The following is a 57671-nucleotide window of genomic DNA, read 5'->3' as shown; positions in this document are numbered from 1 at the left end:
AATTAGGCCGCAATGTCGAAGGGTTGGAGATCGGCCAGCGCTGCTCTGGCGAGGGGCATCTGATCGGCAAACAGTCGCGGCAAAGCCGGGCGGGCAAGTTCCACCTTGATCCCGCGACGCGGGGCATCGGGGTGAATGAGCAGGGGGCCTTTGCGCAGTACCTCAAGCTGCCTGCCTTCAACGTCGTGCCGCTGCCGGATGAGATCTCCGACGACATCGGCGCGATCCTCGATCCCTTGGGCAACGCAGTACATACGGCGCTAAGTTTTGATCTGGTTGGGGAGGATGTGCTCATCACAGGGGCTGGCCCTATCGGCATCATGGCCGCCGCCGTGGCGCGGCATGTGGGCGCGCGGCATGTGGTGATTACGGATGTGAACCCCGCCCGGCTGGCGTTGGCGGAAAAGGTTGCCGATGTGGTGCCTGTGAATGTGGCTGAGGAAAGCCTTGCCGACGTGATCCCGCGCTTGAAAATGAAGCAAGGCTTCGACGTGGGGCTAGAGATGTCAGGCAACCAGCAGGCGCTGGATCAGATGGTTGAGGCCATGACCATGGGCGGGCGCATCGCCATGCTGGGCATCCCCCCGGGCAAATCGCCGGTAGATTGGAGCCGGATCGTGTTCAAAGCAATCACCATCAAAGGCGTCTATGGCCGCGAGATTTTCGAAACGTGGTACAAGATGATTGCCATGCTGGAAAACGGGCTTGATGTCTCGGGGATCATCACCCACCGCTTTGGGGTGGACGATTTTGAGCAGGGCTTTGCCGCGATGAAGTCAGGCCAGTCGGGCAAAGTGGTGCTTGACTGGACCTAAGCCAATCAGGGGCGCAGGCGATTGCGCCCCTGTTGCGTTAGTACCCAAGCCTCATCCCCCTCAAACACCGCTGCACAAAGCGGTTTGCCGTAGCCCGCGCCGGTGTCGAGGTTGACGCGGTTGCCGTAATGCACGGCGCTGTCCACGGGGGTGTGGCCATGCACGATCAGCTTGGGGTGCGCTTCCGTAAATTCGTGAAACTCGCGGCGGATCCACAGCAGATCATTCTCGCGCTGCGCGTCAAGCGGCACGCCGGGGCGGATCCCTGCATGGGCAAAGAAATGGTCGGGCGTTTGATGCGACAGCGCGAGGGTTTTCAAGAAATCAACATGCGCCTGCGGCACCGCTTCGTGGGCCTTTGCATGCACGTCTGACATGCGGTCCCGTCCACTGACCGAAACCCCGTAGGAGCCAAGCGTCGTATCGCCGCCCAAGCGCGGATTCAGCCAGTTCAGCTCGACCAGCAAGAGCGGATCATGGCGCGGAAAATCCTCCATGAACCAGCTGAACATGCGGTCATGGTTGCCCATCAAGAAGGTCCAGTTGCGGCCCTCGGCCTTGCCGTTTGCCAGCCGATCAATCACCGCTTTGCTGTCCGGGCCGCGGTCGGTGTAATCGCCTAAGAAAACGATCTGCGCGTCCGGCCCGCCGTCTTCTTCGATCAAAGTTAAGACGCGCTCAAGCTCGGCGGCGTGACCGTGGATGTCACCGATGGCATAGATGGGGCTGGGCATATTCATTCCTGTCTTTCTGCGTCCTCCGTGATGCCGCAAAGCGGCTGGGAAGGGAAGGGACAGAGACCAGATGCCCGCAAAAGCAAAAGCGCCCCACGAGGGGGCGCTTTCAAATTTGGCAATGTAAAATCAGGCCACGTCGAATTGCAGCGGCTTGATCTGGCGGAACATGCCGGTGTCGCGCAGCTTGCCAATGACCGCCTCGGGCACCTGATCGTCAACATAGAGCAGGGCAATCGCTTCGCCCTTGGCGGTGTTCCGGCCCAAGGTGAAATTGGCGATGTTCACGCCGTTTTCGCCCATGGTTTGGCCCAAGGTACCGATGATGCCCGGCACGTCTTCGTTGGTGGTGTAAAGCATATGCTCTCCGATCTCGGCGTCGATGGTGATGCCTTTGATCTGGATGAAGCGCGGCTTGCCGTCCGAGAAGACGGTCCCGGCGATGGAGCGTTCGCGCTTTTCGGTCACCACGGTCACTTTGACATAGCCGTCGAACACGCCGGATTTGTCCTGGTTGGTGGTGCTGATCTGGATGCCTTTTTCGCGGGCAACCACGGGGGCGGAGACCATGTTCACATCCGGGTTGGCGCGTTTCATGATGCCCGCCACGACACCACAGTTCAGCGCCTTGAGGTTCATCTGGCCGACCGAGCCGTCGTAAAGGATGTTGATCGCCTTGATCGGCTCATCGGTCATCTGACCGATGAAGGCGCCAAGATGCCCGGCCAGCTTGACCCATGGGCCCATGACCTTGGCTTCTTCGGCGGTGACCGACGGCATGTTCAGCGCGTTGGTCACGGCACCGGTCAGCAGGTAGTCTGACATCTGCTCGGCCACTTGGAGCGCCACGTTTTCCTGCGCTTCGGTGGTGGCGGCACCAAGGTGGGGCGTGCAGACCACGTTGGGCAGATTGAACAGCGGGTTGTCGGTGGCGGGTTCTTCGGCAAAGACGTCAAAGCCTGCGCCTGCGACATGGCCTGATTTCAGCATTTCGGCCAGCGCCTCTTCGTCGACCAAACCACCACGGGCACAGTTGATGATGCGCACGCCGGGCTTGGTCTTGGCAAGGTTTTCGCGGCCCAAAATGTTCGCCGTTTGATCGGTGTAGGGCACGTGCAGCGTGATGAAATCAGCGCGCTTGAGCAGATCATCAAGCTCAACCTTCTCGACGCCCATCTCTTCGGCCTTTTCCTCGCCCAAGAAGGGGTCATAGGCCACGACTTTCATCTTCAGCCCACGCGCACGGTCGCAAACGATGCCCCCGATGTTGCCCGCGCCGATGACGCCCAAGGTCTTGCCGGTCAGCTCAACGCCCATGAACTTGGACTTTTCCCATTTGCCAGCATGGGTAGAGGCCGACGCTTCGGGGATTTGGCGCGCCACGGCGAACATCATCGCGATGGCATGCTCGGCCGTGGTGATCATGTTGCCGAAGGGGGTGTTCATGACGATCACACCCTGTTTCGACGCGGCCTCTTTGTCGATGTTGTCGGTGCCGATGCCCGCGCGGCCAATGACCTTAAGGTTCGGCGCAGCGGCGAGGATTTTCTCGGTCACTTTAGTCGCAGAGCGGATCGCGAGGCCATCATAGTTGCCGATGATTTCGGCCAGCTTGTCTTTGTCCTTGCCCAGATCGGGCTGGAAATCGACGTCGATGCCACGGTCGCGAAAGATTTGAACGGCGGCTTCGCTGAGGCTGTCGGAGATGAGTACTTTGGGAGCCATGTTTGTGGTCCTTTTCAAAAATATGGGGGCAGGGGCGGCGCGTGGGGTCACGCGCCTGCCGGAATGCTTAAGCGTTGATTTCGGTCTCGAAAGCCCATTCGAGCCACGGCAACATCGCTTCGATATCTGCCGTCTCAACCGTGCCGCCGCACCAGATGCGCAGGCCCGGAGGGGCATCGCGGTAGGCGCCAATGTCGAGCGCTGCGCCTTCGGCTTCCAACCGCTTGGCCACGGCCTTGGCAAAGGCTGCACCGTCTTCGATCCGGTCGTCGGTGAACTTCAGGCAGACCGACGTGTTGGACCGTGTCGCCGGATCGGTGGCGAGGAAATCAATCCAGTCATGCGCGTCAACGAAATCGGCAATCGCTTTGGTATTGGCATCGGCCCGCGCGATCAGCCCTTTGAGGCCGCCCACGGATTTTGCCCAATCAAGCGCCAGCAAGTAGTCTTCGACGCAGAGCATCGACGGCGTGTTGATCGTCTCGCCCTTGAAGATGCCCTCGTTCAGCTTGCCGCCTTTGGTCAGGCGGAAGATTTTCGGCAGGGGCCATGCGGGGGTGTAATTCTCCAACCGCTCAACAGCGCGGGGCGACAGGATCAACATGCCGTGCGCCGCTTCGCCGCCGAGAACTTTCTGCCAAGAGAAGGTCGTCACATCGAGCTTGTCCCAAGGCAGGTCCATCGCAAAGGCTGCCGAGGTGGCATCGCAAAGCGTCAAGCCCGCGCGGTCCGCGGGGATCGCATCGCCGTTTGCCATGCGCACGCCAGAGGTGGTGCCATTCCATGTAAAGCAAACGTCGTTGTCATAGTTCAGCGCGGCCATGTCGACGATTTCGCCGTACTCTGCGGTGTGAACCTGCGCTTCGATTTTCAGCTGTTTGACCACATCGGTGACCCAGCCCGCGCCGAAGCTTTCCCATGCGACCATCTCAGCCGGGCGTTCGCCCAAGAGCGACCACATGGCCATCTCAAAAGCGCCGGTGTCAGACGCGGGCACGATGCCGATGCGGTAATCCGCAGGCACACCGAGCACTTCGCGTGTGGTCTCGATCGCCTCAAGCAGTTTCGCCTTACCGGGTGCGGCACGGTGGCTGCGGCCCAGCGGTGCGTCCGCAAGCTTGGTCAGGTCGAATGTGGGGATTTTGGCGCAGGGGCCGGATGAGAAACGTGGGTTTGCCGGTACGGCAACAGGTTTCGTGTCCGGGCGCGATGCCGGTTGTGTAATAGCCATTGATGCTACCCTCTCAGATAATCGCCCTTCGTTGGGGAAGGGTGTCCCACTTGCCGGGATACGCGGGGAGGCCGGGCTGGCGCAAGTCGCAAAATGGCGCTAGGACGCCGGTCATGTCGCTTTGCGCGGCGCGAATGATGCGGATCGGAAACTTATGTTCACGGCAATCTTGTTGACCTCCCCCACCAATCCCACGCTTGACCCGGCGCTGGTGGAAAGCCTGCGCAACGCTTGGGGCGGGGGCGATGTGGTCTGGCTCGCGCCGGATGAGGCGGCGGAAATCGCGCTTGGACAGATGCCTCAAAACCGCTGGGATGTTTGGGAAAACTGCCAATCCATGGGGGTCGATCTGGTGATCGTGCCCACCGAGGGGCGGCGCAAAAAGATGCTGCTGGCCGATATGGACAGCACAATGATCCAGCAGGAATGTATCGACGAACTGGCCGAAGAAGCAGGCGTTGGCGCGCATGTGAAAGAGATCACCGCCCGCGCCATGAACGGCGAGTTGGACTTCAACGGTGCGCTGCGTGAACGTGTGGCGCTTTTGAAGGGGTTGGAGGCCACTGTCATCGACAAGGTTTTGGCTGAGCGCATTACCCTAATGCCCGGCGGCGGCGCGCTGTTGGGCACGATGAAGACCAACGGCGGCTATGCGGCACTGGTCTCAGGCGGGTTCACGGCCTTCACCGCCAAGGTTGCCGAGATGCTGGGCTTTGATGAGAACCGCGCCAATACGTTGCTGGTCGACCAAGCCGCGCTGACGGGCGAAGTTGGCCTGCCAATCTTGGGGCGCGAGGCCAAGGTCACCGCGCTGGAAGAGATCACCGCGAAGCTGGGCATCACGGAAGATGACGTCATTGCTGTTGGCGACGGGGCCAATGATCTGGGCATGTTGGGGCGCGCTGGCATGGGGGTGGCACTGCATGCAAAACCCTCAGTCGCGGCGCAATGTGACATCCGAATTAACTTCGGTGATCTGACTGCACTGCTCTTTGTGCAGGGCTATGCGCGCACCGAATTTGCGGGCTGACACAAAAGCCTGATTTGACTCGCAGCGCAGAAGTGGCGGTAATAGGGCATGGCACAGCTGGCCCCGGCCCTGCCGCGCTGTCCGACATTTTGCCGAATAGTGGCATTCTCCTTGGCAGAGCCTGAGCACAGTTTTCCTGTGCCGCATAGCAATAGGGAGAAGAACGATGCCGGATTTTATTTTTGCCTATCACGGGGGCAAGACCCCGGAATCTCAGGAAGAGGGCGAGAAAGCCATGGCGGCTTGGGGTGCTTGGTTTGAGGAACTGGGGGAGCATATCGTGAACCCCGGCAACCCAGTCGGCATGTCCAAAACAGTGAGTGCGCAGGGCACGGCGGACGATGGCGGGGCCAATCCACTCTCGGGGTTCACGGTGGTACGGGCGGCCGACATGGATGGCGCCTGTAAGATGGCCCAAGGCTGTCCGATGGTCGCTGATGGCAGCGGATCGGTTGAAGTCGCGCCTGTGATGGAAATGTAGGCGCGACCTCTGGGCGGGCTGATCAGGCCAGTTCGGCTGCGGGTTTCAGCATCCCGGTTTGAAGCCCGCGCCAGTTGGTGATCGGCGCGTTCATCCGCTTGAGCGCGGCAGGGTGGTTTGCATCCAATGCCCCGAGTTTGACCAGCAGTGCGGTGATCGCGCATTCGGCGGCGCGGGTGGTGCCGCAGGCGGCTTTGAGCGCGATGCCGAGTTTGCGCTCAGGCCAGATGGCGATGAAGAAGCCTTCGGCACCGGTTTTCAGCGCCACTTTGCCGTCCATCGCGCGCATCAATTCGGTGCAGGCGCGGCCTTCGCCTGCCACAAGTTCGGGGTGCAGGCGCATGGCTTCGTGCAGGCGTGCTTCGGCAGAACCTTCGGGGGCGGCGGCGAAATGCGCCATCGCGCGGGCCATGCCGTGCAGGGTGCAGGCGGGGTTGGGGGCCGAACAGCCGTCAATACCATAGCCGGGTGAGGTTTCCTGCGTGACCGTCTCAAACGCCTCAAGGCAGGCTTTTTGCACCGCGTGGTCGGGCTTTTCGTAATCCGGCCCGGTGCCGAGGTGCTTGTTCAGCGTCAGGAAACCAGCGTGTTTGCCCGAGCAGTTGTTATGGATTTGGCAGGGCTTTTCATGCGCACGGATTAGCGCTTCCATGGCGTCGCGGTCATTGGGTTCCTGTGCGCCGCAGCGGAAATCACCATCACTCAGCCCCAGCGTGTCGAGCCAGACGCCAACACGATCTGTGTGGATCGCAGCACCTTGGTGCGAGGCGCAGGCGAGGGCGAGCTGTTCGGTGCTGAGCCCCGCCGCATCGGCAGCGCCGGAATTGATCAGCGGGAGTGCTTGGATCATCTTCGACGAAGAGCGCGGCAGGATCACTTTCTCAGGATCGCCCCAAGCCTCAACAATCTGGCCGCTGTCATCGCAGATCACCGCATGCCCGGAATGAACACTTTCCAGAAAGGGACCGCGCCAAATTTCTGCGAAGGGGGCTGCTTTGCTCATGGGAACTTCCTGTTTCTGGGCGAAAACCTGCCAATCAGGGTTTCGTCGGTCGCGCGTTTGCCGTTATTGTGGTTGGTGTCGAACAGATAGCAGACGCCCGCAAGAGAGCAACCCGCCCAAGGTTGCCTGATCGGGGTCTGTGGATGCGTTGAGGTCAAGGACGGCTGGAGGCTGGACAGATGGAAATGATGAAGACTTGTGGTCTTGCACTTGGGGCGCTCGCCCTTGTGGCAAGCGGCGCAGTGGCGCAGGAGCAGAGCACCAATCGGGTGGCTGCCAAGACCGACTGGAGCGTCTTTGTAGAAGATAACCCGACGGAATGCTGGGGCGTATCAACCCCTAAGGAAGTCGTGAACACCCGCGATGGTCGGGTGGTTGCGGTGAACCGGGGCCAGACGTTGTTGATGGTATTCTACCGCCCGTCGGCTGAGGCCAAGGGTCAGGTTGCCTTTACTGGTGGTTATCCCTTTGCATCCGGCTCGACCGTGACGATGGATATTTCCGGGGATACGTACGAGCTGTTCACCGAAGGGGAGTGGGCATGGCCTGCGACCACGGCGGATGACGCCAAGATCATTGCGGCGATGAAACGCGGTGCGGATGCCAAGCTGATCGGTCGCTCCTCGCGCGGAACACAGACGAGCGATTCCTTCTCGCTGCTGGGTTTCACGGCGGCGGTTGAGGATGCGGCGAAGCGCTGCGGCGGATAATTTGCTCCGGATTTGAATGGAAGCGGCCTCGCGATTGCGGGGCCGTTTTTTTGTGGGGTCAAGTGTGCCACCGGGCCCGGAGTCAAGCCGTAGGCGCCGGGCCATCGCCTGCCCGCTCGGACGGGTAGGCGATTTTGTGAAGCTTGGTGCGACATTGCGAACGCACATCACGGTTGAACCATAAAGTGGCACGAGGCCACGTTGGATCGCCGACCCGCGGGCAGGCGCTGGCCCTTGCAGCACAAAAAAATCGCGGCCCCGAGGGACCGCGATTAAGTACATTACTGCTGAAGCTGCTTAGGCCGCGCGCGACAGCGGAGCCGCAACCTCTTCTTCAATAAAGGCCCCATGCAGCGCTTTAATCACCGGCTGAAGCGTCTCACGCTCAACGATAAACTGCACATCCACATTGCGCGGCCCTTGGCTTGCGCCGATCGCTGTCTGACCAGCCTCGGCAATCGCCACCAAGCCACGTTGCAAGACGGACAAGCCGCTCAAGTCGCGCCCAATGACCGAGGCCATCGACAGCGTGCGGGTCGTGATTTCGGCCGCAGGGTAGATCTGCGCCAGATCCTTCTCCACCCGGCGCATCGTCTTCAGTGAGGCATCCAGATAATGCGTGATCGTATTGGCGTTCGACACCTTGGAGACAATCCGCACATTGTGGCGCGTGAGCACCTCCAAAATCGCGGTGTCATAACCTTTGACGCCGACCATATCCTGTTCGAACAGTTCCAGCGTCACGATATCAAGACCAGTGACGATTTCCACCGCAGGGGTTTCAGCCTGACGGTCGTCAATCAACGTGCCGGGGTCTTCCGGCTCAAAGGCGTTGGTCACGCGCAGCGGCACATCGGCCTGACGCAGGGTCTTGGCCGCCTTGGGGTGAATCGCTTCCATCCCCATGTTCGACAGCTGATCCGCCACGTCATAGTTCGTGCGGCCGATCTTTTTGACGGCATGTTCGCCGACCAGTTTTGGGTCGCAGGACGACAGGTGGAATTCCTTGTGAATGATCGCCTCGCGCGCACCTGTTAGGGCCGCCAGCTTGGAGAAGGTCACCTCGGAATAGCCGCGGTCAAACTCACGCATCAGCCCTTCGGCGCACTGCGCGTAGCCGGTCACGATGGGCATTTCCGTATGCGGGTCGATGCCGTCCATCGCCTGCTCTATGCGCTCATCCAGCGTCACGTTGCCCTCATCGCGCCAACCGGACAGGTCAACGAAACGGGCATTCACGCCAGCGCGCTGCAGCATGATCGTGGTCACAAAGGCGGAATGCGCCTCGCCCAAACCGGACAGCAACTCGCGGATTTGCAGCATGTGCTCAGACAGGCGGAAGTGGCCGTAGGCGCAGAGGCGTTGCAGATCGATCAGACAGTTGCGGGCGCCGTGGGTGCGCTCGGACACAAAGGCGTCGGCCTGTTCGATGTCGCCGGGGTGCTCAAGCACCTCGCGGTGCACGCGCTGCATCTCAGCCGAGACACGGGTCAGCGCCTCGTGCCAGCCGTGATCGTTGCTTGCGTTGGCCAGATGCGCATATACGCCCGGCTCGCCCGACTTCTTATGCTCAAGCAACAGGTTCGTGATCCCGCCAAAAGCGGAGACCACGAAGACGCGCCCATAGATGTCCGTGCCCTTACGGTCACCGACAAAGAGCGTATCCTTGAGCTGATTCACGCGGGACATGGACGTCCCGCCGATTTTTTCGACAGTGTGGGACGGTTGGGTCATATAACTTACGCTACCTCCTCGGCAGGCGCATAGGAGCCGTCTTCACGGTGCACTTCTTTGCCCGTAACAGGCGGGTTGAAGCAGCACGCCATGTGAAGCTCTTCCTCAGCGCGCAAGATGTGTTTGTCGTTCAGGTTCAGCGCATACATTACGCCGGGGGTGATCTCATGAGTCTCGCCGGTGGCGAGATCGGTGATCGAGCCCTTACCCTTCATGCAATAGACGCTCTCAAAGTGGTGCTTGTAGTGGAACGTATGCTCCGACCCTGCTTCCAGCACGGTGATGTGGAAGGAAAAGCCCATCCCATCATCGGCCAGCAGCAGCCGGGTCGAGGTCCATTTTGCATCACCAACGTGGCGGTCGGTGTTCTGAAGTTTATTAAAGTCGCGTACAATCATTGTCAGTTACTCCGCTGCCATTTTCAGGTTTCCAGTCACGTCACGGGTGGCCTGCATGAGGATATCAAACCCTTCGCGCATGACCTTCTCCGGCGTGGTGAGGGGGGCGAGATACTTGACGATTTCGTCATGCGCGCCCGAGGTTTCGATCACGAGGCCCAGCTCATAGGCACGTGCACAGATCGCACCAGCCAGTTCGCCAGAGCCAACGTCGACGCCCTGCATCAGGCCGCGGCCCTTGAGGGTCGCACCATCGATCAAGTCAGCCACGTCCTTCAGCGCGGTGGTCAGAACCACAGCTTTTTCAGCCAGCGACTTTTCGAATTTGTCGTCGGACCAGAACTTCTCAATCGCGACGCGGGCGGTGACAAAGGCGTGGGTGTTGCCGCGGAAGGTGCCGTTGTGCTCGGCAGGCTTCCAGATGTCATGCTCAGGCGCGATCAGCAGGGCCGCGAAGGGCAGGCCAAAGCCCGACAGCGATTTCGCTTGGGTGATCATGTCAGGCTTGATGCCGGAGGCCTCGAAGGAGAAGAAGCTGCCCGAACGGCCACAACCGGCCTGAATGTCGTCAATGATCAGCAGCGCGCCATGCTTGCGGGCGATCTTCTCGATGCCCTGCATCCATGCGTCAGATGCGGCATTCAGACCGCCTTCGCCTTGGATCGGCTCAAAGATAAAGGCCGCAGGGGCATCGATGCCGGAAGAGGGGTTCGACAGCATCGCGTCGATCATTTCCAGCGTGTCAACATTCTCGCCAAGCGCGCCTTCGAACGGCATATGCGTCACGTCGGCCAGCGAGCCACCGCCCGCACCGCCGCGCTTGCCTTTGTTGCCGGTCAGCGCCAGCGCGCCCATGGTCATGCCGTGAAAACCGTTGGTGAAGGAGATCACGTTGGTGCGGCCTGTCACTTTGCGCGCCAGCTTGATCGCGGCTTCGACGGCGTTGGTGCCGGTCGGGCCTGTCATCATCACCTTATAGTCCATGCCGCGCGGCTTGAGGATCTTCTCCTCATAGGCGGTTAGAAAGGCAGCCTTGGTGTCGCTGTGGAAGTCGAGACCGTGGGCGATGCCGTCTGCGGTGATGTGATCGACCAGAGCCGACTTCATGTCAGGGTCGTTGTGGCCGTAGTTCAGCGAGGAGCAGCCGGCGAGGAAGTCGATGTAGCGGTTGCCCTCTTCGTCGAACATTTCCGATCCGCTGGCGCGGGTGAAAACGGCGTTCATGCCGCGGCAATAGGAGCGCGCTTCGCTCTCGCGGCGGGTAAAGATGGTCGTGTTCTGTGCCATGTCCTTAGGCATAGGAATATCCTTTCTCTTCTAGAGAGTCTGTCGTGTGAATTGTCAGCTGCGAATTACGCGGCGCGTTTGAGCGCGGCAGTCTCGGGCAGCGTGATCGTCACCATATGTTCGGTGTCGTGCGCGCCATCGAAATGGGCGTCTTTGGTAAAGTGTGGGGCATCCGAAAGGTCGCCGCCGACGTGGTTCGCAAAGCTGCGGAACAGCCCCCAGGAGGCGTCATTGTCCCGGGTGATCGTGGTCTTGAGGGTCTTGGCGTCCTCAGTTTCATCGCGGTTCACGAGTTCCATCAGCATGGTTTTACCCAAGCCAAGGCCACGGGCCTTGGGGCTGACGGCAACCTGCCAGACAAAGAAGGCGTCTTGTGCAGGGATCATATGGCCAGAAATCCAGCCCACGATGTCGCCGTCCATCTCAGCCACAACACAAGTGTCGCGGAAGTGGTCGGCTTGGATCAGGTTCGCGTAAAGCGAGTTTTCGTCGAGCGGCTTGCAGTCGCGAATCAACCGCCAGATGGCGGCTCCGTCCTCGGCATTTGGCTTGCGCAGTTTGGGTGTGCGGGCTTTTTTCATGTCGAGTTCATTCTGCATCCGTTCGGGGCTCCCTTATTGTTTCGATAAACTAAGTAGGGCATGTCCGGTGATACTTCAACATTCAAAGCAAAATACCTCAAAATACGCTTATAGCGTTGTTTCAGGACCATAGACCTGTGCATATTTGTTTCGTTTTACGAACGAAATTGACGGGTTTCGCTTAGCTATACTAAGCGTTCAGGCCGGTTTTGACCGATTGCTGAGAATGCTCCCAATGTGCAATGATGCACCATGACGCAAAAACATCCCGACCGGGTCGACGAAAGTTTGATCGCCTTACGCCGCATTTTGCGCGCCACCGAGCTCTATGCCCGCGATTTGGCGCAGGCGGCTGGGGTGACCCCGGCACAACTGCGCGTTTTGCAGATCGTCGGCGAGAAGAAAGACCCGACGGCCAAAGCCCTCGCCACCCAGATGGGGGTGAGCCAAGCCACGGTCACCGCGTTGGTCGATAAGCTGGTCGCGCGGGGCTTGGTGTCACGGCTCACCTCGGCACAGGATCGGCGGCAGACCAATATCACTCTGACCAATCAGGGGGAGGACGTGCTGGAAGAGGCGCCTGACGCCTTACAGCAACGTTACGTCCGGGCCTTTGCTGATCTGGCCGATTGGGAGCAGGCGCAGTTGGTCTCCTCGCTTGAGCGCGTGGCGGCGATGCTGAACGTCGATAGTTTGGATGCGGCCCCGGTTCTGGCGACAGGCGAATTGCGGATGAGCAAGAAGGGTTACTAGAGCCGGGCAGGGCGGCCGGACTGCCCCCACTCTCGGCAAACCCTTTTGCAAATCGCGTCATTCCCTATATAGAGACCCATCCCTAGCCTGTGAGTCTTTGCAATGTCCGCTTCCGCGCCCATCACCCAAGACGTGATGACCCTTCCCCGCAAGTTGCCCGAGGGGCCGGTTAACCTTGTCGGTCTGACCCGTGACGCCATGCGCGATGTGTTGATCGCAAACGGCACGCCTGAGAAGCAGGCGAAGATGCGTGTGGGGCAAATCTGGCAGTGGATTTATCAGTGGGGTGTGCGCGATTTCGACTCCATGACCAACCTTGCCAAAGGCTACCGCGCTGAACTGGCAGAGAAATTCGTGATCGAAGTGCCTGAGGTGGTCACCCGGCAGGAAAGCGAAGACGGCACGCGCAAGTATCTTGTTCGGATCGCTGGCGGGCACGAAGTTGAGGTGGTCTATATCCCCGAAGAGGGCCGCGGCACGCTATGTGTGTCGAGCCAAGTCGGCTGCACGCTAACCTGTTCCTTCTGCCACACTGGCACACAGAAACTGGTGCGTAACCTCACCGCCGCTGAGATTATCGGTCAGGTCATGGTGGCCCGCGACGATCTGGATGAATGGCCTGAAACCGGCACTCGGACCGAAGAGGCCCGTCTTTTGAGCAATATCGTGCTGATGGGCATGGGTGAACCGCTCTATAACTTCGAGAACGTGCGCGATGCGATGAAGATTGCGATGGACCCTGAGGGGATCCAGCTCTCGCGCCGCCGCATCACGCTGTCGACCTCCGGCGTCGTGCCCGAGATTCACCGCACCGCCGCCGAGATCGGCTGCCAGTTGGCCGTGTCTTTCCACGCCACCACCGATGAGGTGCGCAACAAGCTGGTGCCAATCAACAAGCGTTGGAACATCGAAGAACTGCTCGATGCCCTACGCGCCTATCCCAAGGTCAGCAATTCCGAGCGGATCACCTTTGAATATGTCATGCTGAAGGGCGTGAACGACAGCGACGAAGACGCGCATCGCTTGGTCGAGCTGATTAAGGGCATCCCGGCCAAGATCAACCTGATCCCCTTCAACGAATGGCCCGGTTCGCCTTACGAGCGGTCGTCGAACAACCGCATTCGCGCGTTTGCGGATATTGTCTATAACGCGGGCTATGCCTCGCCCGTGCGTAAACCGCGTGGCGAAGACATCATGGCCGCCTGCGGTCAGCTGAAATCGGCGACTGAACGCGCGCGCAAGTCGCGCAAGCAGATCGAAGCCGAAGCTGGAATGGGCGGTTAAGCCAGCCCTTCGCGGTCCCGTGCGAGGGCCGCAGCAGTAACCCCCTCGGCGGCGATGTCGCCGGGGATATCTTCGCCCCGTACCAGAGCGGCGGCAGCGCGGGCCAGAGCGGGCGCGGTTTGAATGCCATAACCGCCTTGCCCCGCCAGCCAAAAGAACCCTTCTCCTTCAGGATCATACCCCGCGACCGGGTCACCATCGGGCACAAAGCTGCGCAGACCAGCCCAGCGGCTCTCAATCCGGCGCAAGCTGAGATCAAATGCGGTTTCGATCCGGTCAATACAAATCGCCACGTCCAATTCCTCGGGCTGCGCATCGCAGGGCGCGGAGGGGGTCGCGTCTGCAGGAGAAATCAGCAGCTTGCCCGCATCGGCCTTAAGGTAGAACTGCTCATCAATATCCACCACCATAGGCCAGCGGTCTGGCACCACGCCCTCGGGCGGGGCCACGGTCAGCGCCGTGCGGCGTTTCGGGCTCAGGCCCACGGGGGCGAGCCCGGCCATCGTCGCGATCTCATCCGCCCATGCGCCTGCGGCGTTGACGATGACAGGGGCGTGAAACTGGCTCTGCGGGGTTTCGACCTGCCAATCGCCGTCTTTGCGCAGCGACAGCACTTCGGCCTTGGTCTGCAAAACGCCGCCTGCTGCGCGGAAGGTCTTGAGGTAATGTTGGTGCAGCCCATTCACGTCGATATCTGCCGCCGACCCGTCGCGCAGCCCGGCTGTTGCATAGCCCTTTCGCAGCAGTGGCACGAGGGTTTCGATCTCGGCCCCGGTAAGCGGGGTGACATGCGGTCCTAACTCTTCAGCCGTACGGGCGAGTGAGGTTTGCTGGTCCTGCCGCGCGACAAATACCACCCCGCGCGGCTCTAACAGCGGGTGGTCCAGATACGGGCTGGCCGGGTTGTTGAAGAACGCGGCAGAGGCACGAGACAAAGCGCGGATCACCTCAGGCCCATAGGTCACGGTAAACAGCGCGGCGGACCGGCCCGTGGTGTGATAGCCGGGCTGGCTTTCCCGCTCCAGCAGCAGCACGCGCCGATCACTGGCCAGTTCCGCCGCGACAGAGGCGCCAGCAATGCCCGCGCCGATGACAATGCAGTCAAAACCGGTTGTGGAGGTGTTCATAGTCGTCCCCTTTGCGCAAAGGCTAGCACCGCCTGCAACGGGGCAAAAGGGCGGATACAGGCGAATTCAAGGTTGGATGCCGCGGCGGGAAAACCCGCCAGTATGTTGCAATTGCATGAAGTTTTCCGCCCGAGCCGCAAAGCCGTTGACCGGATGCCCCCGCCCGGCGCAGTCTGTTAAAAAGGGGCGCCCGGTCTGCCGGTTCGATTGATGCTCCTGCCAACAGGAGTGCTGCCCCATGTTTGACCTGCCCCTTACCAAAACCCTTCCCGCGCTGACACTGGCCTTTGGCCTCATGGCGTCCGCCGCTGCCGCTGCCGCTGCTGAGCTTGTCGTCGGCATGCAGCAAGAGCCGACCTCGCTTGATCCAACGGCGGATGCCACCGCCTCCATCGACAGTATGATGACGCAAAACGTCTTTGAATCGCTGACCACCGTGGCCGAGAATGGCGAAGTGCAGCCGAACCTCGCGACCAGTTGGGACGTGTCCGAAGACGGGCTAACCTATACTTTCCATCTGGCGGAGGGCGTGATGTTTCACGATGGCAGCGCGCTGGATGCCGACGATGTGGTCTTCTCCTTCGACCGCGCCATGGGTGAGGAGAGCGTAAACCCCTCCAAGGATATTTTCGAGCCGATCACGAACGTCGAAGCCATTGATCCGCAAACAGTTGAAATCACGCTCAGCGGCAAGGATGCGTTCTTCCTGTTCAATATGGGGCAGGGCGACAGTGCCATCGTCGCTTCCGAGACGGCAGAGGGCAACAATGCCAACCCGGTGGGCTCCGGCCCCTTCAAGTTTGATAGCTGGACCCGTGGCGACCGTCTGACACTGGTCAAAAACCCCGATCACCGCGATGCGGCTGATGTGGCGCTGGATAAGGTGGTGTTTCGCTTCATCTCGGACCCCGCTGCCGCGACCGCCGCGATGATGGCCGAGGAACTTGACGCCTTCCCCGGTTTCCCCGCACCGGAACTGCTGCCGCAGTTTGAAGCCGACCCGCGATTCCGCGTCAACGTCGGCTCGACCGAGGGCGAAGTGATCCTTGCCATGAACAACGCCAAGCCGCCTTTCGACAATGTCGACGTGCGCCGCGCCGTGGCCACGGCCATCGACCGCGAAGAGATCATCGAGGGCGCGATGTATGGCCAAGCCGTGCCCATCGGCAGCTTCTACCCCCCGCATGGCACCGCCTATGTCGACCTGACCGGCGCCTATCCGCATGACACCGAAAAAGCCAAGGCGATGTTCGAGGATGCAGGCGTTGCAGGTCAGACCATGACCCTGCGCGTGCCGCCATTCCCATATGCCACCCGTTCGGCAGAGATCATCCAGAACGAACTGGCCGAAGCCGGGATTGATGCCAAGGTAGAGAACGTCGAATGGGGCTTTTGGATCGATGAGGTCTACAAGAAGAAAAACTACGACATGACCATCATCGCCCACACCAGCCCCAACGACATGGGCAATTTCGCCCGCGGGCCGGATTATTTCTATGGCTATGACAATGCCGAGATGACAGCCCTGTGGGAGCAGATCACGACAGAGGTTGACCCGGCCAAGCGCGACGAATTGCTAAAGCAGGGTCAGCAAATGCTGTCGGATCAATCGGTCCACGCATTCCTGTTCCAACTGCCGCTTTTGGGCGTGTTCCGGCAAGAGGTCGAAGGCTACTGGGCCTCCTCGCCGGTACTTTACATGCCGCTTAAGGGCGTCAGCATCGCCAATTGATTTCTGACTGGCCGTGGCCCCCTATTTGCCGCGGCCTTAGGACCTGACCCCGTGGCCTATTTCCTTTTCCGCCGCACGCTTGGTTTCGTGCTGACCCTGCTGGCCGTGTCGCTTGTGGTTTTCGCCGTGATGAACGTGCTGCCCGGCGATCCGGCGCTGACGATCCTTGGGATGGATGCCAGTGACGATGCACTGGCCGCGCTGCGCGATCAGTTGGGGCTGAATGAGCCTATAGTGGCGCGCTATCTCTCTTGGGTCTGGAACGCACTGCAGGGGGATTTCGGTCTCAGTCATTCCTTCCGCGTACCTGTGGCTGAGTTGATCGCAGAGCGGTTGCCGATGACCATTTCGCTTGCCGTGGCGGGGATGTTGGTGACCTTGGTACTTGCCTTGAGCCTTGGCATCACCGCCGCAGCGCAGCACCGTCGCGCTGGCGATTGGGGGGTAATGTTCCTCAGCCAACTGGGCATCGCGGTCCCGGCCTTTTGGCTGTCGATCCTTTTGGTCATGCTCTTTGCTGTCAAACTGCGTTGGCTGCCGCCCGGAGGGTTTGGAGGTTGGTCTGATCCGGCCGCGGCGATCCGGTCTTTAATCCTCCCAACGGTAGCGTTGGCGCTGGTGCAATCAGCGGTGCTGGCGCGGGTCACGCGGTCTTCGGCGTTGGAGGTGATGCGGCAAGATTTCGTGCGCACCGCGCGGGCCAGCGGGTTGTCACATCGTCGTGTGCTCTGGCGGCATGTGCTGCCCAATGCGCTGGTGCCGATCGTCACCATTGTCGGCATGCAATTTGCAGCACTGGTGACCGGGACGATTGTGATCGAGAATGTCTTTTACCTGCCCGGTCTCGGGCGGCTGATCTTTCAATCCATCGCGAACCGAGACCTGCCCACCGTCCAAGCGCTGGTGATGCTCTTTGCCGCCATCGTGGTGACGGCGAACTTCGTGGTCGACCTGCTTTATGTCGTGATCGACCCACGGCTAAAGGCGCGGGCATGAGGGGGCTTCCGGCGAACTTTCTTCTGGGTGCGGTTTTGGTCAGCGTCGTCGTCGGCATCGCAGCCCTGTCGCTCATCTGGACCCCGCATGATCCACAGACCATGTCGATCTCGACCAAATTCGCGCCACCCTCAATGGAGCATTGGTTGGGCACCGATCAACTGGGCCGCGATGTTGTGGCGCAACTCATGGCGGCGGCGCGCAATTCGATGACCGTGGCGCTGGTGGCGGTGCTTTTGGGCGGCAGCATTGGCGTAGCACTGGGCCTCCTGGCTTCGGCGCTGGGCGGCTGGGTTGAGGACGGGGTGATGCGGCTGGCCGATCTCGGCTTTGCTTTCCCGGCGCTGTTGTTCGCGATCATGTTGGCAGCGGTTTTTGGCCCGTCGCTCACCAATGCGGTAATGGCGATCTCATTCATCAATATCCCAATCTTCGCCCGTGTGACCCGCGCCTCGGCCAACCAGATCTGGACGCGCGACTATGTCGCCGCCGCGCGGGCTGCCGGGCGGGGGCGCTTTGCGATCAGCCGCGATCACATTCTGCCGAACATCGCCGCTGCGATCATCGTGCAGGCCACCATCGAGTTTGCCGTGGCGATTTTGGCCGAGGCGGCGCTGAGCTACCTCGGCCTTGGTGCGCAGCCGCCTGCGTCGAGCTGGGGGCGGATGTTGTCAGAGGCGCAGACGCTGATGTATCTCGCGCCGCAATTGGCGATTTATCCGGGGCTTTGTATCGTAACGGCTGTACTCGGGTTCGGTCTGTTGGGCGATGGGCTGCGTGATATCACCGACCCAAGACTGGTGCGGGCGCGATGATCGAGCTTGCCAACCTTTCCGCCCATTTCGGCGAGGCAGCGGCCCTGCGTGACGCCAATCTGGTAATTGAGCGCGGCGACCGTCTGGGCATTGTTGGCGAAAGCGGTTCTGGCAAGACGTTGCTGGCGCTCTGCCTCATGGGCATGGCCCCCGACAGCGCGCGCCTGACTGGGCGGCTCAGCATTGATGGGCAGGATATGGCCAGCGCGACGGAGCGGGACTGGCAGCGCCTGCGCAGCCGCCGGGTGGCAATGGTGTTTCAAGAGCCGATGGCCGCGCTGAACCCGCTTAGACGCGTGGGCGATACGGTGATGGAGCCGATGTTGTTGCACGATGGCCTGACGCGCCGCGCGGCCCGCGCCCGGGTGCTGAGCCTGTTCGAAGAGGTGGGCATCCCGGACCCCGACCAACGGTTGCGGCAGTTCCCGCATGAGATGTCGGGCGGGCAGCGCCAGCGGGTGCTGATCGCGCTGGCCTTGGCCTGCAACCCAATGCTGCTGATCGCGGATGAGCCGACCACCGCGCTGGACGCCAATGTCGCGTTGCGGATCACCGATCTGCTGCAACGGCTGGCACAAGAGCGCGAGATGGCGCTGGTTTTCATCAGTCATGACCTTGCTGCTGTGGCCCGTGCCACCCAAGACATCGTGGTGATGTATGCCGGCGACATGGTGGAGCGCGGCCCAACGGCAGAGGTGCTTTCAGCGCCTGTGCATCCCTATACTAAGGGTCTGCTGGGCGCGCGGCCTGATGCCAGTGTGGCGGGGCGGGATGCCAATGGAAAGCGGCGGCGCCTACCCACCATTCCGGGCTCTGTGCCGCCCCTACATGGTCTGCCCGAAGGCTGCCGTTTCGCCGGGCGCTGTCCGGTCGAACTGCCCCAATGCGCCACGCAGCGCCCGGTCTTTACGCAGACCGACGTGGGGCGCGGTGCTGCCTGTCACTTATTGCCGGAGGCACGCCATGACTGACGTGCCGCTCTTGGAAGTCCGCAACCTCACCCGCCGCTACAAGCTGCCGCGGCAGAGCCTGCTGCGCCGGGCACCCGTGCTGACGGCGTTGGAGGGGGCTGCATTTTCGCTGCGCGCCGGAGAGACCTTGGGCGTGGTTGGCGAAAGTGGTTCGGGCAAATCGACCTTGGCGCGGCTCATCATGGCGTTTGAGGCTCCGGACGCGGGGGAGGTGCTGTTTCAGGGCCGTGATCTGCACGGCCTGACCGCAGAGGAATTGCGTGAGTTGCGGCGCGGCTTTCAGATGGTTTTTCAAGACCCTTTCGGCTCGCTCAACCCGCGCCGCCGCATTGGCTGGTCCATCGCAGAGCCGCTGCACGCCAATGGCGAGACGGAGAATATCACCCACCGCGTCGCCGAAACCTTAGCGCAGGTTGGGCTGCACCCTGCCGACGCGGGGAAATATCCGCATGAGTTCTCGGGCGGGCAGCGCCAGCGCATCGCCATTGCCCGCGCCATCATCACGCGCCCCGCGCTGCTGGTCGCGGATGAGGCGGTCTCGGCCTTGGATGTTTCGGTGCAGGCGCAAATCCTTAACCTTTTGATGGACCTGCAAGATGATCTGGGCCTCGGCATGGTGTTTATCAGCCATGACCTCGCGGTGGTGGGCTCAATCTGTGACCGGGTGCTGGTGCTGCAGCACGGCAAAACGCTGGAGAGCGGAGCGGCGGTTGATGTGTTGCGCGCGCCTAAGCACCCTTATACGAAAACTCTGCTGAAAGCCGCAGGAGTACGCCCATGACCCGTTTCGTCCACCTGACCGACCTGCATATCTCGCACCCCGATCTGAACGATCCACATCTGCAAAGCGACACGCCCGCCACGCTGCGCCGGGTGGTCGAGGTGATCAACGGGATGGCACCGCAACCTGATTTCGTGGTGGCCAGCGGCGATCTGACCAATCAGGGCGATCAGCAAAGCTATGAACTGCTGCGCGACATACTGGGCACCATGCACGCGCCGCTGGTGCTGGCGCTTGGCAATCACGACAAACGCGCCGGGTTCAACGCGGTCTTTGCGCCGGGGCTGGCGGATGCGCCCTATTTTCACGATGCGCCACAGGGCGATCTGCATGTCATCACGCTGGATAGCAGCGTGCCGGGCAAGGTGGCCGGAGCACTGGACGACGCGCAGTTTGAATTCCTCGGGGCAGCGCTGCAGCGTCACCCCGAGCTGGCGAAACTCTTGGTAATCCACCACCCGCCGCGTGTTGATCCCGAGGCGCTGGCGTGGGGCAGTCTTGATGAGGCCAGCAGTGCCCGTTTAGCTGAAATGCTGAAGGGCCAGCGCGTCGCGGGGGTCCTCTCGGGCCATGTTCACGTGAACCGGGTCAGTCATTGGCATGGCATACCTGTCGTGATCTCTAACGGGCTGCACTCCACCATTGATCTAACCGAGACGCGCGATCTGCGCATCGTTGAGGGCACCGGATTCGGGCTATGTGATTGGCTCCCAAGCGGCCTGAGCGTTTCTTTCGCCCCGCTTGACCCGTCGGCGCGTGAATTGGCACGGATTGATGAGGCCCAGCTAAAATCCTTTGAGTAGAACGACATCCACCGCCTGCAGCCGCAGCATTCTTCTCATGCCGCGCCGCAGTAAAAAAATTATTGTTGACCCTCAACCTTTTTAATCTCACACAACGATACAAGAAAAAGTGATATCCGGCGCAAGATCGGATTGCTGTTCACGGGGAGGGTGAATTTGCCGACTGCCAATGGCGATAGTGTATCCACACTTGGCGCGCGTATGCGTAAGCAGCGCCACCGGTTGTCCCTGACGTTGCAGCAGTTGGGCGAAGCCTCTGGCGTGTCGGTCGGATATCTCAGCCAAGTTGAGCGTGGGCTCGCCACGCCATCGCTGGGCACCCTGTCGCAGATTGCCGTCGCGCTTCAGGTCGAAGTTGGCTTTTTCATCCATACCCCCAAGACCCAAGACAGCCTGACCCGCGCGGATGAACGTCAGCGTTTTGCCGTGTCGGGGTCTTCGATCGAATATGAAAAGCTCGGCGCGGATTTTCCCGGCCATGAGCTGTCATCCTACATCATGAACGTGCCACCGGGCTATGCCTCGGAAGAGGTCGTGCATGAGGGCGAAGAGGTGATCTATATCCTTGAAGGAGAGATCGCACAGGTCGTCGATGGCGGAGAGCACATCATGCGGCCCGGCGACAGCCTGCATTACCTCGGCAGCAGCCCTCATTCTTGGTCGAACAAAACAGACAAGCCCGCGCGCATGCTTTGGGTCGGTCGGATGCAGTACGAACAGGTCGCTGGCGCCAATAGAATACGTCCGAATGAAGGGGCAATAGCCACCGCATTCGCGTCGTCTCGCCCGTAAGGGCGTATCACCTGCGGCGGACAAACCGCTGCCAAAAAACAAACCAATCAGGAGAGAGAAAATTATGTCATTTACAAAAAAACTGGCCGCTGGGGCCCTGCTGACGGCACTGGGTGCCACAGCGGCATCGGCCCAATCGCTGGTCTATTGCTCCGAAGGCTCGCCCGAGGGTTTTGACCCGGCGCTCTACACTGCCGGCACCACCTTCGACGCCTCCAGCCACCCGATCTACAACCGTCTGGCCGAGTTCAAAGTCGGCACGACCGAAGTTGTTCCTGCACTGGCCGAAAGCTGGGAAGTCAGCGAAGACGGTATGAAAGTGACCTTCAAGCTGCGTCAGGGTGTTAAATTCCACTCCAACGACCAGTTCACGCCGACACGCGACTTCAACGCCGACGACGTGATCTTTAGCTTTGACCGTCAGGGCAACGAAGAGAACCCCTACAACCAGGTTTCCGGCGGCACGTGGGAATACTACGGCGGCATGTCCATGCCCGACCTCGTCGAGAGCATCGAGAAGGTCGACGATTACACCGTCGTCTTCAACCTGACCCGCCCCGAAGCGCCCTTCATCGCCAACATGGCCATGGATTTCGCCTCGATCGTGTCCAAGGAATATGCCGACGCGATGCTCGAAGCTGGCACGCCCGAGATGCTGAACCAAGCACCTATCGGTACTGGCCCGTTCCAGTTCCAAGCCTACCAGAAAGACGCGGTCATCCGTTACCTGCGTAACGACGAATACTGGGGCGACAAAGCCAAAGTCGAAAGCCTGATCTTCGCGATCACGCCCGACGCTTCGGTCCGCTACCAAAAAGTGCAGGCGGGTGAGTGCCACGTGACGGCATATCCGAACCCTGCCGATGTTCAGGCGATGAAAGACGCCGAAGACATCGTCGTGATGGAGCAGGAAGGCCTGAACGTTGGCTATTTGGCTTACAACACGCAGGTAGCGCCCTTTGACAACGCCAATGTCCGCAAAGCGCTGAACATGGCGATCGACAAGCAGGCGATCATCGACGTGGTATTCCAGGGCTCCGGCGAAATCGCCAAGAACCCGATCCCGCCGACCATGTGGTCCTACAACGACGCCATCGAAGACGACAACTATGACCCCGAGGCCGCCAAGGCGATGCTCGAGGAAGAAGGCGTCACCGACCTCTCCATGAAGATCTGGGCGATGCCGGTTCAGCGTCCCTACAACCCCAATGCTCGCCGTATGGCCGAGCTGATGCAGGAAGACTTCTCCAAAGTTGGCGTCGATGTTGAAATCGTCTCCTACGAATGGGGTGAGTACCTTGAGCGTTCCAAGTCCAAAGACCGTGATGGCGCGGTGCTGCTGGGTTGGACCGGTGACAACGGCGACCCAGACAACTTCCTCGCGGTTCTGCTGGGCTGTGACGGTGTAGAGAAATCCAACCGCGCCCAGTGGTGCAACGAGGAATTCGACGCGCTGATCCAGAAAGCCAAGGTTCTGCCGACCCAAGAAGAGCGTGCGCCGCTGTACGAAAAAGCGCAGCAGATCTTCAAGGACCAAGCTCCTTGGGCCACCATCGCGCATTCGGTCGTCTACATGACCATGCGTCCCGAAGTTGAAGGCTATGTCGTGCACCCGCTGGGTGGCCACATCTTCAACCAAGTTGGCCTGAAGCAGTAACCCTGCCGCTATGATCAAGGGGGGCGGCATTCTGTGCCGTCCCCATTTTATTAACCTCACCCGCCGGGAAGCCCTACCTTGTCCAATTCTCTGAATGATCGCCTGTCGGCCTATGCCAATATCGCCGCTGACCTATCGGTGGACGCCGTGGCGTTGGTGCCCGGCCCGAATTTTACCCGCGCTGTCGACCATGCCTTTATGAGCCACGAGCGCCCATTTGTTCTGGTCATCCCCGCGCGCGGCCCCGCCGCCGCATTGGTGCCGAACCTTGAGTTGGGCAGCTGGGACTTAGTTGGCTTTGAGGGTGCCGTTTTCGATTGGCGCGACCAGACAGGCTATGACGATGCCTTTGCCGCGATGACCCAGCATCTGAACATCACTTCGCTGGCCGTTGAGGGCCAAGTGATGCGCGTCTTTGTGCATCACGCGCTGAAGAAAGCGCAGCCCGATCTGCGGATCATCGACGCCGAGCGCGAAATCTCTGCGCCGCGCATGATCAAGACCGAGGCCGAGGTTGCCGCCCTGCAAGAGGCCATTAACATTTCCGAACGTGCCCTGCGCGCCACGCTCGACTCTGTGAAGCTCGGCCAGACCGAGAAAGAGATCGAACAGAAACTTGTGCAGATGGTTTTTGCCGAAGGGGCGGATGATCTGTCCTTTGCGCCGATTGTCGCGGCGGGGGATGGCTCGGCCCGCCCGCATGCCAAAGCGCGCGAAGATTACCGCGTCAAAGCGGGCGATGCGCTGCTGATCGACTTCGGTGCGCGCAAGAACGGCTTTGCCGCTGACATCACCCGCACTGTTTTCCTTGGCCACGTCAGCGACGAAGGGCGCGAGGTTTATGACACCGTGTTGCGCGCCAACCTCGCCGGCCTCGACGCAACCCGCGCAGGCGTCACCGCGCATGAGATCGACGATGTGGTGACCGGCGTGCTCGAAGCCTCGCCCTACGCCGACCGCATCCGCACTAAGACAGGCCATGGCCTTGGCCGCGACGTGCATGAAGCGCCTTACATCATGCGCGGCAACCACATGACTTTACCCGCCGGAACGGTGTACACCAACGAACCCGGCCTTTATGAGATCGGCAACTTTGGGGTGCGCATCGAAGATGACGTGCTGATCACCGAAGATGGCTACAAATCCCTGACCAACTTTCCGAAGGAACTGATGGTGTTACCGTGCTGAAATATGTTTTGTCGCGCCTCGCGACCTTCATCCCGACCTTTATCGGCGTCACGCTGATATCATTTGCCTTCATCCGCATGCTGCCGGGCGACCCGATCGTCGTCATGGCAGGCGAGCGGGGCATCTCAGACGAACGCTACTTGGAACTGCAACAGCAGTTTGGGTTTGACCGCCCGATCTATGTACAGTTCTGGGAGTACTTTACCGGCGTTCTGCAGGGCGATCTGGGCAACTCCTTTGTCACCAAACGGCCCGTATGGGATGAGTTCTTTTCGCTTTTCCCGGCGACGTTGGAACTGTCGATCTGTGCGATGATCTTTGCGGTGGCCTTGGGTCTGCCCGCGGGGGTGATTGCTGCGGTGAACCGGGGCAAGTTCTTTGACCGGGCGCTGATGTCGACCGCACTGGTGGGCTATTCGATGCCAATTTTCTGGTGGGCGCTGCTGCTGATCATCGTGTTCTCGGGCAACTTGGGCTGGACGCCGGTCTCGGGCCGGATTGATCTGCTTTATTACTTCCCCGACGCCACGGGCTTTATGCTGATCGACAGTATTGCCTCTGGGCAGAAGGGCGCGTTTGTCTCGGCGGTCAGACACCTGTTGTTGCCGACCATCGTACTGGGCACCATCCCGCTGGCCGTGATCGCGCGGCAGACCCGTTCGGCCATGCTTGAAGTGCTGGGCGAAGATTACATCCGTACCGCGCGCGCCAAGGGCATGTCACCGGGCCGGATCAACGGCATCCACGCGCTGCGCAACGCACTTATCCCCGTCATCACCGTGATCGGCCTGTCGGTCGGTACGCTGCTTGCGGGCGCCATTCTGACCGAGACGATCTTTAGCTGGCCGGGCATCGGCAAGTGGATGGTCGACAGCATTTTCCGCCGCGACTACCCGGTGGTGCAGGGTGGCCTGCTGCTGATCGCCGTCATGGTCATGGTCGTGAACCTCACCGTTGACATGCTCTATGGCATCATCAACCCCAAGATCAGGAAACGCTAATGGACGACGCACTCTCCGCCGAAGCCGAAATGGTGCACGCGCGCCCCGGCCGCTTGCGCGAATTCTGGTTCTATTTCCGTGAAAACCGTGGCGCGGTAATCGGGCTGTGGATCTTTGCCATCTTTGCCTTTCTGGCGCTGTTTGGCCCGTGGATCGCCCCGCATGACGCAACCCAACAGTTCCGCGCCGCGACGTTGCAGCCTCCTGTCTGGCAGGACGGTGGCACGTGGAGCCATATCCTTGGCACCGACCCGCTGGGCCGCGATATGCTCTCGCGCCTGATTGTCGGCGCGCGCTATTCGTTCTTTGTTGGCATCGTCGTGGTCTCTATCGCCGCCTCTGGCGGGATCATTGTCGGCTTGATCTCGGGCTTTGCGCCCAAGTGGCTCGACACGATCATCATGCGGATCATGGACATCATCTTGGCCTTCCCCTCGCTGCTGCTGGCGCTGGTGCTGGTCGCCATCCTTGGGCCGTCGCTGACCAATGCGATGATCGCAATCGCCATCGTGTTGCAGCCGCATTATGTGCGTCTGACCCGTGCGAGTGTGCTGTCTGAGCGGCAGAAGGACTATGTGACCTCGGCCCGCGTTGTCGGCGCTGGCACGCTGCGGCTGATGGTCGTGACCGTGCTGCCCAACTGCCTTGCGCCGATCATCGTGCAAGCTGCGTTGTCCTTCTCGACCGCGATCCTTGATGCCGCCGCGCTTGGCTTCCTCGGCATGGGCGCACAGCCGCCCACACCCGAATGGGGCACCATGCTTGCCGAAGCGCGTGAGTTCATCCTGCGGGCGTGGTGGGTTGTGACCTTCCCCGGCCTTGCGATCCTCGTCACCGTGCTGGCGATCAACCTCATGGGTGACGGTCTGCGCGACGCCCTTGATCCGAAACTGAAGCGGAGCTGATTGATGTCTCTTCTGCGTATCCGCAACCTCTCGGTCGATTTCGCCACCGCCTCGGGCAAGTTCCGTGCTGTGGACTCGGTCGACCAAGATGTCGACACGGGCGAAATCCTCGCCATTGTTGGCGAAAGTGGCTCGGGAAAATCGGTGTCGATGTTGGCACTGATGGGCCTGCTGCCTTGGACGGCGACTGTCACCGCCGATGAGCTGACCTTTGACGGCCACGACCTGCTCAAAATGAGCAACCGCGACCGCCGCAAGATCGTCGGCAATGACCTTGCCATGATCTTCCAAGAGCCGATGTCCTCGCTCAACCCCTGTTTTCCGGTGGGTTGGCAGATCAAGGAATCCTTGCGCTTTCACCTCGGCCTGAACCGGGCCGAGCGGCACAAGCGGGCGATTGAGCTGTTTGAGCAGGTTGGCATCCCGGACCCGGAAAAGCGTCTGTCGGTGTTTCCGCACCAGATGTCGGGCGGGATGAACCAGCGTGTGATGATCGCCATGGCGATTGCCTGCAAACCCAAGCTGTTGATCGCGGATGAGCCGACAACCGCGCTCGACGTGACCATTCAGGCGCAGATCCTTGATCTGCTGACCTCCCTGCGCGAAGAGACGGGCATGGGGCTGGTGTTGATCACCCACGACATGGGCGTGGTTGCCGAAACCGCCGAGCGGGTAAGCGTGCAATACGCGGGCCAAAAGATCGAAGAACAGCAGGTGCTGCCGCTCTTCCGCCAGCCGCACCACCCTTACACGGCGGCGCTGCTGGATGCCTTGCCCGAACGCGCAACCGAGAAGCGTTTGCCGACGATCCCCGGCGTTGTACCGGGTCAGTTCGATCGGCCTGCCGGGTGCCTGTTCTCGCCGCGTTGCAAGTTCGCCAACGACAAATGCCGCAACCAGAACCCGCCGCCGCTGAGCGAAGAGCTTGGCAAGGCCCGCTGTTTCTATCCGCTTAACACCGATGAAAGGGTCGCGTCATGACTGCCCCCGTAATGACCGCCGACGCGCTGGAGCGTCACTATCAGGTTGGTGGCGGCTTCCTACGCAAGACCCAGACGCTCAAGGCCGTCGCGGGCCTCGATTTCCAACTGCACCCCGGCAAGACGCTGGCCGTTGTGGGCGAAAGCGGCTGTGGCAAATCCACACTGGCGCGTATGGTCACGATGATCGAAGAGCCGACCGCAGGGTCGCTCACGCTCGACGGCAAACAGGTACGGCCTGAGGATTGGGCCGACCTGCGCCAGCATGTGCAGATCGTGTTCCAAGACCCCTACGGTTCGCTCAACCCGCGCCAGCAGATCGGTACGATCCTGCAAGAGCCGCTGGTGATCAACCGCAAGGACATGTCCAAGAAAGAGCGTGAGGAAAAAGCGCGCGAGATGCTGCGTCTTGTCGGTCTGCGGCCCGAGCATTACGACCGCTACCCGCATATGTTCTCGGGCGGTCAACGCCAACGGATTGCGGTGGCGCGGGCATTGATGCTGGACCCGAAGGTGCTGGTGTTGGACGAGCCTGTCTCGGCGCTTGATCTGTCGATTCAGTCGGCGATCTTGAACCTGTTGGTGGACCTTCAGGAAAAGATGCAGCTGGCCTATCTCTTCATCAGCCATGACCTGTCAGTCGTGCGCCACGTCGCCGATGATGTGATCGTCATGTATCTGGGCCGCGCGGTTGAGAAGGGGCCGAAGGACGAAGTCTTTGAGAATCCGCGCCATCCTTACACGGCGGCGCTGCTCTCCGCGACGCCACGCGCCGATCCCGAAGGCGGCAAAGAGCGCATCAAGCTGCAAGGCGAGTTGCCCTCGCCACTGGCGATCCCCGAGGGTTGCCCCTTTGCGCCGCGCTGTTGGAAGGTGCAGGATGTCTGCCGGAAAGAGCGCCCCGTTCTCGAAGGCACGCCCCATCCGGCGGCTTGTTACTTCCCGGTCGACGAGTGACCCCAGTCTGACCCTTCGGGGTCAGACCACCTGCGCTACGACGCCGATGCAATCGCCCATCTTGACCAAACCCGGCACATGTCGGGCGGTCAGGATACCGCTCAGCTGCGCATGCGCCGTGAGCGCGGGCTGACCACTGCGGTCACTGCGCCAGAGCCGGGCGATGGGCTGGCCTTCGGTGACCTCATCCCCCAGATCGACCAGCGGCTCCAGCAGCGCATTCGCCTCGCTGAAGGTGAAGCAGCGCCCGTCTGGCATATCGAGCGTGATGCTTTCGGCCACCTCCGGTTCGCCCTGCAATATCCCCGCATGGATCAACAGGTTCCGCGCCCCTTTGCGGGCCACGGCGACGCTCTTGGCAGTCGAAGTCCCCGCGCCACCCAACTCGGTGGTGACCAGCACCTTGCCTTGCTCCTCAACCTCGGTGTCGAACATGCCGACGCTGTCGATCTCTAGCATCTTCATCGAATAGGGCGCGTTGAAGGCCTGCATCGCTGCCATACAGGCGGCCTCTTGCGTCTTGTCGGGCAAGATATGTGCGGCGGCGAAGGGCAGGAAATCGAGCGTGCGCCCGCCGGAATGGAAATCGAGCACCACATTCGCAAGCGGTACCAATTCAGTCGCAATGTAATGCGCAATCTTTTGGGTCACCGTGCCATCGGGGCGGCCCGGAAAGCTGCGGTTCATATTGCCGCCGTCGATGGGCGAACAGCGGCGGCCCGCGGCGAAGGCAGGCATGTTCATCATCGGTAAGATGATGACGCGTCCGGAGACCTCCGAGGGGTCCAACGTCGCCGCCAGTTCTTGCAAAGCAATCGGCCCTTCGTATTCATCGCCGTGGTTGCCGCCAGAGAACAGCGCCGTCGGCCCGTCGCCGCCATTGATGACGGTGATCGGAATCATGACAGACCCCCACGCGCTGTCATCGCGACTGTAGGGCAGGCGCAAGAAACCGTGGTGCGCGCCGGGTTGGTCAAGCGGGATGGTCGGGGTGATGGGGGATTTACTCATGCGGATACAAACAACTTTCGCGGTGTGGTGCAGAAACATTCATGGCCGGTCTCGGTGATGCGGATCGGCTCGGTGATTTCGAGCCCGCCATCATCCAGCCAGAGCGCGGGCATGAAATGGAAGGTCATGTTCGGCTCAAGGATCGTCGTGTCGCCGCGGCGGAAAGAGATCGTGCGCTCGCCCCAGTCGGGCGGATAGCTGATACCGATGGCATAGCCGCAGCGGCTGTCCTTCTCAAACCCGGCCTTGTTCAGCGTCTTGTTAAAGGCGTTGGCGATGTCCTCAGCCTTATTGCCCGGCTTGGCTTGTTCCAGCCCCGCGTCGATGGCCTCAAGCACCGCCTGTTCGGCGTCGCGGTATTTCTGTGGCACATCCCCGAAAAACAACGTGCGCGATTGCGGGCACTGATAGCGACGGTGCGCGCCTGCGATCTCAAAGAAGGTCGCTTCATTGGGCTGCATGGGGCGGTCGTCCCACGTCAGATGCGGGGCAGTGGCGTCCATGCCGGAGGGGGCCATGGGCACGATGGCCGGATAGTCGCCCCAAAAGCCCTGCGCGCCGCGAATGCCGGTGGCGTAGATTTCGGCCACCAGATCGTTCTTGCGCATCCCCGGCACGGCGACTTCGAGGATGCGGACGTGCATCTCTTCGACGATCCGGGCGGCGCGTTCCATATATTCGATCTCGCGCTCGGATTTCACGGCGCGTTCCCAGTTCACCAATGATGTGGCATCCATGAAGGTCGCCTTGGGCAGTTTGGTTTTCAGCGTGTCGTGGGCGCGGGCGGAGTAATAGTAGTTGTCCATCTCCACGCCGATGCGCGCGTTCTCGAGGCCCATTTCGCTCAAGAGGCCCGAGAGGTCTTCCATTGGATGTTTCTCGGGGTTTTGGACATAGCTGTCGTCGTAGCCCCGGATGCGGTCGTCCTCCATAAACACGGTGCGCCGTGCGCCAAGCGCGTCCATACCGCGGCCCCACCACATCGGCTCGCCCTCATGGGTCAGGATCACCGCTTGGAAGACATAGAACGACCAACCGTCGTAGCCCGAGAGCCACGACATGTTCGACGGGTCGCTAACCACAATCGCATCCATGTTGCGCGCGGCCATGACCTTGCGCGTTCGGTCAACCCGGCGCTGGTACTCGCTGTTGGTAAAATTCGCCTCATACGTGGTCATAGGCCTGCCCCTTTCATGTCTGGTTATCCGGGTGATGTGATCCGGCCAGAGGGGCCGGGATCACGGGATGATGCCTTGCGCGTGGGCGCTTGGCATGTCGCAGTCGAACAGACGGCCATAGCCATCGGGGCGGCCCGTCAGCCCGCCCATCCGTTGCAACGCCCAGCACAGCGCTTGGTTAGAGGTCACGACCGGTTTGCCCAAGGCGGCTTCGATCCGGTCAATCACGTCGACGCCGCGCAGGGACGTGCAGGAGAGGAAAAATGCCTCTACCTCTGGTCCGTCCAGTGCGGTGGCGCCGTTGATGATGCTCTCGTCGTCGATCCGCGCCATGTCGCGGTCGTCTTCCAGCCCGAAGGCGCCGTTGCGCATGACCTCAAGCCCCTGTTCCTCGAAATAGGCGGCGAGGGGGGCTGCGGTGTCGGGCAGATAGGGGGTCAGCATCGCCACGCGCTTCACGCCAAGGGCGGCAAAGCCCGCGATGGCAGCAGAGGCGGGGGTGATGACGGGCACGCCGGGGAGCCCTTCGCCGATCGCCGCGCGCACTGCCGGGTTGCCGATGGCGACCGAGGCAGAGGTGCAGCAAAACGCCACGGCCGAGAGTTTGACGCCCGGCACCAGCAGCGATGCGGTACGGGCCAGATCGGGGGTCATGGCGCGGAGGCGGTCGGGCGTTGTGGGGTTTTCAAAGGCGATCCGGGCCGCATGCAGCGCGGCCTGCGCGGGGTCGATCAACCGCGCGGCATCGCGCTCAAACGTCATGTCGGTCGACAACAGGATCGCGCCGAGGCGCACCGGATCATCCTCACGCAAACGGCACTGAAGCGTTTCGCTTTGCACAGGGGGTGGCACCTGAATACTCCTTTACGCTAGACAACAAGCACGGGGCATTTCGCGAGCCCTGTGACTTTGTGTGACACTGAACCCAAAAGATAGCTATCGCCTGTCGCCCCCAACCCGCGCGAGCCGATGACAATGAGATCAGCATCATGTTTCTTGGCAAATTCGGTGACGGCGCGCGCAGGCCGGCCCGAGCGGACAAAGGCGCGAACATTCTCAACGCCGGCGTCTTTCAACAGCTGTTTGCCGTGGTTGATGATCTCGGTCGAGTGGGCCTGCATCGCGTCGTCGATATTGCCGGGGTCGTTGACCCGCACCATCGAAAGCGACGCCTCCAGCATCGAATGGTGCCGGTAGATCGTCAGCAATGTCACCTTCGCCCCAGTTAGTTTGGACAGCTCAGCCGCTTTCATCAGCGCCCGATCCGCATTGATCGAGCCGTCATAAGGGGCGAGGATATGGGTGAACATGACGCTCTCCTCTTATTTCGCAAAGGCCAGATCGCGTAGGAATAGGGCAATCTGTGGGAAGAAGATCAGCGCGACAGACACGCTCAGCAGCATCACGATGAAGGGCGGGGTGCCGCGGATAACCTCCATATAGGGGCGTTTGAAGACCGCGATGGCGGTGAAAATATCACATCCAAAGGGCGGCGTGGCCGAGCCGATGGCGACCTGCAAGGTGATGACCGTCCCGACCAGAACCGGGTCAAGGCCAACGGAGTCGACCACCGGCGCAAAGATCGGCACGAGGACAAGGATCACCACAATCGGGTCCACGAACATACAGCCAATGAAGAAGGCGATGGAGATCACGAACAGAACGCCAATTGGCCCCATGCTGTCGATCCCGATGCCCGCCAAGATCGCCTGCGGGATCTGTGCGAAAGAGATCACCCAAGAGAAGGCCGCGCCCGCCGCAACGAGGATGAAGACAACGGCGGTGATAAGGCCCGTGGATTTGGCCGTTTCATAGATGCCGGCCAAGTCGATCTCGCGGAAAACGATCATCTCAAGGAAGATGGCATAGAGCACACAGGCCGCCGCCGCTTCGGTCGGAGAGAAGACCCCGCCGTAGATGCCGCCGATGATGATCGCCGGGAAACCCAGCGGCCAAAGCGCTTGCCGCACTGCGCGGGCGCGCTCGCCCCATGTGGCTTTTTCTTCGGTGGGGACGTTGTGGCGATAGGCGTAGATCACCGAATAGATCGAAAACAGCGCAAGGATCAGCAGCCCCGGCCCGATGCCCGCGATGAACAACTCAGCAATCGAGGTATTGGAGACCACGCCGTAGATGATCATGCCGATGGAGGGCGGGATCAGGAAGGCGATATCTGATGAGTTCACGATCAGCGCCAGCACGAAGCTGTCTTTGTAGCCGGCTTTCAGCATCCGGGGCCGCAGGGGGGAGCCGACCGCGACCACCGTTGCCTGCGTGGAGCCCGAGACCGCGCCGAACATGGTACAGGCCGCCGCCGTGGCAACCGCAAGCCCGCCTTTCATGTGACCCACGAAGGACATCACCATATCGATCAGCCGCCCCGCAGATTGGCCCCGCGTCATGATGTCAGCGGCAAAGATGAACATCGGCACCGCGATCAGAGAGGCAGGGCGAACGCCCGCCATCATCTGCTGCACCATGGTCTCTAACTGGCCGAAGCCGCCGAAGAGAGAGTAAAAACCGACAAACGCACCGACGATCAGCGGGATCATCATGGGAAAGCCCAGCAGCAGCAGGACAACCATGATGGAGAAAATGGTAATGCCCATCGTTTAGACCTCCCGCTCGTTGTCGTCGTAGCCTTCAAGAACGCTGGTCGACAGGTAAATGTCCGGCTCAATGATGTTTTTGATCGCGGTCAAAAGATACTGCAGCCCGGTCATGAAGAACCCGACGGGCACCCAGACCAACGTCCACCAGACCGGCACCTGCAGGGCGGGCAGTAGGCGGCCCCGTCCGGCTTGGGTCATGATGTATTGCAGCGCGTACCACGCAAGGCCGAACATGAAGACGGCGGTGACAAAGGCGATGAAGATCATCAGCACTTTGCGGGGGCGCGGGGGCAGGGCGTCGAAAATCGCCGACATGCGGATATGCCGCCCGTGCCGCGCCGCATAGGAGATGCCCGCGAAGGTGATGAGAATGATCAGGATGCTGTTCAGCTCTTCAGAAAAGAAGATCGAGCTTTGGAAGACGAAACGGCCCACCACATTGGCAATCGTATTGGCCGCCATCAACAAAACACCAGCGGCGAGCATCACAGACTCAAGCCAGCTGATCGCGTTGTCGATTGTGCCCAAAGGGCCGGGCAGGGTGGATTTATAGGGGCCCACAGGGGCGTCATCGGTGCCGGTGGTGTCTGTCTGCGATTGCAGCTGCGAACTGTGGTTGTCTTCCGTCACCGGCGTCATCCCGTGAATGGTTCAAAATGGATCGCGTATAAATAAAGCCACCCCCCGGCAATAGGCCGGAGGGTGGAAGGATGCGTTTATTTGACGGCTTCGAGGTCAGCCTTGAACTGCTCAAGGATCTCTTTGCCGCTGTCGCCTGTCATCTCGATGAAGGTTGCTTCAACCGATGCAGCCTTGTCTTTGAAGGGCTGGCGCTCTTCTTCGGACAAGATGTTGATCTGCATGTCAGGCTTCGCCGCTGCGATGTTTTCGAGCGACTTTTCCTGCAGGCCGGACTGGTATTCGAGAATGTACTCAAATGCCGCGTCGGATGCGTTTTCCACGACCTTTTTGTCCTGATCGGACAGGCCGTCATAGAAATCCTTGTTGGCCATCACAGCAGTGGTGAAGTTGTTGTGGCCGATGCAGGTGATGACCTCGGTCACCTCATACATCTTGGTGGATTCCAGATAGAAGCCGGGGTTTTCTTGGCCTTGGATGATGCCGGTCTGCATCGCGCCGTAAACCTCGCCCCATGGCAGCGGTGTCGGTGTCGCGCCGAAGGCTTTGTAGCTTTCCACCAAGAGCGGGTTGGTCATGACGCGGAATTTAACCTCGTTGAGGTCTTCGGGCGTTTTGACCGGCTCTTGCGTGGTCATGCAGACCTCGCCTTCGGGGAACATGGTCAGCAGTTCCAACCCCTGATCAGCATAGAGCTTGGGGAACATCTCGTTGATCGCCTTGGAGGTGCGGAAGAACTCGTTGAGTTGCTCACCATCTTGCGGCAGCAGGTAGGGCACGAAAAAGACCTGCGCTTCGGGGATCAGCGCGCCGGTAAAGCCGGGGGATTGGTCCACGAACTGGAGGATGCCGGCCTGCGCCTGCTCCATCGTGTCAACGGATTCACCCAAGGTGCCGTATGGGAAAAGCTGAACTTCGTGGTCGGAGTTCGCTTCAACTTCTTCTTTGAACTTCTGGGCGTATTTGCCCTGCACCTCGTCCAGTGCTTCTTCGAAAGCATAGCGCCATGTGTCTGCCGAGGCCGCGCCTGCGACACTCGTCACGGCTGCGAGGATACCCCCGGTGATAACAGTTTTGAAAATAGCCATATTACTCCCTTTCATTTATTGTCCGCGCAGCCCAAAGGCCGCAGCGAAACTAATGTCCTGACTGCTAGATCATTTAAACCGATCCCAATCATGTCAATGTGAATATTGATCCATGACAATTTGCGCCGCTCTTACAGTCCCGCACGTCTGGCCCTGTTGCGTAGATTTGCATCGATCATGCGAATCCCGCGGGCAAATTCAGGAAAGGATTGCCCCCCAATGGCCAGGCGCAGCCCCGGATGTCGGTCCGGGGGACCGATGGCGAAACTGGCACCACTGGCCACAGCAATCCCGTTTTCGTGCAGCGATTTGACCAGTGCGGCTTCCTCATAGATATCGCTACAGGGCAACCAAAGGTGCAGGCCATTGGGGCTGGTCCGCATGTCGAGGCCGCGAAAGACATTGGCGGCAAAATCGGCCCGGTCGCGCAGGGCAAGCTGTTGGCGGTTCAAGAGAGTATTGGCGGTCCCGTCTTCGATCCAATGGGATGCGATCTCTGTCATCAGGTTGGTTGCCATCCAGTTGGTCGCCATATGCCGGTTCCCGGCAGAGGCGCTTAGATGATCAGGCACCACCAGATAACCAACCCGCAGCCCCGGCATCAGACATTTGGTAAGGCTGGTGAAATAGAGCACCCGTTCGGGTGCCATCATCGCCATTGGAGGGGGCGGGGCGTCTTGCAGCGGGCCCCACGACTGATTTTCGATGATCAGCACATCATGACGCCGCGCGACCTCAATCACGGCGGCACGGCGGCTTTCGGTCATGGTAAAGGCGAGTGGGTTGGCGCCGTTGGGGATGAGGTAGACGGCCTTGACGGGCTCTTTCGCGCAGACCCGCTCCAGCGCCTCGGGGCAGATGCCGCCCGCGTCGACGGTGACACCTTGCAGTCGAATACCAAGGAACCGCGCCAGTGGGCGCAGGGTGTGATGGCCGATGTCTTCGCTGACAATCAGATCGCCGGGCTGGGCGGCTGTCATGATCGCTATGGTCATGGCGCTGGTGCTGCCGTTGGTGGGGATCACCGCCATACCGTCCAGATCAAGACCGCATAGCGACAGCCAGCGCCGCACCGAACTGCTGCCGTCACCGGTGCGCAGGTCTTGGCGAAAGTCCCCCATCACGGCGCGGGGCAAAGAGCGTGCCAACGCACGGAGCGTCTTTTGCATCGCCTCTTCATGGGCGTGGTCGAGCACCGGCTTCAGTATCGACATATCCAGCAAGCGCCCGGCGGCCTTGCGGCTGACGAAGGGCATCGAGATATCATCGCTCGCCGCCCGCACAAACGTGCCACGCCCGACCTCGCCAACGATCTTGCCCGCCTCAACCAGCTTGTCATAGGCGCGGCTGACGGTCTGGACGCTGAGCGACAGGTCAAAGGCCATTTGGCGCTGCGTCGGCATCCGGTCGCCGGGTTTGAGCGCCCCATGCTGAATCGCTGTTTCAATCGCCTGAACGAGTGATCGATAGGCAGGCCGGGTCAGGGATCCGGGGTCTGGGCGCCATTTTGTCATGATCGGGATGATCACCACAATCATGACAATTGACAAGTCTGACCTGCGCTCTCATGAAACTGGCATGAGCTTTGTCAAATTGGATAAACGCGATGTCGCGGTGCTGTCGATCCTCTCTCGCGAGGGGCGCATCGCCAAATCTGCGCTTGCCGACAAGGTTAATCTCAGTGCCACCGCCTGCGGCGAACGGCTGGCGCGATTGGAATCTGCGGGCATCATTACCGGCTATCAGGCCCATGTCGCCCTGCGCCGCATTGCACCGCATGTCACTGTTTTTGTGCAGGCCGAACTGGGCAATCACCGCGCCGAGGCGTTTCAGCGGTTTGAGGCGGTCATCGCGCAACATGATGAGATCGTGCAGTGCTGGGCTTTGGGCGGCGGTTTTGACTATCTGATGCAGGTCGTCACCCGCGACATCGACAGCTACCAACGCTTGATGGATGCGCTGCTGGATCAGCAGGCCGGGCTGACGCGCTATTTCACCTATATCGTGACCAAATCCGTCAAATCCGCGCCGTTGCCGCTTTCAATGCTGCTGCCAGATGGCGAAGACTGAGCAACCGTAGTTTTTCCGGTCGCGGGCCGTTCGCGCCGCAGAACCTCCGGCGTGGTCTGCTAATTTCAGTCAAACCCGCGCCGATCCGCGCCTTACCTTTGGGGCAATTCATCCCAAAGGAGGTGCGCCGTGACCAAAATGATCCCAACCCCCGTAAACGGGCTGCCCGCGCTGGAAGATGGCGCATTGGCTCGCCATTTCGCCTATGTCGGTGGCGCATGGGTTGCCGGGGCGCAGAGCGATGCGTTTGATGTCACCGATCCGGCAAGCGGGGCGGTGCTGGGGTCAGTGGCCAAGCTGAACGGCGACGACAGCCGCGCTGCAGTGGATGCCGCACATGCCGCCTTTCCCCAATGGGCGGGCCTGCTGCCGCAAGAGCGCGGCGCGATCCTGCGGCGCTGGCGCGATCTGATGCTGGAAAACCGTGAAGATCTGGCGCGGATCATGACCGCAGAGCAGGGCAAACCGATCTCGGAATCGCGCGGTGAGATCGACTATGCTGCGTCCTTTTTTGAGTTCTACGCCGAAGAGGCGCGCCGCCCCAACATCGAAGGCGTCACCTCGCACCTGCCGGATGCCGAGGTTGAAATCTGGCGCGAGCCAGTGGGGGTGGCTGCCCTGATCACGCCGTGGAACTTCCCTTCGGCAATGCTGACCCGCAAGGCGGGTGCGGCACTGGCGGCAGGCTGCACTGTTGTCGCGCATCCATCGGCTGAGACTCCATTTTCGGCGCTGGCACTGGCCGAGTTGGGCGAACAGGCGGGGCTGCCCAAGGGGGTGTTCAACGTCGTTACGGGAGAGGCACCTGAGATCGTGAAGCCCTGGATGGAGGACAACCGCGTCCGCGCCATTTCCTTCACTGGGTCCACAGAGATTGGCAAACTGCTTTACCGTCAGGCGTCGGATAGTGTGAAACGCTTGGTGCTCGAACTCGGCGGCCATGCGCCTTTCATCATGTTCGACGATGCCGATATGGACCGCGCAGTGGAAGAAGCGATCAAGGCCAAATTCGCGACCTCAGGGCAAGATTGCCTCGGCGCGAACCGGTTCTTCATCGCCCGCGACAGCTATGCCACCTTCTGCACGCGCTTCACCGCCGCCACCCAGGCACTGACCGTGGGCATCGGCTCAGACGATCCGGACATCGGCCCGCTGATGAACGAGAAAGCCGTCGCCAAACAAGAGGAACACGTCAAAGATGCGCTTGACCGCGGGGCGCGGCTGCTTTGTGGTGGCAAGCGTCACGCGATGGGGCCGCTGTTCTTTGAACCGACGGTGCTGGCAGATGTGCCGCCGGATGCGCTGATCATGCGCGAAGAGACCTTTGGCCCCGTGGCCGCCATCGCGGCTTTTGACAGCGAGGATGAGGCGATCACGCGGGCCAATGACACGGAGTACGGGCTGGTGGCCTATGTCCACAGCCAAGACCCACGCCGCATTTACCGCGCTAGCCGGGCGCTGTGTTTCGGCATGGTGGCGGTCAACCGTACTAAGGTGACCGGCGCGCCGATCCCCTTTGGCGGGACAAAACAATCGGGCATCGGCCGCGAAGGATCGCGGCTGGGGCTCGAAGCCTTCACGGAAATCAAATACGTCTGCCGTGACTGGGCTTAAGATTTAAGAATACGGCGCAAAGGCGCGTCGATAGAAAGGGAAGACCAATGCTGAAGAACGATATGCTCGAACAATGGGACCGTGAAAATTTCTTTCACCCCTCCACCCATCTGGCGCAGCACGCGCGCGGCGAAAGCCCGACCCGTGTGATCAAGACCGCCAAGGGCAGCCATATCACCGACCGCGACGGCAATCAGTTTCTAGATGCCTTTGCCGGACTCTACTGCGTCAACGTCGGCTATGGCCGGACTGAGATCGCCGAGGCGATTGCCGAGCAGGCGCATGAGCTGGCCTATTACCACTCCTATGTCGGTCATGGCACCGAGGCGAGCATCACGCTCAGCAAGATGATCCTCGACCGCGCGCCCGAAGGCATGAGCAAGGTCTATTTCGGCCTTGGCGGGTCGGACGCGAATGAGACCAACGTTAAGCTGATCTGGTACTACAACAACATCCTTGGCCGTCCTGAGAAGAAAAAGATCATCTCGCGCTGGCGTGGCTATCATGGGTCTGGTCTGGTGACGGGCTCGCTGACGGGGCTAGAGCTCTTCCACAAGAAGTTCGACCTGCCGCTGGCACAGGTCGTGCACACCGACGCGCCCTATTACTATCGCCGCCCCGACGCCGATATGAGCGAAGCAGCGTTCACCGCGCATCTCGTGGGTGAATTGGAAGCGCTGATCGAGCGTGAGGGCGCCGACACCATCGCCGCCTTCATCGGTGAGCCGGTCCTGGGCACCGGGGGCATCGTGCCGCCGCCCGAAGGTTATTGGGCCGCCGTGCAAGAGGTGCTGAACAAGCACGACATTCTGCTGGTCGCAGATGAGGTCGTCACCGGCTTTGGCCGCTTGGGGTCGATGTTCGGCTCTGACCATTACGGCATGAAGCCTGATCTGATCACCATCGCCAAGGGGCTGACCTCGGCCTATGCGCCGCTGTCGGGCTCCATCGTCGGCGATAAGATGTGGAAGGTGCTGGAGCAGGGCACCGATGAGAATGGCCCCATCGGCCACGGCTGGACCTATTCGGCCCACCCCATCGGCGCGGCTGCGGGGATCGCGAACCTCAAACTGATCGACGATCTGAAGTTGATCGAGAATGCCTCCGACGTGGGCGGTTATCTGAATGCGCAGATGAAGGCCGCATTGGGCGATCATCCTAAAGTGGGCGACATTCGCGGCGAAGGCATGCTTTGTGCTGTTGAACTGGTCGAGGACCGTGAAGGCCGCACGCAGTTTGATCCATCGCGCAAAGTGGTGCCGACCATCGTGGGCGATATGCTCAAGGCTGGCGTCATTGCCCGCGCCATGCCCCAAGGCGACATCATCGGCTTTGCGCCACCCTTCTGCCTGACCCGCGAAGAAGCGGATAAGGTCGTGGGGGTCACTGCCGACGCGATCAAGGCAAGCTTGGGCTAAATCCTCAAGACGCAGAGACGAGAACGGCCCGGCGGAAACGTCGGGCCGCTTTCGTTTAGGGATTCGCATATGAGAGCCAAGCGACCCGTAAGACCGACGAAGAATGAATAATCAGTTGAGGCGGCCGTTCTGCGGGGTGAATCGGCCCAAAAACGGAAACAGTGCCCCGGTTTGTCGCCTATTTACTAAAAATTCGCCCAAATTAGGCCACACTTAACAGGGAAATTAGCAGCAAGCGGCGGCCCGTCCAGTTTGAGGGCGAAAGAATTTATCTGTGGAGAGATGTGATGAGAATTTTGGCGGTGGATGACGATCCGATTATCCTCGAATTGCTTGGGCAATTTGTAGAGATCATCGGCGCGCATGAACTGACGACCGCCCCGTCGGCTCTGCACGCGGTTGATATGCTGGGGGACCCGAACCTTGGCCCAGTTGACTGCTTTATGCTTGATATTCAGATGCCGGGCATGGATGGGATCGAACTGGCCCAACACATCCGCAACTCCTCGCGCCATGCGGATACGCCGATCCTGATGCTCACCGCGATGTCCGATAAACGCTATATCGACGGGGCCTTTGCTGCCGGGGCCACCGACTATGTGACCAAGCCGTTTGAGATTGCGGAGCTTAAATCCCGCATCGGTCTGGTCGAAGGCATGGTGAAGGAACGCCAGCAGCGGACCAAGAAAATCTTTGCGGCCAAGACCGTGGCCGATCAAGCCACGCACATGGAGTTGTTTGAGCCGGTCCCGATCTACGACGTGGACAATGTCATCGACTACACCGCGATGGAGAACTACGTCGCACAGCTGTCGCGCAGCGCGCTGTTCGGCTCTACCGCCTTTGCCTTTGCCATTCGCGAAGTTGACGCTTTCCACGCGACGATGACGTCGTTCGAGTTTTATAGCCTTGTGTCAGACGTGGCTGAGATTTTGTCGGATACGCTTGTGGACCATCAGGTGCTGATGTCCTACGCGGGCAACGGTACATTCGTCTGCGTCACGGAAAGCGGATGGCGTCCGAATATGGGTGGGTTGATGGATGCGGTGAACTTTGAGTTGTCTCAGACCGAATTGTTCGACAATTATGGCGAGCGTGTTTATCCACGCGTCAGTGCGGGCGAAGCTGTTCGGCTGATTTGGAAAAGTGGCAACTCCGTCATGGACGCGCTGGCGCAGGCTCATGCAAGTGCAGAGTCCGCCAGTGTGGCGCATACGAGATCGCTCAATGACTTTTGGCAGAATGATCAACAGGCATGACTAAAATGTTAGCTGAACTTCCCGGCATTGAGCGCATTCGCAAGCGCTTTGTCGATATGCTGGCCGAGCGTCAGACACAGATCGCAAGCCATGGTCTGGCCGCGTGGGACGCAACGACCGTGGAAGAGATCAAAGGCAATCTAGCGAGCGCGCAGGCTATTCTGCACCAGATCGCGGGCAGCGCTGGATCACTGGGGTTCGAAGAGCTGGGCCGTATGGCGCGCAACTGTGAAACGCAGATTGTCGAACATTTGGCCGGTCCAAGTGCCAATCGTGCGGAATGCCCCATCGAAATCATCTCGGAACTGGACGGGTTCGTTGCACAGTGCCGTCAGGAAATCGACGCGCACGCTTAATGGCGTGGCAGCCGTGCCTTGCTTGGCACGCCCCCCACTCAGTCAAGTTCATACCGATGTCGCCCGATGGGCAAACTGACGGAACGCTGGCCTATGCGGCCTGCATTGCTGCTTTGACCTGATCGGCCAAGGCAATGGGGTCAAACGGTTTGCTGATCACATCAGCCGCCCCCAGATCGCGCAGCTCTTCAATCTCGTTATGTTGGGCGCGTGCGGTCATAAAGATCGCCGGCACGTCGCGCAGGCTGTCCATTTCACGCATCTTTTCCAGGGTCTGGCGACCTGTCATGCCCGGCATCATCATGTCGAGCAGGATAACATCGGGCGTGTAGGACTGAACCTGTTTCAGCGCCGCTTCTCCGGTCTCACATTGGACGACATCGAAATCGCCGCTTAGCTCAAGCGCCATCAGCGCGATTTCCCGAATATCCGCGTCATCCTCGACGTGCAGCAGTTTGATCATTCCATACTCTCTCTAGGAGGCTTCACGTAGCAACGAAGCCGTTTCCTCTGCCGCTACCTGAGAATTTTTCTTCGGCAGGGTAAAGTAAAATGTCGTACCAAATCCCTCGCGGCTGTCAAAACCTATTTTACCGCCAAGGTTCTCGACAATGGCCTTGCAGACGCTAAGGCCAAGGCCGGTGCCGCCTTTTTCAGCACGTTTGGAGTTGGACAGATCGGCGAAACGCTGGAACACTTTATGTTCTTCAGACGCCGGAATGCCCTGGCCGCGATCTGATACGGAGATGCGCAGCTCGTGGTCATTCTCTTCGGCACGAATGGTGATCCGCTCCCCAGGTTTCGAGAATTTGGCCGCGTTGGACAGGAAGTTTGTCAGCACTTGAATAACCCGGTTTGGATCTGTGGTGACTTGCATCGGGGTGTCCGTGTTTTCAACCTGAATGCGCACACCATGGCGCTGTTCAAGCGAGGAATTGGCAGCACTTGTTTCCCGAAGAAGTTCAGCGATATCGGTTTCTTCTAGGTTAAATTCTAGTTGCCCCGTCGAGATTTTCTCAAGGTCAAGAATGTCATTGATGATCAGTACCAAACGGTCGGCATTGCGGTGCGAAATCTCCAGCAGAGCGCGCGCTTTGCTGGGCAGTTCGCCCGCTGCGCGCGACAAAAGCAGCCCCATCGATCCTTTGATTGAGGTGAGCGGCGAGCGCAGCTCGTGGCTTACCATCGAGATGAACTCGGACTTCATCCGCTCTTCACCGATGATGTCGGAAATGTCGTTAAGCATGATCAGGAAGCGCCCCGCCTTGCCGCCGATGGGCAGCAGTTTGACTGTTACCTGAAAGTGATTGCCAAACATTTCCGTGTCGAACTGGGCCATTACTTTGCCCGAGGCGGCCAGTGACTGACACGCCTCCAAAATGGCGTGGCTGCCGCTTTTTTCGGCAAGGTCGTCAAGCGTGCGTTCTGAATATGGTTCGGTGCGCCAGCCTGTACGGCTCATTGCGACACGGTTCATATAGCTAAAGCGGTGCGTTTCGGCGTCGACGATCCAAATGTCATCGCGCAACTCATATAGCGTCTCAGCTGTGTCTCGCTCGGCCAAAAGCTCATTGGCGTGGGTTACATCTGTGCGGGCTGAAATTGACCCAGTCCAATCCCCGCTTTTGTTAAAGAGCGGCATAACAGTGCATTGCGTTTGAATAACGCGGCCGTCGGCACAGCGCAGTGGGGTTTCGCCCTGCCATGTCTTGCCCTGCTTCAAAGCAGCCCGCATTTCTGAAGCAAGTTCGCGAGATCGTTCATTGTAGAGCATCGAAACAGGCTGACCTATCAGTTGGTCGCGGGTGTAGCCCGTCAGTTCGATAAAGCGGTCGTTGACTTGTTTTAGAACTCCGCAAGTATCGAGAATGTTCACGATAGCATGGCTGTCAAAGGCTCTAAGCCTTTGTGCCATATCGTGATTGTCCAGCGAGTCATCGCCCCCCGGTCGCAGTGCGTTCACCCCAAAAGGGGTTAGCCCCGCCAGAACGATCGCGCCAACCACAGGAATAATTTCCCCGGTCAGAAGTGCAGAAGTTGCGGTGTACCAGCTGCCGGAAATGGCAGTGCCCAGAAAAAAAGTGGCGGCGGTACGTTTGTTAATTAACTTTGACGACACTCGTAAATCCTCGCCCAGAAACGGCCTTGCTGTAGCTCGTAGCATAACTTGTAAATTTTAGTTTAATCAGAATGCCAAGCCAAGTTGGCAATAATATGGCATGTCGCACTTTAGCGTCACTTCTCTGAGGTACTTGTTGTACTAAGACGCGCGTGCGGTGGCTCCAGTAATCGAATTCACCACCGAGCTGATCCCACTCCGTGATTTGATAAGGTTTATCCCCACACGCGGGTCAGGCTCGCGATTGTTGTCAGCAGAGAGGCTGATAATCTTGGCGGTGGGATGTAGCCGGGTGATGTCCCCCAGCAAGGTTCGCGCATCCCCGTCAGGCAAGGACCAGTCAAGGATCACAACATCAAGCTCGTCTTGGCCGATCAGTTGCCGCGCCTGCGCAAGGTTGGTGACATTGGTCACATCTGCAACACTGTCCAGCCCGGTGCGGATCACCTCGGCAAAGTCCAGATCGTCTTCGATGTGTAGGACCCGCAGCTTTGCATTCCGCTCGCCAATTTCTGCATCCGGTAGGGCCGGGGCCTGTGTGGTCTCGGCCTCGGCGATTGGGCAGGTGAACCAAAAAACGGTGACGCCATTCGGAATGCTTTCAAAGCCGATGGTGCCGCCCTGACGTTTGATGATCTGCCGGGTAATGTTCAGGCCCAGCCCGGTGCCGCCCTTGGCGCGGGTGTCTGACCCATCCGCCTGAGAGAAAGCTTGAAAGATCCGCGGGCGGAAATTTTCGGGCACGCCGGGGCCGGTGTTTTGGATAAAGACGATTGCGCGATCGCCCAACTGTTCAGCACGGATCTGCACCTCGGACTTTGCGTCGGAATATTTGCAAGCATTCGAAATCAAGTTGGCCAGAACCTGCCGGGTGCGGCTTTCGTCGACACGGACCATCAGCGGGGCGTCAGGCAGTTGCACGCCTAAGGTGTTGTTGTGGGTAGTCGCAAAGGGCGACATCTCGTTCACGGAATCTCTGATGACGCTGCTCAGATCAGCATCATGGAAATCAAACATCACTTCACCGGAAGAGATTTTCTCAAGATCAAGGATATCATTCACGATATGCGACAGCCGGTCGGCATTGCTGCGCGCGATGTCGATCAGACGAATATGGGCGGGCAGCAGGCGGGTGTTGTCCGTGGTGTCGATCAGCCCCAACGCCCCTTTGATCGAGGTCAATGGCGTGCGCAACTCATGGCTGACAGTAGAGACAAACTCACTTTTGATCTGCTCAAGCTTCTTTTGATCCGTGATGTCGTTGATCTGCACGATAAAGACATAGCCGCGGGTGTTTTTGTCGAAGGTCCACGAGACATTGAACAAGCCCCAGCGTTCAAAGCCTTGCTTATGCGTGATGCGGTATTCGGCTTGATAGTTCTGCGAACTGCGCGATTTGACCAGCCCCCGGACCTCTGCGTAGAGCTTGTTCAGGTCGTCCTCGGGCATCATGTCGTCAAGTTTGGTGTTCGATAGCAACTCGTCTTCGCTGTAGCCACAGAGGCTACACAGCGCGCTATTGACGCTGTTGAAAACGCCGCCATCGCCCAGAATCGCCATGCCAACTGGCGCTGCAGCAAGCACCTGACGAAAACGTCGCTCGCTGGTTTCAAGCGCATTCCGCGCGTGAACGATATCGGTCACATCGGTCTGGGTGCCGACCATCCGAAGGGCAATGCCATCTTCGTCGCGCTCAGTCACCACCGCGTCAGAGCGCATCCAACGCCACTCTCCGGTGCCGATCTTCATCCGGTATTCGGTCACCGACCGTTCCTGCTGTCCTGAAATACAGGCCTGATCGGTCTGAATGAGCAAGGACAGGTCATCGGGATGAACGCGTTTGAGGAATTCCCCCTGCGGGTCGGAAAGCCGCTCGTAATCGGCCATCCCCAAGATGCGGCGCCATGTCGAAGACACCTCGGATTTTCCGCTGCGCAAATCAATGTCGAAAACGCCAATTTGCGCGCCTTCAAGTGCGAGATCATAGAGCGCTTTGTTGCGTGCCAGTTCATCTTGCACCGCAAGCTCTGAGGTGAGATCCCGCACAATCGCAGTCACACGCCGCTCTCCGGTGTATGTGGTCCAATCGTTGCGTTGCAGATCAAGCTTCAGTTCTTGGCCAAAGCACGTCTTTCCTGTCGCATTGACCTGCTCGTGGTCGTGATCTTCGACCACATCGGTGACGAGATCAGCAAAACCCATGTCCTTGAGCGCCTCGCGTCCATAGCCAAAGCAGACCAGCGCGGCCTGATTGGCAAACAGCACGCGGTCGTTGCTGTCGAGCAGGAAAACAGGCGTTACGGCGTTTTCAATGAGCGAACGATTTTCTTCTTCATGGGCGTCGATTTGCCGTTCTCGTAGGGCGGCAAGTTCGCTGAGTGCGGCGCTGCGCTGGCGCATGCTGCGGAAGGCCACAAAGAAAAGAATTGCCAGCAGCAAACCGGAAATGAGCAGGAGTTCCGGCACGGCGCTGTGCATGGCGCTGTCGAAACCTACGGTGCTGACATGAACCAAGGTCCAAGGCCGGCCAAAGCGTTCGATCGTTTGGGTAATGCTGTGGCGTCCAACCTCGGCGCTTTGCCCGGTGCTGTCGAAAATCAGGTTTTCCGGTGCAGTGGTTAGCCCATCAAAGACTTTGATGTCATAAGATGCGCCCTGCGCCGGGGTCAGCCCATTCAAAAGGTTTGCACCGACAAAAGGGGCATAGACCCAGCCGATAAAATCCGCCGGGTCCGGTGCTGCGTTGTCGGGGGCGGCAAAAACCGGACGAAGCAGCAAGAAACCCGGCTGCCGGGTTTTATCCTGCACCAAGAGGATACGGGAGGTTAACTGCGGCTCTCCGGTTTCGCGGGCACGTTGGGCGGCGCGGCGGCGGTCTTCGTTAAAGCTGATGTCGAGGCCAACGGCCTCTGCATTTGGCCCTTGAGGGTAGATATATTGGATCACCATCTTTTCGGCATTGCCGGTGTTGGGGTGAATGCTGAAATCATCGATGCCAAGGGCAGTGACCTGTTCGACGAAAGCGTCCTCGGTTCCCCTGGCCACCGAAGCGACAAAGCCGATGCCATTGATCCCGGGCAAAAAACTGTCGATTTGAAGCGCGTCAACGTAATGACCAAAGTCGCGGGCGGTTACCTCGTCAGAGGACTTCATGAAGGCGGCGATACCGTTGAGACTTTGCAGATAGGTGTGCATTCTCGTATCGAGGCTTTGTAGGCTCTCTTCGGCGATGCGGTCAAAAGCGCGTTCGGCGGCAGCATCGTTGCTGCGACTGCTGTAAAGAAACACCCCAAAAGTGATGGCGATACATCCGAGAAATATTATAAATTCGGGTCGCCGCAAAAACCTTAACCTTCGTGTTTAGCTACCAAAAGGCGATGGAGCTTTCTCCTTAAGGAAAAAAATCTAGCGCCTTGGGGTAATATATCCAATCCGGCCATATTCACCGGTCTCCCCAAAAATGCAACAAACGGATCCGCTGCTAACGCAATGCATGGCAAATGTGGCTTTGGCGCAAAATGCCTGCAGAATGGGTCCGGTCCGCTTCATTTACGGCAGGGATTGTGACCCGCCGCCGGGCGCTCTACCACTGTCGGGCCAAGAGGCGGGGCAGGGAATTTGCGAGGGGGCCACCATGAATGATGAAACACAGCTAGAGGGCCGCTATGACTATATCATCGTCGGCGCGGGCACTGCGGGTTGTGTATTGGCCAACCGTCTCAGCGCTGATCCTGCCAATAACGTTCTGCTTCTCGAAGCCGGAGGGAACGACAATTATCACTGGGTCAAAGTGCCTGTGGGATACCTCTATTGCATCGGAAATCCGCGCACTGATTGGATGATGAAGACCGCCCCCGAACCGGGGTTGAACGGGCGCAGCTTGGCCTATCCGCGCGGCAAGGTGTTGGGCGGCTGCTCTTCGGTGAATGGCATGATCTACATGCGCGGGCAGGCGGCGGATTATGACCATTGGCGGCAGCTTGGGAACACCGGGTGGAGCTGGGACGACGTGCTGCCCTATTTCCTGAAGTCCGAAGATCACCACGCCGGTGGCACCGACATGCACCAGTCGGGTGGCGAGTGGAAGGTCAGCAAACAGCGCCTGCGGTGGGACATTCTAGAGGCCGTACAGGAAGGCGCGCGGGAATTCGGGATCGAGCCGCGCGCAGATTTTAACGACGGCGACAACGAAGGGTCGGGCTTTTTCGAGGTGAACCAACACGGTGGCGTGCGCTGGAACACAGCGCGGGGTTTTCTCCGCCCGGCGATGAAGCGCCCCAATCTGCGGGTGATGACCCACGCCCATACCGAGGGTCTGATCCTTGAAGGCAAGCGCGTGACAGGCGTGCGTTTCACCCACAAAGGCCGTGCTCTTCAGGCTATGGCTGAGGGTGAGGTAATCCTGGCGGCAGGGGCGATCAACTCTCCCAAAATCCTAGAACTGTCTGGCATCGGGCAAAGCGACTTTCTGGGTGGTATGGGGATCACCACCCTGCACGACCTGCCCGGCGTAGGTGAGAACCTTCAAGACCATCTGCAAATCCGCACCGTCTATAAGGTGCAGAACGCCAAGACCCTCAACACGATGACCCATTCACTTTGGGGCAAGGGGCGGATGGGGTTGGAATACCTCATGCGGCGCAGCGGCCCGTTGGCGATGGCGCCCAGCCAATTTGGCATGTTCACCAAGTCCGACCCGGCGCTTGAGACGCCCGATCTGGAATACCACGTGCAGCCCCTGTCGACGGATAAGTTGGGCGACCCTCTGCACCCTTTCCCGGCGATTACCGTTTCGGTGTGTAATCTACGGCCTGAAAGCATCGGCAGCTGCCACCTGACCAGCCGTGACAGCGCCGTGCAGCCCGACATCCGCCTCAACTATCTCTCTACTGAGAGCGACAAGCGCGTGGCGGTGACGGCAATGAAACAGGCGCGGCACATCATGACGGCGAAAGCACTGCATCCCTACGCGCCCGAGGAAATCCTGCCCGGCCCCGCCGTGCAGAGCGACGAAGACTTGCTGTCCAAAGCGCGCGATATTGCCACGACGATCTTTCACCCCGTCGGCACCTGCAAAATGGGCAGCGACCCGATGGCCGTGGTCGATACCGACCTGCGCGTTCATGGGCTCAGCGGGCTGCGGGTGGTCGATGCGTCGATCATGCCCAAGATCGTCTCGGGCAACACGGCATCGCCCACGGTGATGATTGCCGAAAAGGCCGCCGACGCGATTTTGGCGGGGCGGTGATGGGATGCTGAGCACGCGATTGACCGAGCGTTTGGGGATCAGCCAGCCCATCATTCAAGCGCCGATGGCCTTCGCGGCGGGCGGGCGGCTGGCGGCTGCGGTCTCAGGCGCCGGGGCCTTGGGCATGATTGGCGGCGCTTACGATTCCGGCGAATGGATCGCCGAGCAACAGGATCTAGCAGGCAATCAATCGGTTGGCTGCGGCTTTATCACTTGGAAACTGCGCGAGCATCCGCAGGCGTTGGAGCAAGTCCTTGCCCGCGATCCGGCGGCGGTTTTTCTGTCTTTCGGCGATCCGGCAGAGTTCGTTCCCGCGATCCAAGCGGCCAAGGTGCCGCTGATCTGTCAGGTGCAAACCCTGCGCGATGCGGCCCATGCGATCGACTTGGGGGCCGAGATCATCGTCGCGCAGGGTTCCGAAGCTGGTGGGCACGGTGAGAAGCGCGCGACCTTTACGTTGGTCCCAGAGATCGCCGATCACATCGCCCGTCACGCGCCTGACACGTTGCTTTGTGCGGCAGGCGGTGTGGGCGATGGGCGCGGGCTGGCTGCGGCGTTGATGCTGGGGGCTGACGGGGTGGTCGTCGGCTCGCGGTTCTGGGCGTCGGAGGAGGCGCTGGTCCATCCCGCGATGCTTGAGGCGGCGATTGAGGCCAGTGGCGATGACACGCTGCGCAGCACCGTCACCGATATCATGCGCGGTTATGACTGGCCCAAACGCTACACCGGGCGGGTACTGCGTAATAACTTCACCGACCGCTGGCATGATGACCCCGACGGCCTGCGCGCCGCGCTGGATCAAGAACTGCCCCGGTGGCAGGCGGCGGTAGCCGAAGGTGATGCACGCACTGCCAACGCTTTTGTTGGAGAGGTTGCAGGGTTGATCCGCGACGTGAAGCCCGCCGCTGATATCCTGCGTGATATCGTCGAAGGGGCCGAAGCTGTGCTGGCGCAGAGCTTTGCCTGATAGCCGGTCGATGCCAATGACATCGACCGGCTGAATGGGCCAAGAAGCAGCTTCTTAACCGTGGTCTTCCACTTCTTCCCGGCCCGGCACATGCTCGCGGGCGGGGGCGGTTTCCCAATTGTCGATGACCTCCATCGCCTCATCCGCGCTTTCGACAAAACGGAACAGGTCAAGGTCTTCGGCAGAGATGGTGCCTGCATCGGCCAGCGCGTCCCAGTTGATGATCTTTTCCCAGAACTCACGCCCGAACAGCAAGAAAGGCACGCGGTTCATACGGCCTGTCTGGATCAGGGTCAGCGCCTCAAACAGTTCGTCCATCGTGCCGAAACCACCGGGGAAGACGCAGATCGCGCGGGCGCGCATCAGGAAATGCATCTTGCGGATCGCGAAATAGTGGAAGTTAAAGCAAAGCTCAGGCGTGACATATTCATTCGGCGCTTGCTCAAACGGCAGCACGATGTTGAGGCCGATGGAATGGCCCCCCGCATCCAGCGCGCCACGATTGCCCGCCTCCATCACGCCCGGTCCGCCACCGGTGACGATGACATTTTCCACGCCGCCGGTCTCCATCGACTTTTCGGTCATTAGTCGCGCGAAGGTGCGGGTCTCATCATAAAAACGCGACAGATCGGCCAGCGTCTTGGTGCGGGCGGTGTGTTTTTGTGCGGGTTCAGGAATGCGCGCGCCGCCAAACAGCACGATGGTGGATTGGATGCCGTGGGCATCCAGCAGCAGCTCCGGCTTGAGCAATTCCAGTTGCAGGCGTACCGGACGCAGCTCTTCGCGGCACATGAAATCATTGTCGGTAAAGGCCAAACGGTACGCCGGGGCGCGGGTTTGTGGGGTGTCAGGCGCGTCTTCGGCCTTGGCACGGTCGGCGGTGGCGCGGCGCAGCGGGTGGCGGTGTTCCTCGGTCATCCTCGGGTCTTTCTTTGGTCTAGGGCTTGGCTCAGGTGGCGCAATGGGCGTTCAGGTCAACATGCCTTGTTGTTCAACGAATGACCACGCCCCTCATCGCCCGGCAATTGCACCCTTGGCGGTGCAAGGCTATAGCCCTCAAAAGGCCTTTTCACATTCGGAGACTTGCCCCATGTCCAACGCCCAACTTGAAACCGCCATCGAAGCCGCTTGGGATACCCGCGACCAGATCACATCCGCCACCACCGGAGAGACCCGCGACGCCATCGAAGAAACCCTAAACGCGCTCGACAGCGGCAAGCTGCGCGTGGCGGAAAAGCAAGAAGACGGCAATTGGAAGGTCAACCAGTGGGCCAAGAAAGCCGTGCTGCTGGGTTTCCGCATCAAGGATATGGAGCATCAAGAAGGCGGCCCGCAGGGCGCTGGTTGGTGGGACAAGGTCGATAGCAAGTTCAAAGGCTGGGGTGACGCCGAGTGGAAAGAGGCCGGTTTCCGCGCTGTGCCGAACTGCGTCGTGCGCCGCTCGGCTTTCATCGCGCCGGGTGTGGTGTTGATGCCGTCTTTCGTGAACATCGGCGCCTATGTCGACAGTGGCACGATGGTTGACACATGGGCGACCGTCGGCTCCTGCGCCCAGATCGGCAAAAACGTGCACCTCTCGGGCGGCGTCGGCATCGGTGGCGTGCTTGAGCCGATGCAGGCCGGGCCGACGATTATCGAAGACAACTGCTTTATCGGCGCGCGCTCGGAAGTCGTTGAAGGCTGCATCGTGCGCGAAGGCTCGGTGCTGGGCATGGGTGTCTTTATCGGCCAGTCGACCAAGATCGTCGACCGCGCAACCGGCGAGATCATGTATGGCGAAGTGCCTGCAGGGTCGGTCGTCGTGGCAGGCAGCATGCCATCGAAGAACAACGTGAACCTTTATTGCGCCGTGATCGTCAAACGGGTGGACGCCAAGACCCGCTCCAAAACCTCGATCAATGAATTGCTGCGCGATTGATGGAACCAAATGCCCAGTCATGGCGTTGATCCCTGAATTTAAAGGAGATTAATGACATGACGGGTATCGGTTGGTTTGCAGCAATCATCGTAGGCGGCCTTGCAGGCTGGATCGCAGAAAAGATCATGAAATCGGACATGGGTCTGATCATGAACATCATCCTCGGCATCATTGGTGCCTTGGTCGCGAACTGGCTTTTGGTACTGATCGTCGGCAGCACGCTGGGCGGTTGGTTCGGTCAACTTGTAGTGGGTATCATCGGTGCCTGCCTGTTGATCTGGGTTACACGATTGGTCCGCGGCCGGACCTAACGGCGAGGGGCGCTGCCCCTTTCCAAATCTGAGCGAAAAGGTTAGGGCTGCCGAAAGCAATCGGCGGCCCTAGTCATGTCTGAACCCAAGATGTCTGAATCCAAGAAAACCAAGAAACCATCGCGCCAGCAGGTCTTTACCCTTTTGGTTCAGATCGGCCGCAAGGATGGCGATGGCCTGCCTGACAAAGCGACAGGTGCCGCGCTGATGTGTTTCGCCTCCGGCATTGATGAAGCCGAGGCCGTGCGCGAGACGGTTGCGATCCTCAAACAGGCTGACACCAATCCGCTCGACGTGACAGGCTATGGCACGCTCGAAGAGCGCGAGGCCGAGGGTCAAGAGATCGACGGCGAAGAACGTGAGTTGATGCAGCGCGCACTAGAGGAAAACTCGGTTATCGTCGCACAGATGACCCCATTTTTCGACTGACGACCGCTTCACACGAGGAATTGCATAGCGCCCCCTTGGCATTGGCGCGATTTGCCCACACAAGTTACCGGACAAGCGAAAACCCCTGAAAAGGAGCCGATATGTCCGGTCTCGACCCTGTTGATCTTACCGCAAAACTGGTGCGCTGCGCCTCTGTGACCCCCGTCAACGACGGTGCGCTGGAAGTGCTGGAAGAGGTGCTGGGCGCGGCGGGGTTTGACTGTACCCGCGTGGACCGGGGGGGTGTGTGCAACCTTTTCGTCCGCTGGGGCAGCAAGGGCAACGGCAAGTCTTTCGGCTTTAACGGTCATACCGATGTGGTCCCGATTGGGGATGAGGCCGACTGGTCCATGCCGCCCTTCGGGGCTGAGATCAAAGACGGCATCATGTATGGCCGCGGCACCACCGATATGAAATCCGGCGTGGCGGCATTTGTCGCAGCGGCAGTGGATTTCGTGAAGGACACGCCGCCCGATGGCTCCATCGTGCTGGCGATCACCGGCGATGAAGAGGGCGATGCGCTCGACGGGACAACCGCGCTGTTGGATTACATGGCCGAGAACGGCGAGCGCATGGATGTCTGTCTGGTCGGCGAGCCGACCTGCCCAGAGCGCATGGGCGATATGATTAAGATCGGGCGGCGCGGGTCGATGAATGCGCATTTCAAGGTGACCGGCAAACAGGGCCACGCGGCTTATCCGCATCGGGCCAACAACCCGCTGCCGGCGATGATGCGCTTGATGGATCGTTTGGCCAGCCATGAGCTGGATCAGGGCAGCGACCATTTTGACGCGTCGACATTGGCGGTGGTTACCGTCGACACCGGCAACAAGGCGACCAATGTGATCCCCGCGCAGTGCCTGGGTGCGGTAAACATCCGGTTCAACGATCACCACTCGGGCGCGGCGCTCAGCGAATTGTTGCGCGGTGAGGCCGATAAAATCGCCTCGGAATTCAGCCTGCAAGTGGATGTTGACATCACCATCTCGGGCGAAAGCTTCATCACGCCGCCCGGCGCTTTGTCAGATCTCGTCGCGGGCGCGGTAGAGGCTGAGACCGGCGTCAAACCGGAACTCTCGACCACGGGCGGCACCTCGGACGCGCGTTTCGTCAAGGCGCATTGCCCGGTGGTGGAGTTCGGGCTGGTGGGGCAGTCCATGCACCAAGTCGATGAACATGTGCGGATCGAACATATCGAGCAGCTTAAATCCATCTACGCCCGCGTGCTCCGGGATTATTTCACGTGAAACCTTTGCTCATCGTCATGGTGAAAGAACCGCGCCCCGGTCGGGTGAAAACCCGGCTGGGCCGCGACATCGGCATAGTGGGCGCGGCGTGGTGGTTTCGCCACCAGACGCGCCGTCTGCTGCGCCGGATCGAAGACCCGCGCTGGCAGGTGGTACTGGCTGTGGCCCCCGATGCCGAAGGGCTGCAAAGCCGCATCTGGCCCGCGCATCTGCCGCGTTGGCCGCAGGGCAGGGGCAACCTTGGCGACCGTATGGCGCGGATGCTGCGCGCCGCACCGGGGGCGGCCTGTGTGATCGGGGCGGACATTCCCGGTATCAACCGCAAGGAACTGGCGCGGGCCTTTACGGCACTCGGCAATCATGACGCGGTATTTGGCCCCGCGCCGGATGGTGGCTACTGGCTCGTTGGACTGAAACACCCCCGTCGCGCACCGCCCAGCCTGTTTGACGGTGTGCGCTGGTCCGGCCCGCACGCGCTGGCAGATAGCCGCGCGACCCTGCCGGGCTACCGGATTGCGCAAGTTTCGACCCTGCGCGACGTGGATGAAATTCACGATTTGCCATGACGACAGGGGGGCTGCGTGCTACCTGCTGAAATATGAGCAAGATACCTAGCAAATCCGAGATCCTCGACTGGATCGAACAAAACCCCACGCTGACCGCGAAACGCGACATCGCCAAAGCCTTTGGCATCAAAGGTGCGGCGCGGATCGACCTAAAGCGCGTGCTGAAAGAACTGGAGGCCGAGGGCCATCTGGAGAAGCGCCAGCGCAGCTATCAGGACCCAGACCGCCTTCCGCCGGTGTCAGTTCTGCTGGTCACCGGGCCGGATAAGGATGGCGATCTTTTTGCCAAGCCGATGGAATGGCACGGCGAGGGGGCAGAGCCTGTCGTTTTGCTGATCCCGCGCGACAGCGACCCGGCCCTTGGGGAGGGCGACCGGATTTTGGCGCGGTTGACGCTGGTGAAAGGCGAAGAGCACCACTATGAGGCGCGGCTGATCCGCCGCATCGGCAGCAATCCGAAAAAGGTGCTGGGCATCTTCCGCAAGGCTGCCGAGGGCGGGCGCATTGTCCCGATCGACAAGGGCGCAGACCGTGAATGGCGCGTCGGGGCCGATCACACCCACGGGGCCAAAGACGGTGAATTGGTCGAGGCCGAGCAGGCCGGGCCAAAGGGGCGCATGGGTTCCCCCCGTGCGCGCATCGTTGAACGGTTGGGAGACCCGTCAGAGCCGCGCGCGGTGTCGCTTATCGCGATTCACCAGCACGGCATTCCCGATGATTTCCCCGATGATGTGGTGGCCCAAGCTGACGCCGCCAAACCGCAGGGCCTTAAGGGCCGCGAAGACCTGCGCGATCTGCCGCTGGTCACCATCGACCCGTCCGACGCGCGTGACCATGATGACGCCTGCTATGCCCATGCCGACGAAGACCCCAAAAACGAGGGCGGCCATGTTGTCTGGGTCGCCATCGCGGATGTCGCTGCCTATGTGACCCCCGGTTCGGCGTTGGACATTGAGGCACGCAAACGCGGCAACTCGACCTATTTTCCGGACCGCGTTGTGCCGATGTTGCCGGACCGCCTTTCGGGTGATCTGTGCTCTCTACACGAAGGGGTGCCGCGCGCCTGTATCGCCGTGCGGATGGTGCTGGACGCCAAGGGCAATAAACTTAGCCATACATTCCACCGCGGTCTGATGCGCTCGCCCGCGTCCTTGCATTACGAAGAGGTGCAGGACGCCATCGACGGCAATCCCAATGACCGCACCGGGCCGCTGTTGGAGCCTGTGTTAAAGCCGCTCTACGCCGCCTACGGCGCGCTGAAACTGGCGCGGGCGGAACGTCAGCCGCTGGAGCTGGACTTGCCCGAACGCCGCATCGAACTGGGCGATGACGGCAAGGTAAAGTCGGTGAACTTCCGCGAACGGCTCGACGCGCATAAACTGATCGAAGAGTTCATGGTTCTGGCCAATGTCGCCGCTGCCGAGACGCTATTGAAAAAGAAGACCCCGCTGCTGTTCCGCATCCACGAAGAACCCTCGCCGGAGAAGCTGGAGAGCTTGCGCGAAACGGCGCAGGCCGCCGGGCTGACGCTGGCCAAGGGGCAGGTGCTGATGACATCGCATCTGAACCGGCTGCTGGATCAGGCGGCGGGCACCGACGATGCCGAACTGATCAACATCAGCACTCTACGCTCGTTGACACAGGCCTATTACGGTCCTGCGCACATCGGGCACTTTGGCCTCGCACTGCGGTCCTACGCGCATTTCACCTCGCCGATCCGCCGCTATGCGGACCTGATCGTGCACCGCGCGCTGATCACCGCGCATGGCTGGGGCAAAGACGGTCTGACCCCGGAAGAGATCGAAGGTCTGGAACAGACCGGCGCGCATATTTCGGACACCGAGCGGCGCTCGATGGTGGCAGAGCGCGACACGACCGACCGCTACCTTGCGGCCTTCCTGTCAGAGCGCGTGGGCAATGAGTTCACCGGTCGCATCAGCGGCATTGCGCGTTTCGGCGCTTTCGTGAAACTGGACGAGACCGGCGCGGATGGTTTATTGCCGATGCGGTCATTGGGGCGTGAGTATTTCCATCACGATCCTGAAACACAAACCCTAATGGGGTCGGACACCGGCATGATCATCGGCATTGGCCAGCGGGTCACCGTGCGGCTGGCCGAAGCGGTGCCGGTGACCGGGGGCATCTCGTTGGAATTGCTTGAGATCGAAGACCAGATGGTGAAGCAGGGCGGCGGTCGTCGCAGTCCGGCTGGCCGCAACCCGCGCGGCAAGGCTGTCAAAGCCAAGCGCAAGAAGGACAAGATCAAGCGCAAAGTGACCCGCACCCGCCGCTGAGGCGGCAAACAAGCGGAGCTTCGCGGATGGGGGTGCCCCTCCCTTCCCACCGGGGCGGGGGGCGCATAGGATTTATCGCAACTCTATGAGGTGAGGCGATTATGATCCGGCATTACGCGATGATTTCAAGCATTTTGGCGACCGCGGGTATGGGGGCTCCGGCCCTTGGGGCGGGTCCGGTTGAATCCACGCGGCCCGCACCGCGTGCGCCTGTGGCCGTGCTGGTTGCCTCGACCCCGGCAGAGCAAACGGCCCCGTCCGAAGCCACCGGCGACGACGCCGGGCTGCGCGTTTGGGTGAAAGAATTCCGCCCCCGCGCTCTTCAGCAAGGCATTGACCCGGATATCTTTGACCGGGCGCTTGATACGGTAAGCTATGACCCGGAAGTGATCCGCCGGGACCGCAACCAGTCAGAGTTTACCAAGACAATCTGGGATTACCTCGACACTGCGACTTCAGAACTGCGGGTGCAGAACGGGGAAAAGGCGCTGGCGCAATGGCAGCGCACGCTGGAAGACATCGAAGCAAAATACGGCGTGGAGAAAGAGATCGTTACCGCGATCTGGGGGTTAGAGAGCGCCTATGGCAGCTTTCGGGGCGGCGATAGTGTGTTGTCGTCATTGACCACACTTGCCTACGACGCGCGTCGGGCCGAGTTTTTCGAGGGTGAATTGCTCGATGCTTTGCGGATTCTTCAGGCGGGCGATACGGATGCCGAACAATTGCGCGGCTCTTGGGCGGGCGCGATGGGGCACACGCAGTTTATGCCTTCGTCCTTCCATGCCCATGCGGTTGACTGGGATGGTGACGGGCGGCGCGACATTTGGGGCGATAACCCCGGTGATGCGCTGGCCTC

54 protein-coding genes (2 of these 54 running past the window's edge) are annotated in these 57671 nt (G+C 60.2%); 33 read left to right on the top strand and 21 right to left on the bottom strand.

Annotation, left to right across the window (positions count from 1 at the left end):
- Positions 1–815: the 3' portion of an L-threonine 3-dehydrogenase gene (gene tdh, locus DSM14862_RS15995; protein WP_007118322.1), read on the top strand. The gene continues 226 nt to the left of window position 1, outside the view; 815 of the gene's 1041 nt are visible here — the last part of the coding sequence; its start codon lies off the left edge, out of view; it ends in the stop codon at positions 813–815.
- A 5-nt stretch (positions 816–820) separates the two neighbouring features.
- On the opposite strand, the gene DSM14862_RS15990 is transcribed toward tdh, so the two are convergent.
- The 3 genes from DSM14862_RS15990 to DSM14862_RS15980 all read right to left on the bottom strand — a co-directional run bounded on the left by DSM14862_RS15990 (position 821) and on the right by DSM14862_RS15980 (position 4505).
- The gene (locus tag DSM14862_RS15990; RefSeq protein ID WP_040700748.1) at positions 821–1549 is read right to left on the bottom strand and encodes a metallophosphoesterase family protein; all 729 of its coding nucleotides are present in this window, start codon (positions 1547–1549) and stop codon (positions 821–823) included.
- 129 nt (positions 1550–1678) lie between these two features.
- Entirely contained in the window at positions 1679–3274 is a 1596-nt protein-coding gene (gene serA / locus DSM14862_RS15985) for a phosphoglycerate dehydrogenase (protein ID WP_007118320.1), read from the bottom strand.
- Positions 3275–3341: 67 nt separating this feature from the next.
- Positions 3342–4505: a phosphoserine transaminase gene (locus DSM14862_RS15980; protein ID WP_007118319.1), complete on the bottom strand. Its 1164-nt coding sequence runs from the start codon at positions 4503–4505 to the stop codon at positions 3342–3344.
- A gap of 154 nt (positions 4506–4659) precedes the next feature.
- Here DSM14862_RS15980 and serB point away from each other — a divergent pair, with 154 nt between their 5' ends.
- Positions 4660–5535 carry a phosphoserine phosphatase SerB gene (serB, locus tag DSM14862_RS15975; RefSeq protein ID WP_007118318.1) on the top strand — a complete coding sequence of 292 codons (876 nt, stop codon included), beginning with the start codon at positions 4660–4662 and terminating at the stop codon, positions 5533–5535.
- 166 nt (positions 5536–5701) lie between these two features.
- Positions 5702–6016 (top strand): YciI family protein, encoded by a 315-nt coding sequence (locus tag DSM14862_RS15970; protein WP_007118317.1) that lies wholly within the window; start codon positions 5702–5704, stop codon positions 6014–6016.
- Positions 6017–6038: 22 nt separating this feature from the next.
- On the opposite strand, the gene DSM14862_RS15965 is transcribed toward DSM14862_RS15970, so the two are convergent.
- The gene (locus tag DSM14862_RS15965; RefSeq protein ID WP_007118316.1) at positions 6039–7019 is read right to left on the bottom strand and encodes an asparaginase; all 981 of its coding nucleotides are present in this window, start codon (positions 7017–7019) and stop codon (positions 6039–6041) included.
- 185 nt (positions 7020–7204) lie between these two features.
- On the opposite strand from DSM14862_RS15965, the gene DSM14862_RS15960 reads away from it, so the two are divergent.
- A complete protein-coding gene (locus DSM14862_RS15960; protein WP_083804546.1) occupies positions 7205–7729 on the top strand; it encodes an invasion associated locus B family protein in 525 nt (174 codons plus the stop codon).
- 297 nt (positions 7730–8026) lie between these two features.
- Here the strand turns inward: DSM14862_RS15960 and DSM14862_RS15955 are convergent, their stop codons facing one another.
- From DSM14862_RS15955 to ectA, 4 genes are read right to left on the bottom strand one after another with little or no spacing between them, the layout of a single operon-like run.
- Complete coding sequence (locus DSM14862_RS15955; protein WP_007118314.1) at positions 8027–9418, bottom strand: aspartate kinase; 1392 nt, start codon at positions 9416–9418, stop codon at positions 8027–8029.
- A gap of 50 nt (positions 9419–9468) precedes the next feature.
- Positions 9469–9861: an ectoine synthase gene (locus DSM14862_RS15950; RefSeq protein WP_007118313.1), complete on the bottom strand. Its 393-nt coding sequence runs from the start codon at positions 9859–9861 to the stop codon at positions 9469–9471.
- A gap of 6 nt (positions 9862–9867) precedes the next feature.
- The gene (ectB, locus tag DSM14862_RS15945; protein ID WP_007118312.1) at positions 9868–11160 is read right to left on the bottom strand and encodes a diaminobutyrate--2-oxoglutarate transaminase; all 1293 of its coding nucleotides are present in this window, start codon (positions 11158–11160) and stop codon (positions 9868–9870) included.
- 53 nt (positions 11161–11213) lie between these two features.
- Positions 11214–11747 carry a diaminobutyrate acetyltransferase gene (gene ectA, locus DSM14862_RS15940; RefSeq protein WP_007118311.1) on the bottom strand — a complete coding sequence of 178 codons (534 nt, stop codon included), beginning with the start codon at positions 11745–11747 and terminating at the stop codon, positions 11214–11216.
- Between the two features lie 234 nt (positions 11748–11981).
- Here ectA and DSM14862_RS15935 point away from each other — a divergent pair, with 234 nt between their 5' ends.
- Both DSM14862_RS15935 and rlmN read left to right on the top strand, forming a co-directional pair.
- A complete protein-coding gene (locus DSM14862_RS15935; RefSeq protein ID WP_007118310.1) occupies positions 11982–12482 on the top strand; it encodes a MarR family winged helix-turn-helix transcriptional regulator in 501 nt (166 codons plus the stop codon).
- 102 nt (positions 12483–12584) lie between these two features.
- Positions 12585–13766 carry a 23S rRNA (adenine(2503)-C(2))-methyltransferase RlmN gene (gene rlmN, locus DSM14862_RS15930; protein ID WP_007118309.1) on the top strand — a complete coding sequence of 394 codons (1182 nt, stop codon included), beginning with the start codon at positions 12585–12587 and terminating at the stop codon, positions 13764–13766.
- On the opposite strand, the gene DSM14862_RS15925 is transcribed toward rlmN, so the two are convergent.
- On the bottom strand, positions 13763–14893 hold the full coding sequence (locus tag DSM14862_RS15925) for an NAD(P)/FAD-dependent oxidoreductase (RefSeq protein ID WP_007118308.1): 1131 nt from the start codon (positions 14891–14893) through the stop codon (positions 13763–13765). The two genes, rlmN and DSM14862_RS15925, sit on opposite strands and share 4 nt — an antisense overlap.
- A gap of 238 nt (positions 14894–15131) precedes the next feature.
- Between DSM14862_RS15925 and DSM14862_RS15920 the strand changes: the two genes are divergently transcribed.
- The 13 genes from DSM14862_RS15920 to DSM14862_RS15860 all read left to right on the top strand — a co-directional run bounded on the left by DSM14862_RS15920 (position 15132) and on the right by DSM14862_RS15860 (position 28471).
- Positions 15132–16625, top strand: coding sequence for an ABC transporter substrate-binding protein (locus DSM14862_RS15920; RefSeq protein WP_007118307.1), 1494 nt, complete (start codon positions 15132–15134; stop codon positions 16623–16625).
- A gap of 51 nt (positions 16626–16676) precedes the next feature.
- Complete coding sequence (locus tag DSM14862_RS15915; protein ID WP_007118306.1) at positions 16677–17621, top strand: ABC transporter permease; 945 nt, start codon at positions 16677–16679, stop codon at positions 17619–17621.
- Positions 17618–18436 (top strand): ABC transporter permease, encoded by an 819-nt coding sequence (locus DSM14862_RS15910; RefSeq protein WP_007118305.1) that lies wholly within the window; start codon positions 17618–17620, stop codon positions 18434–18436. The genes DSM14862_RS15915 and DSM14862_RS15910 overlap by 4 nt, the downstream gene beginning before the upstream one ends.
- Positions 18433–19407 carry an ABC transporter ATP-binding protein gene (locus DSM14862_RS15905; protein WP_007118304.1) on the top strand — a complete coding sequence of 325 codons (975 nt, stop codon included), beginning with the start codon at positions 18433–18435 and terminating at the stop codon, positions 19405–19407. The genes DSM14862_RS15910 and DSM14862_RS15905 overlap by 4 nt, the downstream gene beginning before the upstream one ends.
- Entirely contained in the window at positions 19400–20188 is a 789-nt protein-coding gene (locus DSM14862_RS15900) for an ATP-binding cassette domain-containing protein (protein ID WP_007118303.1), read from the top strand. Before DSM14862_RS15905 ends, DSM14862_RS15900 begins: the two co-directional genes overlap by 8 nt.
- On the top strand, positions 20185–20991 hold the full coding sequence (locus DSM14862_RS15895) for a metallophosphoesterase family protein (RefSeq protein ID WP_007118302.1): 807 nt from the start codon (positions 20185–20187) through the stop codon (positions 20989–20991). Before DSM14862_RS15900 ends, DSM14862_RS15895 begins: the two co-directional genes overlap by 4 nt.
- Before the next feature lie 201 nt (positions 20992–21192).
- Entirely contained in the window at positions 21193–21783 is a 591-nt protein-coding gene (locus DSM14862_RS15890; protein ID WP_007118301.1) for a helix-turn-helix domain-containing protein, read from the top strand.
- Positions 21784–21847: 64 nt separating this feature from the next.
- A complete protein-coding gene (locus DSM14862_RS15885; protein WP_007118300.1) occupies positions 21848–23440 on the top strand; it encodes an ABC transporter substrate-binding protein in 1593 nt (530 codons plus the stop codon).
- 78 nt (positions 23441–23518) lie between these two features.
- A complete protein-coding gene (locus DSM14862_RS15880; RefSeq protein ID WP_007118299.1) occupies positions 23519–24628 on the top strand; it encodes a M24 family metallopeptidase in 1110 nt (369 codons plus the stop codon).
- Positions 24622–25629: an ABC transporter permease subunit gene (locus tag DSM14862_RS15875; RefSeq protein ID WP_007118298.1), complete on the top strand. Its 1008-nt coding sequence runs from the start codon at positions 24622–24624 to the stop codon at positions 25627–25629. Before DSM14862_RS15880 ends, DSM14862_RS15875 begins: the two co-directional genes overlap by 7 nt.
- A complete protein-coding gene (locus tag DSM14862_RS15870; RefSeq protein WP_007118297.1) occupies positions 25629–26534 on the top strand; it encodes an ABC transporter permease subunit in 906 nt (301 codons plus the stop codon). Before DSM14862_RS15875 ends, DSM14862_RS15870 begins: the two co-directional genes overlap by 1 nt.
- A gap of 3 nt (positions 26535–26537) precedes the next feature.
- Positions 26538–27515: an ABC transporter ATP-binding protein gene (locus DSM14862_RS15865; RefSeq protein ID WP_007118296.1), complete on the top strand. Its 978-nt coding sequence runs from the start codon at positions 26538–26540 to the stop codon at positions 27513–27515.
- The gene (locus DSM14862_RS15860; RefSeq protein ID WP_007118295.1) at positions 27512–28471 is read left to right on the top strand and encodes an ABC transporter ATP-binding protein; all 960 of its coding nucleotides are present in this window, start codon (positions 27512–27514) and stop codon (positions 28469–28471) included. Before DSM14862_RS15865 ends, DSM14862_RS15860 begins: the two co-directional genes overlap by 4 nt.
- 21 nt (positions 28472–28492) lie before the next feature.
- On the opposite strand, the gene doeB is transcribed toward DSM14862_RS15860, so the two are convergent.
- From doeB to ehuR, 8 genes are all read right to left on the bottom strand, one after another.
- Positions 28493–29482 carry a N(2)-acetyl-L-2,4-diaminobutanoate deacetylase DoeB gene (gene doeB, locus DSM14862_RS15855; protein ID WP_007118294.1) on the bottom strand — a complete coding sequence of 330 codons (990 nt, stop codon included), beginning with the start codon at positions 29480–29482 and terminating at the stop codon, positions 28493–28495.
- Positions 29479–30660 carry an ectoine hydrolase DoeA gene (gene doeA, locus DSM14862_RS15850; RefSeq protein WP_007118293.1) on the bottom strand — a complete coding sequence of 394 codons (1182 nt, stop codon included), beginning with the start codon at positions 30658–30660 and terminating at the stop codon, positions 29479–29481. The genes doeB and doeA overlap by 4 nt, the downstream gene beginning before the upstream one ends.
- 60 nt (positions 30661–30720) lie before the next feature.
- The gene (locus tag DSM14862_RS15845; RefSeq protein WP_007118292.1) at positions 30721–31512 is read right to left on the bottom strand and encodes an aspartate racemase/maleate isomerase family protein; all 792 of its coding nucleotides are present in this window, start codon (positions 31510–31512) and stop codon (positions 30721–30723) included.
- A 17-nt stretch (positions 31513–31529) separates the two neighbouring features.
- Entirely contained in the window at positions 31530–31970 is a 441-nt protein-coding gene (locus DSM14862_RS15840) for a universal stress protein (RefSeq protein WP_007118291.1), read from the bottom strand.
- Positions 31971–31982: 12 nt separating this feature from the next.
- Entirely contained in the window at positions 31983–33269 is a 1287-nt protein-coding gene (locus DSM14862_RS15835) for a TRAP transporter large permease (RefSeq protein ID WP_007118290.1), read from the bottom strand.
- Positions 33270–33272: 3 nt separating this feature from the next.
- Positions 33273–33911, bottom strand: a complete 639-nt coding sequence (locus DSM14862_RS15830) for a TRAP transporter small permease (RefSeq protein ID WP_007118289.1) — start codon at positions 33909–33911, stop codon at positions 33273–33275.
- Between the two features lie 77 nt (positions 33912–33988).
- Entirely contained in the window at positions 33989–34999 is a 1011-nt protein-coding gene (locus tag DSM14862_RS15825) for a TRAP transporter substrate-binding protein (RefSeq protein ID WP_007118288.1), read from the bottom strand.
- Positions 35000–35130: 131 nt separating this feature from the next.
- Complete coding sequence (gene ehuR, locus DSM14862_RS15820) at positions 35131–36513, bottom strand: MocR-like ectoine utilization transcription factor EhuR (protein ID WP_040700738.1); 1383 nt, start codon at positions 36511–36513, stop codon at positions 35131–35133.
- A gap of 64 nt (positions 36514–36577) precedes the next feature.
- Between ehuR and DSM14862_RS15815 the strand changes: the two genes are divergently transcribed.
- The 5 genes from DSM14862_RS15815 to DSM14862_RS15795 all read left to right on the top strand — a co-directional run bounded on the left by DSM14862_RS15815 (position 36578) and on the right by DSM14862_RS15795 (position 41716).
- Positions 36578–37069, top strand: a complete 492-nt coding sequence (locus tag DSM14862_RS15815; RefSeq protein WP_040700737.1) for an Lrp/AsnC family transcriptional regulator — start codon at positions 36578–36580, stop codon at positions 37067–37069.
- 138 nt (positions 37070–37207) lie between these two features.
- Positions 37208–38683 carry an NAD-dependent succinate-semialdehyde dehydrogenase gene (locus tag DSM14862_RS15810; protein WP_040700734.1) on the top strand — a complete coding sequence of 492 codons (1476 nt, stop codon included), beginning with the start codon at positions 37208–37210 and terminating at the stop codon, positions 38681–38683.
- Between the two features lie 47 nt (positions 38684–38730).
- Complete coding sequence (locus tag DSM14862_RS15805; protein WP_007118284.1) at positions 38731–40101, top strand: aspartate aminotransferase family protein; 1371 nt, start codon at positions 38731–38733, stop codon at positions 40099–40101.
- Between the two features lie 287 nt (positions 40102–40388).
- Entirely contained in the window at positions 40389–41360 is a 972-nt protein-coding gene (locus DSM14862_RS15800) for a response regulator (RefSeq protein ID WP_007118283.1), read from the top strand.
- Positions 41357–41716, top strand: a complete 360-nt coding sequence (locus tag DSM14862_RS15795; protein ID WP_007118282.1) for an Hpt domain-containing protein — start codon at positions 41357–41359, stop codon at positions 41714–41716. The genes DSM14862_RS15800 and DSM14862_RS15795 overlap by 4 nt, the downstream gene beginning before the upstream one ends.
- Before the next feature lie 91 nt (positions 41717–41807).
- On the opposite strand, the gene DSM14862_RS15790 is transcribed toward DSM14862_RS15795, so the two are convergent.
- The 3 genes from DSM14862_RS15790 to DSM14862_RS15780 form a co-directional block, all read right to left on the bottom strand.
- Positions 41808–42179 carry a response regulator gene (locus DSM14862_RS15790; RefSeq protein WP_007118281.1) on the bottom strand — a complete coding sequence of 124 codons (372 nt, stop codon included), beginning with the start codon at positions 42177–42179 and terminating at the stop codon, positions 41808–41810.
- A 12-nt stretch (positions 42180–42191) separates the two neighbouring features.
- Positions 42192–43835 carry a sensor histidine kinase gene (locus DSM14862_RS15785; protein WP_007118280.1) on the bottom strand — a complete coding sequence of 548 codons (1644 nt, stop codon included), beginning with the start codon at positions 43833–43835 and terminating at the stop codon, positions 42192–42194.
- A 141-nt stretch (positions 43836–43976) separates the two neighbouring features.
- Complete coding sequence (locus tag DSM14862_RS15780; protein ID WP_040700326.1) at positions 43977–47177, bottom strand: CHASE domain-containing protein; 3201 nt, start codon at positions 47175–47177, stop codon at positions 43977–43979.
- 292 nt (positions 47178–47469) lie between these two features.
- Between DSM14862_RS15780 and DSM14862_RS15775 the strand changes: the two genes are divergently transcribed.
- A complete protein-coding gene (locus DSM14862_RS15775) occupies positions 47470–49083 on the top strand; it encodes a GMC family oxidoreductase (protein ID WP_040700324.1) in 1614 nt (537 codons plus the stop codon).
- A gap of 4 nt (positions 49084–49087) precedes the next feature.
- Complete coding sequence (locus DSM14862_RS15770; protein ID WP_007118277.1) at positions 49088–50050, top strand: NAD(P)H-dependent flavin oxidoreductase; 963 nt, start codon at positions 49088–49090, stop codon at positions 50048–50050.
- Positions 50051–50104: 54 nt separating this feature from the next.
- Here the strand turns inward: DSM14862_RS15770 and DSM14862_RS15765 are convergent, their stop codons facing one another.
- On the bottom strand, positions 50105–50968 hold the full coding sequence (locus DSM14862_RS15765; protein WP_007118276.1) for an LOG family protein: 864 nt from the start codon (positions 50966–50968) through the stop codon (positions 50105–50107).
- Between the two features lie 172 nt (positions 50969–51140).
- On the opposite strand from DSM14862_RS15765, the gene dapD reads away from it, so the two are divergent.
- The 7 genes from dapD to DSM14862_RS15730 form a co-directional block, all read left to right on the top strand.
- Positions 51141–51968: a 2,3,4,5-tetrahydropyridine-2,6-dicarboxylate N-succinyltransferase gene (gene dapD / locus DSM14862_RS15760; RefSeq protein WP_007118275.1), complete on the top strand. Its 828-nt coding sequence runs from the start codon at positions 51141–51143 to the stop codon at positions 51966–51968.
- A gap of 56 nt (positions 51969–52024) precedes the next feature.
- On the top strand, positions 52025–52279 hold the full coding sequence (locus DSM14862_RS15755) for a GlsB/YeaQ/YmgE family stress response membrane protein (RefSeq protein WP_007118274.1): 255 nt from the start codon (positions 52025–52027) through the stop codon (positions 52277–52279).
- A 75-nt stretch (positions 52280–52354) separates the two neighbouring features.
- Entirely contained in the window at positions 52355–52708 is a 354-nt protein-coding gene (locus DSM14862_RS15750) for a hypothetical protein (protein WP_007118273.1), read from the top strand.
- A 101-nt stretch (positions 52709–52809) separates the two neighbouring features.
- On the top strand, positions 52810–53955 hold the full coding sequence (gene dapE / locus DSM14862_RS15745) for a succinyl-diaminopimelate desuccinylase (protein WP_007118272.1): 1146 nt from the start codon (positions 52810–52812) through the stop codon (positions 53953–53955).
- Positions 53952–54521, top strand: coding sequence for a TIGR04282 family arsenosugar biosynthesis glycosyltransferase (locus DSM14862_RS15740; RefSeq protein WP_007118271.1), 570 nt, complete (start codon positions 53952–53954; stop codon positions 54519–54521). Before dapE ends, DSM14862_RS15740 begins: the two co-directional genes overlap by 4 nt.
- 32 nt (positions 54522–54553) lie before the next feature.
- Positions 54554–56815: a ribonuclease R gene (rnr, locus tag DSM14862_RS15735; protein ID WP_007118270.1), complete on the top strand. Its 2262-nt coding sequence runs from the start codon at positions 54554–54556 to the stop codon at positions 56813–56815.
- A gap of 101 nt (positions 56816–56916) precedes the next feature.
- On the top strand, positions 56917–57671 hold the 5' portion of the coding sequence (locus DSM14862_RS15730; protein WP_007118269.1) for a lytic murein transglycosylase. The gene runs 544 nt beyond the window's last position; only the first 755 of its 1299 coding nucleotides appear in the window; it begins with the start codon at positions 56917–56919; its stop codon lies beyond the right edge, outside the window.

The sequence above is a fragment of the Sulfitobacter indolifex genome, assembly GCF_022788655.1.
Classification (GTDB): Bacteria; Pseudomonadota; Alphaproteobacteria; order Rhodobacterales; family Rhodobacteraceae; genus Sulfitobacter; species Sulfitobacter indolifex.
The sequence above is the reverse complement of the archived record's forward strand: the minus strand, read 5'-3'. Positions and strand labels throughout refer to the sequence as shown.

Coding starts and splice junctions, on each gene's coding strand:
- DSM14862_RS15990 (WP_040700748.1), bottom strand. CDS start 1,549: ATGCCCAGCCCCATCTATGCCATCGGTGACATCCACGGTCACGCCGCC.
- serA (WP_007118320.1), bottom strand. CDS start 3,274: ATGGCTCCCAAAGTACTCATCTCCGACAGCCTCAGCGAAGCCGCCGTT.
- DSM14862_RS15980 (WP_007118319.1), bottom strand. CDS start 4,505: ATGGCTATTACACAACCGGCATCGCGCCCGGACACGAAACCTGTTGCC.
- serB (WP_007118318.1), top strand. CDS start 4,660: ATGTTCACGGCAATCTTGTTGACCTCCCCCACCAATCCCACGCTTGAC.
- DSM14862_RS15970 (WP_007118317.1), top strand. CDS start 5,702: ATGCCGGATTTTATTTTTGCCTATCACGGGGGCAAGACCCCGGAATCT.
- DSM14862_RS15965 (WP_007118316.1), bottom strand. CDS start 7,019: ATGAGCAAAGCAGCCCCCTTCGCAGAAATTTGGCGCGGTCCCTTTCTG.
- DSM14862_RS15960 (WP_083804546.1), top strand. CDS start 7,205: ATGATGAAGACTTGTGGTCTTGCACTTGGGGCGCTCGCCCTTGTGGCA.
- DSM14862_RS15955 (WP_007118314.1), bottom strand. CDS start 9,418: ATGTCCCGCGTGAATCAGCTCAAGGATACGCTCTTTGTCGGTGACCGT.
- DSM14862_RS15950 (WP_007118313.1), bottom strand. CDS start 9,861: ATGATTGTACGCGACTTTAATAAACTTCAGAACACCGACCGCCACGTT.
- ectB (WP_007118312.1), bottom strand. CDS start 11,160: ATGCCTAAGGACATGGCACAGAACACGACCATCTTTACCCGCCGCGAG.
- ectA (WP_007118311.1), bottom strand. CDS start 11,747: ATGCAGAATGAACTCGACATGAAAAAAGCCCGCACACCCAAACTGCGC.
- DSM14862_RS15935 (WP_007118310.1), top strand. CDS start 11,982: ATGACGCAAAAACATCCCGACCGGGTCGACGAAAGTTTGATCGCCTTA.
- rlmN (WP_007118309.1), top strand. CDS start 12,585: ATGTCCGCTTCCGCGCCCATCACCCAAGACGTGATGACCCTTCCCCGC.
- DSM14862_RS15925 (WP_007118308.1), bottom strand. CDS start 14,893: ATGAACACCTCCACAACCGGTTTTGACTGCATTGTCATCGGCGCGGGC.
- DSM14862_RS15920 (WP_007118307.1), top strand. CDS start 15,132: ATGTTTGACCTGCCCCTTACCAAAACCCTTCCCGCGCTGACACTGGCC.
- DSM14862_RS15910 (WP_007118305.1), top strand. CDS start 17,618: ATGAGGGGGCTTCCGGCGAACTTTCTTCTGGGTGCGGTTTTGGTCAGC.
- DSM14862_RS15905 (WP_007118304.1), top strand. CDS start 18,433: ATGATCGAGCTTGCCAACCTTTCCGCCCATTTCGGCGAGGCAGCGGCC.
- DSM14862_RS15900 (WP_007118303.1), top strand. CDS start 19,400: ATGACTGACGTGCCGCTCTTGGAAGTCCGCAACCTCACCCGCCGCTAC.
- DSM14862_RS15895 (WP_007118302.1), top strand. CDS start 20,185: ATGACCCGTTTCGTCCACCTGACCGACCTGCATATCTCGCACCCCGAT.
- DSM14862_RS15890 (WP_007118301.1), top strand. CDS start 21,193: ATGCGTAAGCAGCGCCACCGGTTGTCCCTGACGTTGCAGCAGTTGGGC.
- DSM14862_RS15885 (WP_007118300.1), top strand. CDS start 21,848: ATGTCATTTACAAAAAAACTGGCCGCTGGGGCCCTGCTGACGGCACTG.
- DSM14862_RS15870 (WP_007118297.1), top strand. CDS start 25,629: ATGGACGACGCACTCTCCGCCGAAGCCGAAATGGTGCACGCGCGCCCC.
- DSM14862_RS15865 (WP_007118296.1), top strand. CDS start 26,538: ATGTCTCTTCTGCGTATCCGCAACCTCTCGGTCGATTTCGCCACCGCC.
- DSM14862_RS15860 (WP_007118295.1), top strand. CDS start 27,512: ATGACTGCCCCCGTAATGACCGCCGACGCGCTGGAGCGTCACTATCAG.
- doeB (WP_007118294.1), bottom strand. CDS start 29,482: ATGAGTAAATCCCCCATCACCCCGACCATCCCGCTTGACCAACCCGGC.
- doeA (WP_007118293.1), bottom strand. CDS start 30,660: ATGACCACGTATGAGGCGAATTTTACCAACAGCGAGTACCAGCGCCGG.
- DSM14862_RS15840 (WP_007118291.1), bottom strand. CDS start 31,970: ATGTTCACCCATATCCTCGCCCCTTATGACGGCTCGATCAATGCGGAT.
- DSM14862_RS15835 (WP_007118290.1), bottom strand. CDS start 33,269: ATGGGCATTACCATTTTCTCCATCATGGTTGTCCTGCTGCTGCTGGGC.
- DSM14862_RS15830 (WP_007118289.1), bottom strand. CDS start 33,911: ATGACGCCGGTGACGGAAGACAACCACAGTTCGCAGCTGCAATCGCAG.
- DSM14862_RS15825 (WP_007118288.1), bottom strand. CDS start 34,999: ATGGCTATTTTCAAAACTGTTATCACCGGGGGTATCCTCGCAGCCGTG.
- ehuR (WP_040700738.1), bottom strand. CDS start 36,513: ATGACAAAATGGCGCCCAGACCCCGGATCCCTGACCCGGCCTGCCTAT.
- DSM14862_RS15815 (WP_040700737.1), top strand. CDS start 36,578: ATGAGCTTTGTCAAATTGGATAAACGCGATGTCGCGGTGCTGTCGATC.
- DSM14862_RS15810 (WP_040700734.1), top strand. CDS start 37,208: ATGATCCCAACCCCCGTAAACGGGCTGCCCGCGCTGGAAGATGGCGCA.
- DSM14862_RS15805 (WP_007118284.1), top strand. CDS start 38,731: ATGCTGAAGAACGATATGCTCGAACAATGGGACCGTGAAAATTTCTTT.
- DSM14862_RS15800 (WP_007118283.1), top strand. CDS start 40,389: ATGAGAATTTTGGCGGTGGATGACGATCCGATTATCCTCGAATTGCTT.
- DSM14862_RS15795 (WP_007118282.1), top strand. CDS start 41,357: ATGACTAAAATGTTAGCTGAACTTCCCGGCATTGAGCGCATTCGCAAG.
- DSM14862_RS15790 (WP_007118281.1), bottom strand. CDS start 42,179: ATGATCAAACTGCTGCACGTCGAGGATGACGCGGATATTCGGGAAATC.
- DSM14862_RS15775 (WP_040700324.1), top strand. CDS start 47,470: ATGAATGATGAAACACAGCTAGAGGGCCGCTATGACTATATCATCGTC.
- DSM14862_RS15770 (WP_007118277.1), top strand. CDS start 49,088: ATGCTGAGCACGCGATTGACCGAGCGTTTGGGGATCAGCCAGCCCATC.
- DSM14862_RS15765 (WP_007118276.1), bottom strand. CDS start 50,968: ATGACCGAGGAACACCGCCACCCGCTGCGCCGCGCCACCGCCGACCGT.
- dapD (WP_007118275.1), top strand. CDS start 51,141: ATGTCCAACGCCCAACTTGAAACCGCCATCGAAGCCGCTTGGGATACC.
- DSM14862_RS15755 (WP_007118274.1), top strand. CDS start 52,025: ATGACGGGTATCGGTTGGTTTGCAGCAATCATCGTAGGCGGCCTTGCA.
- DSM14862_RS15750 (WP_007118273.1), top strand. CDS start 52,355: ATGTCTGAACCCAAGATGTCTGAATCCAAGAAAACCAAGAAACCATCG.
- dapE (WP_007118272.1), top strand. CDS start 52,810: ATGTCCGGTCTCGACCCTGTTGATCTTACCGCAAAACTGGTGCGCTGC.
- rnr (WP_007118270.1), top strand. CDS start 54,554: ATGAGCAAGATACCTAGCAAATCCGAGATCCTCGACTGGATCGAACAA.